This is a genomic window from Sphingopyxis sp. (assembly GCF_036261875.1).
Lineage (GTDB): Bacteria > Pseudomonadota > Alphaproteobacteria > Sphingomonadales > Sphingomonadaceae > Sphingopyxis.
On the sequence record NZ_DATAJZ010000010.1, the window covers coordinates 54,467 to 110,339 of the forward strand.

Annotated in this window: 55 protein-coding genes and 1 tRNA gene (2 of these 56 cut by a window edge); 27 read left to right on the forward strand and 29 right to left on the reverse strand. The window is 66.4% G+C overall.

Going from position 1 to position 55,873, the window contains the following annotated elements; all coding sequences use genetic code 11:
• The 6 genes from VHO04_RS05425 to fghA form a co-directional block, all read left to right on the forward strand.
• Positions 1-13, forward strand: partial view of a hypothetical protein gene (locus tag VHO04_RS05425; RefSeq protein ID WP_329627351.1) — the final stretch only. Its footprint begins 272 nt before the window's first position; only the last 13 of its 285 coding nucleotides appear in the window; the start codon falls outside the window, past its left edge; its stop codon occupies positions 11-13.
• A 728-nt stretch (positions 14-741) separates the two neighbouring features.
• Entirely contained in the window at positions 742-1,854 is a 1,113-nt protein-coding gene (locus tag VHO04_RS05430; protein ID WP_329627352.1) for an S-(hydroxymethyl)glutathione dehydrogenase/class III alcohol dehydrogenase, read from the forward strand.
• A gap of 143 nt (positions 1,855-1,997) precedes the next feature.
• Positions 1,998-2,858, forward strand: a complete 861-nt coding sequence (gene purU / locus VHO04_RS05435; protein ID WP_329627353.1) for a formyltetrahydrofolate deformylase — start codon at positions 1,998-2,000, stop codon at positions 2,856-2,858.
• Between the two features lie 121 nt (positions 2,859-2,979).
• Complete coding sequence (locus VHO04_RS05440) at positions 2,980-3,357, forward strand: VOC family protein (protein ID WP_257548009.1); 378 nt, start codon at positions 2,980-2,982, stop codon at positions 3,355-3,357.
• 29 nt (positions 3,358-3,386) lie between these two features.
• On the forward strand, positions 3,387-3,869 hold the full coding sequence (locus VHO04_RS05445) for a prolyl-tRNA synthetase associated domain-containing protein (protein ID WP_329627354.1): 483 nt from the start codon (positions 3,387-3,389) through the stop codon (positions 3,867-3,869).
• Entirely contained in the window at positions 3,866-4,714 is an 849-nt protein-coding gene (gene fghA, locus VHO04_RS05450; RefSeq protein WP_329627355.1) for an S-formylglutathione hydrolase, read from the forward strand. The genes VHO04_RS05445 and fghA overlap by 4 nt, the downstream gene beginning before the upstream one ends.
• Before the next feature lie 149 nt (positions 4,715-4,863).
• Here the strand turns inward: fghA and VHO04_RS05455 are convergent, their stop codons facing one another.
• The 5 genes from VHO04_RS05455 to VHO04_RS05475 form a co-directional block, all read right to left on the reverse strand.
• Positions 4,864-5,841 carry a quinone oxidoreductase gene (locus VHO04_RS05455; protein WP_329627356.1) on the reverse strand — a complete coding sequence of 326 codons (978 nt, stop codon included), beginning with the start codon at positions 5,839-5,841 and terminating at the stop codon, positions 4,864-4,866.
• Between the two features lie 177 nt (positions 5,842-6,018).
• Positions 6,019-7,845 (reverse strand): DEAD/DEAH box helicase, encoded by a 1,827-nt coding sequence (locus tag VHO04_RS05460; protein WP_329627357.1) that lies wholly within the window; start codon positions 7,843-7,845, stop codon positions 6,019-6,021.
• A gap of 161 nt (positions 7,846-8,006) precedes the next feature.
• Positions 8,007-9,179 carry an NAD(P)/FAD-dependent oxidoreductase gene (locus VHO04_RS05465; RefSeq protein WP_329627358.1) on the reverse strand — a complete coding sequence of 391 codons (1,173 nt, stop codon included), beginning with the start codon at positions 9,177-9,179 and terminating at the stop codon, positions 8,007-8,009.
• A gap of 7 nt (positions 9,180-9,186) precedes the next feature.
• Positions 9,187-9,366: a hypothetical protein gene (locus tag VHO04_RS05470; protein ID WP_003052619.1), complete on the reverse strand. Its 180-nt coding sequence runs from the start codon at positions 9,364-9,366 to the stop codon at positions 9,187-9,189.
• Complete coding sequence (locus VHO04_RS05475) at positions 9,363-9,839, reverse strand: GreA/GreB family elongation factor (RefSeq protein WP_329627359.1); 477 nt, start codon at positions 9,837-9,839, stop codon at positions 9,363-9,365. Before VHO04_RS05475 ends, VHO04_RS05470 begins: the two co-directional genes overlap by 4 nt.
• A 153-nt stretch (positions 9,840-9,992) precedes the next feature.
• Here VHO04_RS05475 and VHO04_RS05480 point away from each other — a divergent pair, with 153 nt between their 5' ends.
• The 4 genes from VHO04_RS05480 (at position 9,993) to VHO04_RS05495 (ending at position 12,947) form a co-directional block, all read left to right on the forward strand.
• On the forward strand, positions 9,993-10,514 hold the full coding sequence (locus tag VHO04_RS05480; protein WP_329627360.1) for a sigma-70 family RNA polymerase sigma factor: 522 nt from the start codon (positions 9,993-9,995) through the stop codon (positions 10,512-10,514).
• Between the two features lies 1 nt (position 10,515).
• Positions 10,516-11,166 carry a DUF1109 domain-containing protein gene (locus VHO04_RS05485; protein WP_329627361.1) on the forward strand — a complete coding sequence of 217 codons (651 nt, stop codon included), beginning with the start codon at positions 10,516-10,518 and terminating at the stop codon, positions 11,164-11,166.
• Between the two features lie 59 nt (positions 11,167-11,225).
• Positions 11,226-11,984: a head GIN domain-containing protein gene (locus VHO04_RS05490; protein WP_329627362.1), complete on the forward strand. Its 759-nt coding sequence runs from the start codon at positions 11,226-11,228 to the stop codon at positions 11,982-11,984.
• 252 nt (positions 11,985-12,236) lie between these two features.
• Positions 12,237-12,947, forward strand: a complete 711-nt coding sequence (locus VHO04_RS05495) for a head GIN domain-containing protein (RefSeq protein WP_329627363.1) — start codon at positions 12,237-12,239, stop codon at positions 12,945-12,947.
• A gap of 489 nt (positions 12,948-13,436) precedes the next feature.
• Here VHO04_RS05495 and VHO04_RS05500 read toward each other — a convergent pair whose 3' ends face one another.
• From VHO04_RS05500 to radA, 4 genes are all read right to left on the reverse strand, one after another.
• Positions 13,437-15,314, reverse strand: a complete 1,878-nt coding sequence (locus tag VHO04_RS05500; RefSeq protein ID WP_329627364.1) for a cation:proton antiporter — start codon at positions 15,312-15,314, stop codon at positions 13,437-13,439.
• A complete protein-coding gene (locus VHO04_RS05505) occupies positions 15,311-15,739 on the reverse strand; it encodes an iron-sulfur cluster assembly scaffold protein (RefSeq protein WP_329627365.1) in 429 nt (142 codons plus the stop codon). The genes VHO04_RS05500 and VHO04_RS05505 overlap by 4 nt, the downstream gene beginning before the upstream one ends.
• Entirely contained in the window at positions 15,736-16,287 is a 552-nt protein-coding gene (locus VHO04_RS05510) for a CvpA family protein (RefSeq protein WP_329627366.1), read from the reverse strand. Before VHO04_RS05510 ends, VHO04_RS05505 begins: the two co-directional genes overlap by 4 nt.
• Before the next feature lie 142 nt (positions 16,288-16,429).
• Positions 16,430-17,791 (reverse strand): DNA repair protein RadA, encoded by a 1,362-nt coding sequence (gene radA, locus VHO04_RS05515; protein ID WP_329627367.1) that lies wholly within the window; start codon positions 17,789-17,791, stop codon positions 16,430-16,432.
• Positions 17,792-17,959: 168 nt separating this feature from the next.
• Between radA and fsa the strand changes: the two genes are divergently transcribed.
• The 3 genes from fsa to VHO04_RS05530 all read left to right on the forward strand — a co-directional run bounded on the left by fsa (position 17,960) and on the right by VHO04_RS05530 (position 21,110).
• Complete coding sequence (fsa, locus tag VHO04_RS05520; RefSeq protein WP_329627368.1) at positions 17,960-18,610, forward strand: fructose-6-phosphate aldolase; 651 nt, start codon at positions 17,960-17,962, stop codon at positions 18,608-18,610.
• A gap of 192 nt (positions 18,611-18,802) precedes the next feature.
• Entirely contained in the window at positions 18,803-19,606 is an 804-nt protein-coding gene (locus VHO04_RS05525; protein ID WP_329627369.1) for an enoyl-CoA hydratase-related protein, read from the forward strand.
• 1 nt (position 19,607) lies between these two features.
• Positions 19,608-21,110 (forward strand): acetyl-CoA acetyltransferase, encoded by a 1,503-nt coding sequence (locus VHO04_RS05530; protein ID WP_414713081.1) that lies wholly within the window; start codon positions 19,608-19,610, stop codon positions 21,108-21,110.
• Between the two features lie 114 nt (positions 21,111-21,224).
• On the opposite strand, the gene VHO04_RS05535 is transcribed toward VHO04_RS05530, so the two are convergent.
• Positions 21,225-22,730 carry an aldehyde dehydrogenase family protein gene (locus VHO04_RS05535; RefSeq protein ID WP_329627370.1) on the reverse strand — a complete coding sequence of 502 codons (1,506 nt, stop codon included), beginning with the start codon at positions 22,728-22,730 and terminating at the stop codon, positions 21,225-21,227.
• 173 nt (positions 22,731-22,903) lie between these two features.
• Between VHO04_RS05535 and acs the strand changes: the two genes are divergently transcribed.
• The gene (acs, locus tag VHO04_RS05540) at positions 22,904-24,871 is read left to right on the forward strand and encodes an acetate--CoA ligase (RefSeq protein ID WP_329627371.1); all 1,968 of its coding nucleotides are present in this window, start codon (positions 22,904-22,906) and stop codon (positions 24,869-24,871) included.
• Between the two features lie 35 nt (positions 24,872-24,906).
• Here acs and VHO04_RS05545 read toward each other — a convergent pair whose 3' ends face one another.
• The 8 genes from VHO04_RS05545 to VHO04_RS05580 all read right to left on the reverse strand — a co-directional run bounded on the left by VHO04_RS05545 (position 24,907) and on the right by VHO04_RS05580 (position 33,872).
• The gene (locus VHO04_RS05545) at positions 24,907-25,638 is read right to left on the reverse strand and encodes a peptidase (protein WP_297663220.1); all 732 of its coding nucleotides are present in this window, start codon (positions 25,636-25,638) and stop codon (positions 24,907-24,909) included.
• Between the two features lie 34 nt (positions 25,639-25,672).
• Positions 25,673-26,476: a transglutaminase family protein gene (locus tag VHO04_RS05550; protein WP_329627372.1), complete on the reverse strand. Its 804-nt coding sequence runs from the start codon at positions 26,474-26,476 to the stop codon at positions 25,673-25,675.
• 2 nt (positions 26,477-26,478) lie between these two features.
• Positions 26,479-27,423, reverse strand: a complete 945-nt coding sequence (locus VHO04_RS05555) for an alpha-E domain-containing protein (RefSeq protein WP_329627373.1) — start codon at positions 27,421-27,423, stop codon at positions 26,479-26,481.
• A 142-nt stretch (positions 27,424-27,565) separates the two neighbouring features.
• The gene (locus VHO04_RS05560; RefSeq protein WP_414713082.1) at positions 27,566-29,005 is read right to left on the reverse strand and encodes a circularly permuted type 2 ATP-grasp protein; all 1,440 of its coding nucleotides are present in this window, start codon (positions 29,003-29,005) and stop codon (positions 27,566-27,568) included.
• Between the two features lie 265 nt (positions 29,006-29,270).
• A complete protein-coding gene (locus VHO04_RS05565) occupies positions 29,271-30,005 on the reverse strand; it encodes a sulfite exporter TauE/SafE family protein (protein ID WP_329627375.1) in 735 nt (244 codons plus the stop codon).
• A 116-nt stretch (positions 30,006-30,121) separates the two neighbouring features.
• Positions 30,122-32,857 carry a preprotein translocase subunit SecA gene (gene secA / locus VHO04_RS05570; RefSeq protein WP_329627376.1) on the reverse strand — a complete coding sequence of 912 codons (2,736 nt, stop codon included), beginning with the start codon at positions 32,855-32,857 and terminating at the stop codon, positions 30,122-30,124.
• A 117-nt stretch (positions 32,858-32,974) separates the two neighbouring features.
• Positions 32,975-33,187 carry a hypothetical protein gene (locus VHO04_RS05575; RefSeq protein ID WP_329627377.1) on the reverse strand — a complete coding sequence of 71 codons (213 nt, stop codon included), beginning with the start codon at positions 33,185-33,187 and terminating at the stop codon, positions 32,975-32,977.
• 172 nt (positions 33,188-33,359) lie between these two features.
• Positions 33,360-33,872, reverse strand: coding sequence for a hypothetical protein (locus VHO04_RS05580; RefSeq protein ID WP_329627378.1), 513 nt, complete (start codon positions 33,870-33,872; stop codon positions 33,360-33,362).
• A 111-nt stretch (positions 33,873-33,983) separates the two neighbouring features.
• Between VHO04_RS05580 and VHO04_RS05585 the strand changes: the two genes are divergently transcribed.
• Positions 33,984-34,787, forward strand: coding sequence for an SDR family oxidoreductase (locus VHO04_RS05585; RefSeq protein WP_329627379.1), 804 nt, complete (start codon positions 33,984-33,986; stop codon positions 34,785-34,787).
• A gap of 286 nt (positions 34,788-35,073) precedes the next feature.
• Here the strand turns inward: VHO04_RS05585 and aroB are convergent, their stop codons facing one another.
• Positions 35,074-36,171: a 3-dehydroquinate synthase gene (gene aroB, locus VHO04_RS05590; protein ID WP_329627380.1), complete on the reverse strand. Its 1,098-nt coding sequence runs from the start codon at positions 36,169-36,171 to the stop codon at positions 35,074-35,076.
• A complete protein-coding gene (locus VHO04_RS05595; RefSeq protein ID WP_329627381.1) occupies positions 36,159-36,734 on the reverse strand; it encodes a shikimate kinase in 576 nt (191 codons plus the stop codon). Before VHO04_RS05595 ends, aroB begins: the two co-directional genes overlap by 13 nt.
• Positions 36,735-36,858: 124 nt before the next feature.
• Here VHO04_RS05595 and VHO04_RS05600 point away from each other — a divergent pair, with 124 nt between their 5' ends.
• From VHO04_RS05600 to VHO04_RS05620, 5 genes are all read left to right on the forward strand, one after another.
• Positions 36,859-37,008, forward strand: a complete 150-nt coding sequence (locus tag VHO04_RS05600) for a hypothetical protein (protein ID WP_329627382.1) — start codon at positions 36,859-36,861, stop codon at positions 37,006-37,008.
• On the forward strand, positions 37,008-38,840 hold the full coding sequence (locus VHO04_RS05605; protein ID WP_329627383.1) for a hypothetical protein: 1,833 nt from the start codon (positions 37,008-37,010) through the stop codon (positions 38,838-38,840). The genes VHO04_RS05600 and VHO04_RS05605 overlap by 1 nt, the downstream gene beginning before the upstream one ends.
• 137 nt (positions 38,841-38,977) lie before the next feature.
• Positions 38,978-39,880 carry a tyrosine recombinase gene (locus VHO04_RS05610; RefSeq protein ID WP_329627384.1) on the forward strand — a complete coding sequence of 301 codons (903 nt, stop codon included), beginning with the start codon at positions 38,978-38,980 and terminating at the stop codon, positions 39,878-39,880.
• Positions 39,881-39,960: 80 nt separating this feature from the next.
• Positions 39,961-40,908, forward strand: coding sequence for an acetyl-CoA carboxylase carboxyltransferase subunit alpha (locus VHO04_RS05615; protein ID WP_329627385.1), 948 nt, complete (start codon positions 39,961-39,963; stop codon positions 40,906-40,908).
• 146 nt (positions 40,909-41,054) lie between these two features.
• A complete protein-coding gene (locus VHO04_RS05620) occupies positions 41,055-42,548 on the forward strand; it encodes a M48 family metalloprotease (protein ID WP_329627386.1) in 1,494 nt (497 codons plus the stop codon).
• Between the two features lie 86 nt (positions 42,549-42,634).
• On the opposite strand, the gene VHO04_RS05625 is transcribed toward VHO04_RS05620, so the two are convergent.
• Positions 42,635-42,811 (reverse strand): Flp family type IVb pilin, encoded by a 177-nt coding sequence (locus VHO04_RS05625; RefSeq protein WP_329627387.1) that lies wholly within the window; start codon positions 42,809-42,811, stop codon positions 42,635-42,637.
• Positions 42,812-42,955: 144 nt separating this feature from the next.
• The gene (locus VHO04_RS05630; RefSeq protein ID WP_329627388.1) at positions 42,956-43,126 is read right to left on the reverse strand and encodes a Flp family type IVb pilin; all 171 of its coding nucleotides are present in this window, start codon (positions 43,124-43,126) and stop codon (positions 42,956-42,958) included.
• Positions 43,127-43,192: 66 nt separating this feature from the next.
• Here VHO04_RS05630 and VHO04_RS05635 point away from each other — a divergent pair, with 66 nt between their 5' ends.
• Positions 43,193-43,621, forward strand: a complete 429-nt coding sequence (locus VHO04_RS05635; protein WP_329627389.1) for a (deoxy)nucleoside triphosphate pyrophosphohydrolase — start codon at positions 43,193-43,195, stop codon at positions 43,619-43,621.
• 222 nt (positions 43,622-43,843) lie between these two features.
• Here VHO04_RS05635 and VHO04_RS05640 read toward each other — a convergent pair whose 3' ends face one another.
• Entirely contained in the window at positions 43,844-44,692 is an 849-nt protein-coding gene (locus VHO04_RS05640; protein ID WP_329627390.1) for a methyltransferase domain-containing protein, read from the reverse strand.
• Positions 44,693-44,754: 62 nt separating this feature from the next.
• Here VHO04_RS05640 and VHO04_RS05645 point away from each other — a divergent pair, with 62 nt between their 5' ends.
• The 4 genes from VHO04_RS05645 to VHO04_RS05660 all read left to right on the forward strand — a co-directional run bounded on the left by VHO04_RS05645 (position 44,755) and on the right by VHO04_RS05660 (position 46,483).
• Complete coding sequence (locus tag VHO04_RS05645; RefSeq protein ID WP_414713085.1) at positions 44,755-45,630, forward strand: double zinc ribbon domain-containing protein; 876 nt, start codon at positions 44,755-44,757, stop codon at positions 45,628-45,630.
• A 4-nt stretch (positions 45,631-45,634) separates the two neighbouring features.
• On the forward strand, positions 45,635-45,895 hold the full coding sequence (gene grxC / locus VHO04_RS05650; protein WP_329627392.1) for a glutaredoxin 3: 261 nt from the start codon (positions 45,635-45,637) through the stop codon (positions 45,893-45,895).
• A gap of 1 nt (position 45,896) precedes the next feature.
• Positions 45,897-46,361 carry a DUF1178 family protein gene (locus VHO04_RS05655; RefSeq protein ID WP_329627393.1) on the forward strand — a complete coding sequence of 155 codons (465 nt, stop codon included), beginning with the start codon at positions 45,897-45,899 and terminating at the stop codon, positions 46,359-46,361.
• Positions 46,362-46,406: 45 nt separating this feature from the next.
• Positions 46,407-46,483, forward strand: a tRNA-Arg gene (locus VHO04_RS05660).
• Between the two features lie 145 nt (positions 46,484-46,628).
• Here the strand turns inward: VHO04_RS05660 and VHO04_RS05665 are convergent.
• Entirely contained in the window at positions 46,629-47,459 is an 831-nt protein-coding gene (locus tag VHO04_RS05665; RefSeq protein WP_329627394.1) for a 23S rRNA (adenine(2030)-N(6))-methyltransferase RlmJ, read from the reverse strand.
• A gap of 482 nt (positions 47,460-47,941) precedes the next feature.
• Positions 47,942-49,792: an alpha/beta fold hydrolase gene (locus VHO04_RS05670; protein WP_329627395.1), complete on the reverse strand. Its 1,851-nt coding sequence runs from the start codon at positions 49,790-49,792 to the stop codon at positions 47,942-47,944.
• Positions 49,793-50,192: 400 nt separating this feature from the next.
• On the opposite strand from VHO04_RS05670, the gene VHO04_RS05675 reads away from it, so the two are divergent.
• Together VHO04_RS05675 and VHO04_RS05680 are read left to right on the forward strand one after the other, a co-directional pair.
• Entirely contained in the window at positions 50,193-50,654 is a 462-nt protein-coding gene (locus tag VHO04_RS05675; RefSeq protein ID WP_329627396.1) for a hypothetical protein, read from the forward strand.
• 219 nt (positions 50,655-50,873) lie between these two features.
• Positions 50,874-51,113, forward strand: a complete 240-nt coding sequence (locus tag VHO04_RS05680) for a hypothetical protein (protein ID WP_329627397.1) — start codon at positions 50,874-50,876, stop codon at positions 51,111-51,113.
• A gap of 2 nt (positions 51,114-51,115) precedes the next feature.
• Here the strand turns inward: VHO04_RS05680 and VHO04_RS05685 are convergent, their stop codons facing one another.
• The 4 genes from VHO04_RS05685 to VHO04_RS05700 form a co-directional block, all read right to left on the reverse strand.
• A complete protein-coding gene (locus VHO04_RS05685; RefSeq protein ID WP_329627398.1) occupies positions 51,116-52,135 on the reverse strand; it encodes a sugar kinase in 1,020 nt (339 codons plus the stop codon).
• On the reverse strand, positions 52,132-52,929 hold the full coding sequence (locus tag VHO04_RS05690) for a 2-keto-4-pentenoate hydratase (protein ID WP_329627399.1): 798 nt from the start codon (positions 52,927-52,929) through the stop codon (positions 52,132-52,134). Before VHO04_RS05690 ends, VHO04_RS05685 begins: the two co-directional genes overlap by 4 nt.
• Positions 52,929-53,675, reverse strand: a complete 747-nt coding sequence (locus VHO04_RS05695; RefSeq protein ID WP_329627400.1) for a FadR/GntR family transcriptional regulator — start codon at positions 53,673-53,675, stop codon at positions 52,929-52,931. The genes VHO04_RS05690 and VHO04_RS05695 overlap by 1 nt, the downstream gene beginning before the upstream one ends.
• A gap of 79 nt (positions 53,676-53,754) precedes the next feature.
• Positions 53,755-55,873, reverse strand: the 3' portion of a protein-coding gene (locus VHO04_RS05700; RefSeq protein WP_329627401.1) for a TonB-dependent receptor. The gene runs 758 nt beyond the window's last position; 2,119 of the gene's 2,877 nt are visible here — the last part of the coding sequence; its start codon lies off the right edge, out of view — the gene reads right to left on this strand; the stop codon is at positions 53,755-53,757.

Consider the following 55,873-nt stretch of genomic DNA (forward strand, 5'->3'; position numbering starts at 1 on the left):
GGCGGGCCTATAGTTCGGCCCTAAGCGGCCCCACTCCGCCGCAACGCCCCCGGGTAATTCCTCGCACAGTTTGTCGATCAGCAACCGCACCTCCGGCAGCAGATGTCGCCGCTGCGGATAGACCGCCCAGATCGCTTTCTCCTGTGGGCGCAACGGATCGAGGCGCGAGGAGAGTGTGGCCTTGCTCTCATCGTCATCCCGGACTTGATCCGGGATCCATTGGTCCGGCGCTGGTTTGAATGGACCCCGGATCAAGTCCGGGGTGACGAAAGGGAGGGGGTGTGAGAGGCGCACGACCTTTCCATTCTCGTCACCCTGGCTGCGGCGATGGCCTCGCTGTTTCAGGGGCCATGGCCTGACCTGTCCTTCGGCGCGGCGTTTTTTTGTTTCGCACGAAGCCACAAAGCCACAAAGAAGAGGGCCTGGGTCGACAGGCCCGTTCCTCCATCAACGGTGCGGTTGGTCGCACGGTCGCAAGAGAAAGCCGCCTCGCGGCTGGCGCAACATCTTCGTGGCTTTGTGGCTTTGTGCGAAAAACAACTGGCGCCGTGCTGGCGGGACAGCGCGGGGCCATGGATGCTGAAACAGCGAGGCCATCGCCGCAGCCAGCATGACGAATTGAGATGTGTCTCACTCTCGTCATTGCGAGCCGTGATAGCGCTGTCATAGCTATGCAGTCTGTCCTATCTTGCATTGCCGCCCCATTTGCCTGATTGGAGCGCCCGAGAAGGAGACCGCCCCATGAAGACCCGCGCCGCCGTTGCGTTCGAAGCGAAGAAGCCGCTCGAAATCGTCGAACTCGACCTCGAAGGCCCGAAGGCGGGCGAGGTGCTGGTCGAGATCATGGCGACCGGCATCTGCCACACCGATGCGTACACGCTCGACGGTTTCGACAGCGAGGGCATCTTCCCGAGCGTGCTGGGGCATGAGGGCGCGGGTGTGGTGCGCGAGGTCGGCGCGGGCGTGACGAGCGTCGCCCCCGGCGACCATGTGATCCCGCTCTACACCCCCGAATGCCGCCAGTGCAAAAGCTGCCTTTCAGGCAAGACCAACCTCTGCACCGCGATCCGTGCCACCCAGGGCAAGGGGCTGATGCCCGACGGCACGACGCGCTTTTCGTACAAGGGGCAGCCGATCTTCCATTATATGGGCTGCTCGACCTTCTCGAACTTCACCGTGCTGCCCGAGATCGCGGTGGCGAAGATCCGCGAGGACGCGCCCTTCCAGTCGAGCTGTTACATCGGCTGCGGCGTGACCACGGGCGTCGGCGCGGTGATCAACACCGCGAAGGTGCAGGTCGGCGACAATGTCGTCGTTTTCGGGCTCGGCGGTATCGGGCTCAACGTGATCCAGGGCGCGCGGCTTGCCGGCGCGAACCGGATCATCGGCGTCGACATCAACCCCGACCGCGAGGAATGGGGCCGCAAGTTCGGCATGACCGAGTTCCTCAATTCGAAGGGCATGAGCCGCGAGGATGTCGTCGCGGCGATCGTCCAGATGACCGACGGCGGCGCCGACTATACCTTCGACGCGACCGGCAATACCGAGGTGATGCGCACCGCATTGGAAGCGTGCCACCGCGGCTGGGGCACCTCGATCATCATCGGCGTCGCCGAAGCGGGCAAGGAAATCGCGACGCGGCCGTTCCAGCTCGTCACCGGACGCAACTGGCGTGGCACCGCGTTCGGCGGCGCCAAGGGGCGCACCGACGTGCCGAAGATCGTCGACATGTATATGCAGGGCAAGATCGAGATCGACCCGATGATCACCCACGTCATGGGGCTCGAAGAGATCAACAAGGGCTTCGACCTCATGCACGCGGGGGAAAGCATTCGCAGCGTGGTGGTATACTAAAATCGGTTTCGTTTCTCGCCAAGCTTCGTCATTGCGAGGAGCCGAAGGCGACGCGGCAATCTCCAGCTATCGACCTTGCGCATGGCCGATATCTGGAGATTGCTTCGCTACGCTCGCAATGACGAGAATTGGGGAGTGACGATTTGACCGGACCCTATGTCCTGACCTTCAGCTCTGTCGACGCGGTGGGCATCGTCGCTGCCGTGACCGGGCTGCTCGCGGAGCGCGACGGCTTCATCCTCGACAGCCAGCAATATGCCGATCTGGGGTCGGGGCGCTTCTTCATGCGCGTCGAGTTCCGCGGCGCGGGGCCGCGCTTTCCCGAAGGGCTGGCGGCGGTGCAGGAGGCCTTTGCACCGATCATCGCCCGCTTCGCGATGGACGCGCGGATCAGCGATCGCGCCGCGAAGCCGCGCTTCGTCATCGCGGTGTCGCAGGGCAGCCATTGCCTCAACGACCTGCTCCACCGCTGGTCGACGGGCAATCTCGCGATCGATATCGTCGGCGTCGTTTCGAACCACGAGGCGCAGCGGCGCCTGTCGGAATGGCATGGGGTGCCGTTCCACTATCTGCCGGTGAGCGACGCCAACCGCGCCGAGCAGGAAGCCGCGATCCTCGACCTGATGGCGCGGGGCGGGGCCGAATATCTGGTGCTCGCGCGCTACATGCAGGTGCTTTCGGCCGATCTCAGCGCCAAGCTTGCGGGGCGCTGCATCAACATCCACCACAGCTTCCTGCCGGGTTTCAAGGGCGCCAAACCCTATCACCGCGCGCACGAGCGCGGGGTGAAGCTGATCGGCGCGACCGCGCATTTTGTCACTGGCGACCTCGACGAGGGACCGATCATCGAACAGGCGGTCGAGCGTGTCGACCATCGCCAGTCGGTCGACGACCTGATTCGCACCGGCCGCGATATCGAGGCGCAGGTGCTCGCGCGCGCGGTGCGCTGGGTCGCCGAGCAGCGGGTGCTGATCGACGGGCGCAAGACGGTGGTGTTCCGCTAGGACCGGACGCGCCGCTTTCGGTTCGTCACTTTCGGGGAATGCCGAGCGGAATGGCGGCTGGTCCTGACCGGCGCCGCAGGGTAGGTATCGATTCGCAACCAGAATCAGGAGGAGCGGAAACATGTATAGTCACAATATGGTCGGGTCGAACGACATGGAGGCGTCGAAGAAATTCTATGACGCGACCTTCCAGGCGATTGGCGGCAAGCCGGGGATTCAGGACGAGAAGGGCCGGCTCATCTATATGCACAATGGCGGACTGTTCCTGGTCACCGCGCCGATCGACGGTCAGCCGGCGACCGCGGGCAACGGCTGCACCATCGGCATCGCGATGGCGAACCCCGAACAGGCCGACGCGTGGCACGCCGCGGGCGTCGAAGCCGGCGGCACCGCGATCGAAGACCCGCCGGGCGTGCGCGAGGGCAATGGCATGAAGATGTATCTGGCCTATCTGCGCGATCCCGCGGGCAACAAGCTCTGCGCTCTGCACCGGATGTAAGGATGGCGATGCGCGGCGAAGCGGGCTTGATGGCGGACCTTGACGCCCTCGCCATTCCCTTCGCCGCGCACGAGCATGTCGCGGTGTTCACCGTCGCCGAGAGCGACGAGGTGAACGCCGCGATACCGGGCGCGCATAGCAAGAATCTGTTCCTGAAGGACAGCGCCGGGGCGTTCTGGCTCGTCACCGTGCCGGGCGAAGCGCGCGTCGACCTGAAGGCGCTGCCCGCCGCGATTGGCAGCAAGCGCGTAAGCTTCGGCAAGGCGGAGGATATGGACCGGCTGCTCGGCATCGCACCCGGATCGGTCACCCCGCTCGCCGCGATCAATGCGCCGCCGGGCAGCATTACCGTCGTACTCGACGCGGGGTTGGCGGCCGCCGACCGGGTGAACGTCCATCCGCTTCGCAACACCGCGACCCTCGGGCTTGGCGGTGCAACGATACTCGACCTCTTGCGTCATTGGGGGCATCACCCCCTCGTCGCGCCCATTCCGGTTCAGGACCCCGCATGACCATCGAAACCGTCTCGATCACCCGCAGCCACGGCGGCACGCAAGGCGTCTACAGACATGCCAGCACGACGACTGGCACCGATATGACCTTCGCGGTTTTTATCCCCGACCATGCGCCGGATGCGAAACTGCCCGTGCTCTGGTATCTGTCGGGGCTGACCTGCACCCACGCCAATGTGATGGAGAAGGGTGAGTATCGCGCCGCCTGCGCCGAGCATGGCGTGATCTTCATCGCGCCCGACACCAGCCCGCGCGGCGAGGCGGTGCCCGACGATGCCGATGCCGCCTATGATTTCGGGCATGGCGCCGGCTTTTATGTCGATGCGACCGTGGAGCCGTGGGCGAAGCATTACCGGATGCGCTCCTATATCGAGGATGAACTGCCGTCGCTGATCCTCCGCAACTTCGCGGACGCCGACCTGGCGCGGCAGGCGATCACCGGCCATTCGATGGGCGGGCACGGCGCGTTGACCATCGGCCTTCGCAATCAGGACCGCTTCCGCTCGGTCTCGGCCTTCTCGCCGATCGTCGCGCCATCGCAGTGTCCGTGGGGCCAGAAGGCGCTGGGCGGCTATCTCGGCGATGATCGCGAGGATTGGCAGGCCTATGATGCGTGCGCGCTGCTCGATCAGGGGCTGCGCGTGCCCGATCTGCTCGTCGATCAGGGCGATGCCGACAATTTCCTCGCCGAACAGCTCAAGACCGAACTGTTGGTCGAGGCGTGCGAGCGCGCCAGGCAGAAGGCCGAAATCCGTATGCAGCCGGGCTATGACCACAGCTATTATTTCATCTCGACCTTCATGGCCGAGCATGTCGCGTGGCACGCCGAGCGGTTGAAGGCGTAGCGCGCAGAGGCTTTGCGTTGATTGTCCTCGTCATTGCGAGGAGCGAAGCGACGCGGCAATCTCCAGTTATCGACATTGCGCAGGGCTAATGGCTGGAGATTGCTTCGCTTCGCTCGCAATGACGTTTCAAAGCAAGCGGGAGGGGCTTTTCAGGGAATCAGCAAGCTGGACCCCGTCGTCCGTCCCGCCTCCAGGTCGGCGTGCGCTCGCGCCGCGTCCTGCAGGCCATAGCGCTGCCCGATGGTGATCCCCACCGCGCCGCTTTCGATCATCTCGAACACTCGCGCCGCACCGGCGGCCCGCTCGCCCGCGTGGAGATAATAGTCGAACAGCGTCGGCCGGGTGACGAACTGCGACCCATGCTGCGCGAGGATGCCGAGGTTGACTCCGGTCACCGGCCCGCCGGCATTGCCGTAGCTGACGATCAGCCCGCGCCGCGCGGTGGCCTTGAGCGACGTCGCCCAGGTCGCCATGCCGATGCCGTCGAAGGTGACGGGGACGCCCTGGCCGTCGGTGATCTCGCGAACGTGCGCCGCGACATCCTCCTCTTTGTAGCGGATGACATGGTCGGCCCCCGCCTCGCGCGCCGCCTGCTCTTTCGCTTCGGTGCTGACGGTGCCGATCACCGTCGCGCCGATCGCCTTCAGCCACTGGACGAGGATCAGCCCGACCCCGCCCGCAGCGGCATGGACGAGCACCGGCCAGCCTGCCTCGATTTTCGCGCAGCGTTCGACGAGCATCTCTACCGTGCAGGCTTTGAGCAAGGCCGCGGCGGCGGTGTCGCCGTCGATGGCGGCAGGAAGCTTGAACAGCGAGGCGGCGGGAACGATCCGCGCGCTCGCATAGGCGTTTCGCTGCGGGCCGAAGGTCGCGACGCGGTCGCCGGGCTGGAGGCCGTGAACGTCGGCACCGACCGCGACCACCTCGCCCGCGGCCTCGACCCCGAGTCCGCCGGGAAGCTCGATCGGATAGGTGCCGTCGCGGTGATAGGTGTCGAGATAGTTCAGCCCGACCGCGGTCTGGCGCACGAGCACCTGGCCGGGCTCCGGATCGCCGAGCGTGACCTCGCGCCAGTCGATGACTTCGGGTCCGCCCTGCGTTTCGATAAAGGCTTCGATCGCCTGCATGGCCGCTCTCCTGCTCGCGGTCCATTTGGGGCGGGCGTCAGTCGAGCGCAAGAGATGAGCGTCCATAAGCTCCGTCATAGCGAGGAGCCGAAGGCGACGCGGCAATCTCCAGTTGTCGGCCTTGCGCGAGGCCGATAGCTGGAGATTGCTTCGCTCCGCTCGCAATGACGAGGTTTGTTACTTGCCGCCGGGGCGCGGCTTGCCCTTGCCGAAGGGCTTGGCCTTGAACCCGCCGGGCTTGCCATGGGGCCCCCGCGGTCCGTCGCCGCGCGGACCGTTGTCGCGAGGGGCACCGTGACGCGGCCCGCCCTTGTGCGGGCCCTTCTCGCGCCGCGGCGGATAGGTCGCGCCGCCGGGCGCCGGGGTGATCGCGACGCCGCTGTCGTCTTCGCCGTCCTGATTGGCGGTGCGCATCACCGCCTCGGCGAAGCGGTCGGCGATGGCGAGCGGGATGTTGAACAGGGTTTCCGACGGCCCGATGCGGATCGCGCCGATCTCGTGCTTCGTCACATGGCCGCGGCGGCAGAGGAGGGGGAGAATCCAGCGCGGGTCGGCGTTCTGGCGGCGGCCGATGTTGAGCTTGAACCAGACGCTGTCGTCGAACTGGTCGCGTCGCTCGCCGCGATCAGCCCGATCATCGCGTTCGAAACGTTCGCCGCGCTCGGGGCGTTCGGGTCGCTCGCCGCGCGGACGCGGACCGGCGTCGATCAGATCCTCGGGCGGCGGCATCGTCGCGCGGTGCGCGCGGACGAGCGCGGCGGCGATGTCCTCCGCGCTGCGTTCGGCGAGCAGGCGCTGGCCCAGCTCGATATCCTCGGGCTCATGCTCCTGCGGCGCGAGCAGCTTTTCGATCAGCCGCTCCTGATCGCGTGCGTTGACGTCGGCCGCGGTCGGCGCGTTCATCCATTCCGCAGTGATGCGCGCGCCGCGCAGCATCCCATCGACGCGGCGGCGGCGCGGATAGGGGACGATCAGCACCGCAGTGCCCTTCTTCCCCGCGCGCCCGGTGCGGCCCGAGCGGTGCTGGAGCGTTTCGGCGTCGCGCGGGATTTCGACATGGATGACGAGGCTCAGGCTCGGCAGGTCGATGCCGCGCGCGGCGACGTCGGTCGCGACGCAGACGCGCGCGCGGCGGTCGCGCAGCGCCTGCAGCGCATGGTTGCGCTCGTTCTGGCTATGCTCGCCCGACAGCGCGACCGCCGCGAAGCCGCGATTGACCAGCCGCGCGTGGAGGCGGCGGACATTGTCGCGGGTCGCGCAGAACAGCATCGCCGTGTCGGGCTCGTGCAGGCGTAAGAGGTTGATCACCGCGCCTTCGATGTCGGCGGGGGCGACGGTCACGACCTGATAGGCGATGTCGCCATGGCCGCGATCCTCGCCGACGGTCGAGATGCGCAGTGCATTGTTCTGATAGCGCTTGGCAAGCTGCGCGATCGGCTTCGGGATCGTTGCCGAGAAGAGCAGGGTGCGGCGCGTGTCGGGGGTCGCGTCGAGGATTTCCTCGAGGTCTTCGCGAAAGCCCATGTCGAGCATCTCGTCGGCCTCGTCGAGCACCGCGACGCGCAAGGATTCGAGGTCGAGCGCGCCGCGTTCGAGATGGTCGCGCAGGCGGCCGGGGGTGCCGACGACGATATGCACGCCCTGGTTGAGGTTGCGGCGCTCGCGGCTTGCATCCATCCCGCCGACGCAGGTTGCGATGCGCGCGCCGGCCTTGGCGTAAAGCCAGGAGAGTTCGCGGCTGACCTGCAGCGCGAGTTCGCGCGTCGGGGCGACGATCAGCGCGAGCGGCGCCGCTGCGAAGGGCAGGCGGCCCTCCTCAAGCAGCTCGTCGGCCATGGCGAGGCCGAAGGCGACGGTCTTGCCCGACCCGGTCTGCGCGGAGACGAGCAGGTCGCGGCCGCGGGCCTCGCCCTCGACGACCTGCGCCTGGACGGGGGTCAGCGCTTCATAGCCGCGCGCGGTGAGGGCGTCCGCAAGGACGGGTGAAAGATGATCGAAGGACATATTTTTCTTCTTTTCCGTGGCGGGCTGCGCCGCCGATTCTTTAATTCGTGATGCCGGCCCTTCGACAGGCTCAGGAGATCCGGCATCCATTCATCACTTGCCACGAAGCGCTGAATGGACCCCAGATCAAGTCCGGGGTGACGAAGGGTTACGAGCTTTTCCTAAAGGGCCTGGCCTGCCGCATGTCCGCTGGCCCAGGCCCATTGAAAATTATAGCCGCCCAGCCACCCGGTGACGTCCACGGCTTCGCCGATCGCATAGAGCCCCGGAACGCTTTTGGCCATCATTGTTTGCGACGAGAGCCCGGCGGTCGCGATTCCGCCGACGGTGACCTCGGCCTTCGCAAAGCCTTCGGTGCCGTTGGGCTGAAAAGACCAGCGCCTGAGCCGCGCCTCGGCGTCGGCGAGCTTGCGGTCGGTCTGCGCGCCGAGTTCGCCGGGGAGCGCGAGGCGATCGGCGAGGGTGCGCGCCAGCCGGTCGGGCAGCGGCAGCGCCGCGGCGAGCGGGACGCGCGGGCGCGCGCGCTTGGCTTCGGCCAGCCAGCCGGGCGATGCGTCGGGAAGGAAGTCGATCGTCACCGGCTCGCCGTGCCGCCAATAGCTGCTGATCTGGAGGATCGCGGGGCCGGACAGGCCCTTGTGGGTGAAGAGCGCGGCCTCGCGGAATGCGGCCTTGCCCGCGCGCGCCTCGACCGGGGTCGCGACGCCCGAGAGATCGCGGAACAGCACATCCTCGCCGCCGAGGGTGAGCGGGACGAGCGCGGGGCGCGGCTCGACGACTTTGAGGCCGAAGCGGCGCGCAAGGTCATAGGCGAAGCCGGTCGCGCCCATCTTGGGAATCGAGGGGCCGCCGGTGGCGAGGATGAGGCTGGGAGCTGCGAAATTTTGCTCGCCGAAGGTCACGCGGAAGGCACCATCGACATGCGACACATCGTGCACCGGTTGACCGCAACGAACATCGACGTTGCCCTTCGCACATTCCTCCAGCAGCATCGCGACGATCTGCTTCGCCGAGCCGTCGCAGAAGAGCTGGCCCAATGTTTTCTCGTGCCAAGCGATGCCGTAGCGGTCGATGAGCGCGATGAAGTCGGCGGGCGTATAGCGCGCGAGCGCCGACTTGGCGAAGTGCGGGTTCGCCGAGATGTAGCGGTCGGGGGCGGTGTGGATATTGGTGAAGTTGCAGCGCCCGCCGCCCGAAATGAGGATTTTCTTCCCCACCTGCTCGGCATGGTCGAGCAGCAGGACGCGCTTGCCGCGCTGCCCCGCGACCGCCGCGCACATCAGCCCGGCCGCGCCGGCGCCCAGCACGACGGCATCATAATCGGAAGCGGTCATTGGACGATCAGCGCAGCTTCGCGATCGACAGCCCGTCGGCCTTGGCGCGGATTTTTACCGATTCCTCGCTGCGCGTCAGCGCCTTGGCGATGGCTTTGAGCGCCATGCCTTTCTTTGCGAGCGTGTGGAGCTTGTCGATTTCGGCCGCGGTCCACGGTTGCTTGTGGCGTTCGAACTTGTCCTTCATGCGTTCGCCTCCGGATCGGCATCGGCGGCAAGGACGGTGATCGCGTCCTCGCGGCCTTGAAATTCCACGGTGTCGCCAACTTCGGCGCCCATCAGGGCGCGGCCGAGCGGCGCGGTGAAAGCGATCAGCCCCGCTGCGGGGTCGGCCTCGTCATGGCCGACGATCGTCACCGCACGCTCGGCGCCGTTCAGCCTGTAGCGCACCCGGCTGCCGATGCCGACGACATCGGCGGTGGGCGCATCCTGCACCTCGGCGGTCGCGTGGCGGGTGCCGGCATAGCGCAGACGGCGCAGCAGCTTCTTGCGCGCTTCCTCTTCGCTTGTCGCGGCGACGGCGGCCTCGAGGCGTGCGACCTCCTCGGCGAGCAGGCGGGCGCCGCGCGGCGTGACGAGGTTCGGCCCCACCGGGATCGGCCATTCGAAGGCCGGTTCCATATGTTCGTCGTCGCTCTCGCGGCGGAAGGCTACGCTCATCGTCTCTCTCGTCGGGAAGGAAAGCGTGTCTGTTGCACCGCGAAGGTGGCGACAAGATGGCGCGAAATTTCTTCCCGCGCGCGTAACCGCGGCGGTAACGCCTGCGAACCGGCAAGCGATGCGCTGTGCCGTCCTCCCTGATAGAAGGTGCCGATGAGCCCCGACGAACCGTCGCTTGCGCGCCTGATGGCTGCCTCGCAGCGCGGGGATCGCGCGGCCTATCGCGCGCTGCTGACCGATTGCCGCACATGGCTGCTCCGCTATTTCGCGCGCCGCATCGCGCCGCACCAGATCGACGATCTGGTGCAGGAAACGCTCGTGTCGCTGCACCGCAAGCTCGCGACCTGGGACAGCGGGCGGCCCTTCCTGCCGTGGCTCGCGGCGATCGCGCGCTATCGCTGGATCGACGCGCTGCGCCGCCAGCGCGACGAGGCCGAACTCGGCGACCATGACGCGGCGGTCGCGGCGGAGGACGAGGCGGTGCACGCGCGGCTCAGCCTCGACCATCTGCTGACGCGGTTGCCGCCGGGGCAGGCGCAGGCGATCACATTGGTCAAGATCGAGGGCGCCTCGATCGCCGAGGCAGCGAATATCAGCGGCCAGAGCGAGTCGCTGGTCAAGGTGAACATCCATCGCGGGCTGAAGACGCTTGCGGGACTGGTGGAAAGCGAATGAGATGAACGACGCGTCGATCGACGAACTGATCGAGGGGCTGGCGGGCGATCTCAAGCCCGTGCGCCCGCGGCGCGTGCTGCGCGGCGGGCTGTGGGTCGCAGCGGGCTGGATCGCGGGCGGCGCGCTGCTGCTCTGGCTGTTCGGGATGCGCCACGACCTCGCCGCGGGAGAGGCGATGGCGCCGCTGCCGATGCTTGCCTTCTGGCTGATCGTCGCGCTGGCGCTCGCCGCGAGCTGGAGTGCGCTGCGCATGGGATTGCCGGGCGTCGGGCGCGACTATGGCGGCTGGCGCTGGGCCGGGCTTGCCGCGCTGGCGCTGCCGCTGACCGCGCTGATCATCGGTCTGGGCGACAGCCACGGCGCGTTGACCGAAATGCGGCCCGACCATGGGATGCGCTGCACGCTCGACGGACTGATCGCCGGGGTCGGCGTCGGGGCCGCGCTGTTCGCCTGGCTGAAAGGCGGCGCGCCGACATCGCCCGCGCGCGCCGGCTGGGTCGTCGGCATCGCCGCGGGGGCGGCGGGCGCCGCGGCGGTTGCGCTCCGCTGCTCGTCGAACGACATGATCCATATCGCGCTCTGGCATGGGCTCGCCATCCCGCTGTGGGCCGTCGCGGGGCGGGTGCTGCTCGCGCCGCTGCTCCGCTGGTAGGTGGACACGCCCTTCTCCCTGTGTTAATCCAGTAACACACGAGAAAGAATGAGCGGAGAATGACGATGCGAAACTGGACGATAGCGGTTCTGCCGCTGGCTCTCGCCATGACGGTGTCGGCGTGCGGCCACGAAGGAACGGGCGACGGCAAGGATGCCAGGCGGACGGTCGCGTCCGGCCCGGCGACGACGCAGAGCTTCGACCTCAAGGGCTTCACCGGGGTCAAGGTCACCGGCCCCGACGATGTCACCATCCGCCAGGGCGACGCCTTTTCGATCAGCGCCAAGGGCCCGCAGGCGGAGCTCGACGAGCTGGAGATCGTGCTCGACGGATCGACGCTGTCGATCGGCCGCAAGCGCGAAGGCTTCAGCTTCACCCGCCACGACAGCAAAGGGGTCGAGATCAGCATCACCATGCCGAAGCTGCAGGCGCTGAAGCTGACCGGATCGGGGTCGATCGACGCCGACACGCTGGTCGCCGACGCGGCGACGCTCGACGTCACCGGCTCGGGCGACCTCAAGGTCGCGAAGCTGACCGCGAAGAGCGCCGACCTCGACGTTTCGGGATCGGGCAACATCGAGGTCAAGGGCGGCGCGATAACCAGCGGCGATTTCGGCGTCACCGGCTCGGGCGACATCGACGCCGAAGGGCTGGTCGCGCAGACGCTTGGCGTTTCGATCACCGGATCGGGCGACGTCGACGCGCAGGCGACCGCGAGCGCGGACATCAAGATTCTCGGCTCAGGCGATGCGACGATCGGCGGCGGCGGCAAATGCTCGACGCATGCGATGGGATCGGGGACCGCGACCTGCCGGTAGCGGATGATTGCCCTGAGACGACCGCTCTTTAAAAAAGCCGTGTTCCCCCGCGAAGGAGCATCGGGTCGGATCGTCCCCCGGACGATCCTTGACCATGCGGGGCATGGTCAACCCGATACTGGTCCATCTCCGGCCGGTGCCAGTTTGAACCGGTCGGAGATGGGTCCCCGCCTTCGCGGGGACACACGGCAGGTTATTTCCTCGCTGGAACATCCTGTGGCGCCATCATCGCGAACACGGTAAGGCATCGACATGACCAGCTCCCTGCGCCTGGCTGCCGTCGCGGCCGCCGCCCTGCTTCTGTCCGGTGCCGCGACCGCGGCGGAGAAGCGCTATGGCCTCACCAGCTTCGAGACCATCGAGGTCGGCACCGACGTCGATGTCGAGGTGGTGACCCGCGCGCCGGTGGGTGCGGTGGCGACCGGCTCGGCCGACGCCCTCGACCGGCTGACGCTCGAAACCCGCGACGGGCGGCTGGTGATCGGCGAAAAGAAATATGCGGGCGACGAGAATCGCCGCGCCCCGCCCGGCCCGGTGACGATCCGCGTCAACGCCGCGAACCTGCGCGCCGCGACGCTCGCGGGGGCGGGGTCGCTGAAGATCGACCGCCTCAAGGGTGCGCGCGTTACGATCGGACTGCGCGGGCCGGGGCAGGTGAGCGTCGACGCGATCGACGCCGACCGGCTGAGCGTCGCGATGATCGGCAACGGCACGATGACGCTGGCCGGCAAGGCCAAGCAGGGACAGATGACGCTGTCGGGCGCGGGCGTGGTCGACGCGGGCAGGCTTTCGGTCGACGATCTGGTCAGCGACAGCGAGGGCGCGGGCGATCATATCCTCAATGCGGTGAAGACCGCGGCGATCACGACGCGCGGGGTGGGCAAGACCGTCGTGCTCGGCCGCCCCGCCTGCACCGTGCGCAACCTCGGCAGCGGGACGGTAAGCTGCGGGCCGGGGAAGTAGCTGCCAAGGGCGCCAAGGCCATGCGGTTTTCTACCGATTGCGGCCTCTTGATCCTCCCTGCGGCGCAGCCGTGGGGAGGGGGACCGCCGCGAAGCGGTGGTGGAGGGGCCGTGACGGTTGCGCCAAGGGCCCCTCCGTCAGCGCTGCGCCAAAGGCGCAGTTTATCCTGAGCGCCTGCAAGGCAGTCGAAGGGCGCTGCCACCTCCCCATCGCTCCGCGACAGGGAGGATCGGCTACGGCCGCTCTCCACCCCAAAGCCGACATTGGCTTCAAATAAGCCTTTCCTACACTATCCGGCTATGCCAGCCTTCATCCGGCTCTTTCATTTGGTGAACAAAAGAGGCCGCTGCCTAACTCGCGGGTGCGGTCATGGCGGGGCGTGCCGGACGCGTCAGCACGCCGCGAGGTCCAAACCGGGGCGCACACAGGGCTGAACTTTTCTGAACTTTGGAAATGAGCACGCGGCCTCGCGACGACCGGTCAGCGCGACTAGGCGGCCTGATCGGCTTCGGCCTCTTCGCGCGCGCGTTTCGCCGCCGCCCGCCGCTCGCGCAGCGCTTCGAGCACGCTCGCCGCCTGCCGCCCGCCGCCCGCGACGAAGCGGTAGTCGCGCCCGGCGCCGAGGTCGCCTTCGCTGATCTGCATCCCGAGCCGTTCGGCATCGAGCTGGCGCAGCGCCATTTCGACATCCTCGATCTCGCGCGGCGCGACCTCGAGCTGCTGCAGCGCCATCGCGCCCAGCGCGATCGAGCTTTCGAACACCTCGCGCACCGCGCCCACGGTTCCCGCCCCGTCGATCGCGAGCAGTTGGCGACGGTCAAACACGCGTGTCAGGACGCGTGCGTTCGGAAAAGCCTCGACGATGGGCGCCAGTGCGGCGGCGTCGATGCTGCGGTCGTCGGCGCAAAAGATGATCAGCCGCGCCTCCTCGGCGCCCGCGCGGCGCAGCACGTCGATGCGCAGCCCGTCGCCGAAATAGACTTTGGTGTCGAAGCGCCCCGACAGTTCGATCTGGCTCGGCTTCTTGTCGATCAGCGTCACCGAACAATCGACCGCATGGAGCATCTGCGCGACGATCTGTCCGAAGCGGCCATAGCCGATGACGATCGACGATCCGCGCGGCGCGTTCTCGGGATCGTCGAGATCGGCCTCGCTGCCCGGCGAAAATTCGAGATTGCGCGCGAACAGCATCAGGAACGGCGTCGTCATCATCGACAGGGTGACGACCGCACTGAACAGGCTCGCCGCCGCGGGCGCGACGAGCATCGCATCGGCCGCCTGGGTGAAGAGCAGGAAGCCGAATTCGCCGCCCTGGCTGAGCAGCAGGCCGAGGCCGAGCGCGGTGCTCCACGGCTTGCCGAACAGGCGGACGAGGATGGTCAGCACTGCCGCCTTGACCACGACCAGCCCGGCGGCAAGCGAAAGGACGAGCAGGGGCCGCGCCGCGACGACGCCGACGTCGAGCACCATTCCGACCGCAAGGAAGAAGAGGCCGAGCAGCACGAGGCGGAACGGCTCGACATCGGCCTCGATCTCGTGGCGATAGGGCGAATCCGCCAGCATCATTCCCGCCACGAAGGCGCCGAGCGCGGTCGACAGATGCAGGCTGTGCATGAAAGCCGCGCTCGCCAGCACCGCGAGCAGCCCGACGACGACGAACAATTCGCGCTCGCCATAGCGCCCGACGAGCCTAAGCAGGGGATTGACGACGAACCGGCCGACCAGCACGAGGACCAGGATCGCGCCGACGGTGGTCAGCGCCATCTGCCATCCCGGCGGCGCCGCCGGATTGGCCGGGGCGCGCGACAGCGCGGCGATGATCGTGATCATCGGCACGATCGCCAGATCCTGGAACAGCAGGATCGAAAAGGCCTTTTGACCAAAGGGCGAGTTGATCCGCCCCGAGCTTTTGAGGCTCGGCAGCACCTGCGCTGTCGATGACAGCGCGAGCGGCAGGCCGAGCGCCAGCGCCGCCTGCCAGCTGAAACCAAGCGTCACGAAGATCAGCCCGGCGAGGATCAGCCCGGTGACGACGACCTGCGCCAGCCCAAGCCCGAAGATCGCGCGCCGTAGATCCCACAAACGCCGCGGGTGGAGTTCGAGGCCGACGAGGAACAGCAGAAAGGCGATGCCGATTTCGGCGAAGGCAAGCTTCGATTCACCGCCGCCGACCAGCCCCAATCCGTGCGGTCCGACAAGCGCGCCGGCGATCAGATAGCCGAGCACCGCGCCGAGGCCGAGGCGGCGAAAGATCAGCACGAACAGCGTCGCGACCCCGAGCAGGATCGCGCCTTCGAGCAGCGCAGCGTCGGTCGCGGTTTCGCTCACGGCCGCAGCCGCGCCCGCCGCGAGACCCGTCAGGCTCATGCCGGCGCCGCCTGTCCCTCGAGCGCCGCGACTGCGGCGTCGAAGGGGAGCAGGATCGCGCCATGCCGCGCGGGATAGTCCCGCGCGGCGGCGAGCAGGTCGAAGCCCGGCCATTCGGGCAGCCCGCCTTCGCCCGCGAACCAGCTGGCGATGGCACTCCGTGCGGCGCGGATTTCGGCGAGGTTCCGGCCCGCGGCGTGGCGCGCGAGCAGGGTCGCCGACGCCTGCCCCAGTGCGCACGCCTCGACATGCATACCGATGCCGCTCACCCGGTCCTCATCGTCGGTATCGACATCGAGAAGGATCGCGCTGCCGCACAAGGGCGCCCGCGCCGACACGCGATGCCGCGCGTCCTCGCGCGGGGGAAAGTCGACCGACCCCACCGCGAGCGCCAATATGTCGCGGTTGTAGAGCGCGCCGCTCATGGCGCGCTCGCGGCCTGCCTGTCGGCGTCCGCCTGCGCCGACCGCGCCTCGGCGCGCCGTTCGGCGATCACCTTGCTCAGCGCCGCGCTCGTCGCGCTCAGCGCCGGATAGGTGCGGCTGTCCGCCATCCACGCCGGGCGCTGCGCATTGCCGTAGCCGATGTCGTAGAGCAAAGTCGCGACCATGAAGAGCAGGGTCGCGACGATCAGCCCCTTGATCGCTCCAAAGCCGGCACCGAGCCCACGATCGAAGCCGCCGACGAGCGAAGCGCGGCTGCGCTGCCCCATCGTCCGCGATCCCCATTTGGCGAGCGCGAAGACCCCGCCGAACAGGATCACGAAAGCCAGCATCGCCGCGCCGCCGGGCGCCTCGATCCAGCGCGCGACGAAATCGGTGACGAGCGGGTGGAAAAAGCGCACCGCGAGGATCGCGAGGACCCAGGCGAGAAGCGACGTCACCTCCTGCACCAGCCCGCGCAGGAAACCGAGCACCGCGCCGCCACCGACGAGGGTCAGCACGATGATGTCGAGGGCCGTCAGATTTGCCATCGGACCGCAATCCAGAAATCACGCATGAAATACAACCGTTCGTGCTGAGCTTGTCGAAGCACCGTCCTTTTTCTCCTTCCGGCCAGAAAGAACAGCCCTTCGACAAGCTCAGGGCGAACGGAATAACTTGATGTCAGCCGATCTAGTCACGCCCGAGCATCAGATCAACCAGTTCGCCCAATCGGGCAAAGCCGGTGACACCGATCCCGTTGACGCCCTTCATGCCCTTTGGTCCCCAACCGCTCGAAAAGCCCAGCTTCGCGGCCTCGCGGAGGCGCAGCGCATCGTGGGCGACGGGGCGGATTTCGCCCGACAGCGACAATTCGCCGAAAACGATTGCGTCGGCGGGCACCGGCCGCTCGCTGAACGCCGAGATCAGCGCGGCGGCGACCGCGAGGTCGGCGGCGGGATCGGTCAGCCGGTAACCGCCCGCGACGTTCAGATAGACTTCGGCCGCGCCCATCTGCAGCCCGCAGCGCGCCTCCAGCACCGCGAGCACCATCGCCAGCCGCCCGCTGTCCCAGCCGACGACGGCGCGGCGCGGGGTCGCCCCGCTCGCGAGGCGAACGGTCAGCGCCTGCACCTCGACCAGCACCGGCCGCGTGCCTTCGAGCGCCGGGAAGACCACCGACCCCGGCACGTCGCGGCCGCGGTCGGTCAGGAACAGGCTCGACGGGTTGGCGACCTCGCCCAGCCCTTCCTCGCCCATCGCGAACACCCCGATCTCGTCGGTGCCGCCGAAGCGGTTCTTCACTGCGCGGAGGATGCGATAAAGATGGCTGCGCTCGCCCTCGAACGCCAGTACCGTGTCGACCATATGTTCGAGCACGCGCGGCCCGGCGATCGTCCCGTCCTTCGTCACATGCCCGACGAGCACGATCGCAGCGCCGCTGTCCTTGGCGTAGCGGATCAACTCCTGCGCGCTTGCGCGGACCTGGCTGACGGTCCCGGGGGCGCTGTCGATCAGGTCGCTGTGCATCGTCTGGATCGAATCGATGACGACGAAATCGGCGGTGCGACTATCAAGCGTCGCGAGGATATCGCGCACCGACGTCGCGCTCGCCAGCGCCACCGGCGCATCGCCGAGCCCCAGCCGCTGCGCGCGCAGCCGCACCTGCGCCGCGGCCTCCTCGCCGCTGATATAGACGACCGACTTGCCCGCCTTCGCGAGCCGCCCCGCCGCTTGCAAGAGAAGCGTCGATTTGCCGATCCCCGGATCGCCGCCGATCAGCGTCGCCGACCCCGCAACGAAGCCGCCGCCCAGCGCGCGGTCGAACTCGGCGATGCCGCAGAGCATCCGGTCGGGCATCCTGCTGTCGGCGTCGAGCGTTTCGAGCGCGAGCGTGCGGCCGCCGCGGCTCAGATCGTGCTTCGCCGAAAAGACGGTCTCGGCCGCTTCCTCGACCAGCGTGTTCCACTCGCCGCAATCGGCGCACTGCCCCTGCCAGCGATAGCTGACGGCGCCGCAATTCTGGCAGACATATTGGCGTTTCGCTTTGGCCATGGTCGGCGCTTAAACGGAACAAACAAAGAACTCCAGCCCTTTCCCACCATCGTCACCCCGGATCAAGTCCGGGGTGACGATGGTGGGTAGCGATGGTTCAATTTACGCACGTCTTGCTCTAGGGCGGTCGCAGTCCCGAATCACCTATCCAGCAGGAACGCCCGCGCCATGAAATTCTTCGCCGACACCGCCGAAATCGCCGACATTCAGGAACTCGCCGCGACGGGCCTGCTCGACGGGGTGACGACCAACCCCTCGCTGATCGCCAAGTCGGGGCGCGACTTCAAGGAGGTGACGAAGGAAATCTGCGCCATCGTCAACGGCCCAGTGTCGGCCGAGGTCGTCGCGCTCGACCATGAAACGATGATGAAGGAGGCCGAAATCCTCCGCCGGATCGCCGACAATGTCTGCATCAAGGTGCCGCTGACGATCGACGGGCTCAAGACCTGCAAGGCGCTGACTGGCGACGGCACGATGGTCAACGTCACGCTCTGCTTCTCGGCGACGCAGGCGCTGCTCGCGGCGAAGGCGGGGGCGACCTTCGTCTCGCCCTTCGTCGGTCGTCACGACGACAATGGCTTCGACGGGATGCAGCTCATCGCCGACATCCGGCTGATCTACGACAATTATGCTTATGACACCGAAATCCTCGTCGCGAGCGTGCGTCACGGCATCCATGTCCTCGAAGCCGCGAAGATCGGCGCCGATGTGATGACCGCGCCGCCGTCTGTGATCAAAGGCCTGTTCAAGCATGTCCTCACCGAAAAGGGCATCGAAGGCTTCCTCGCCGACTGGGCGAAGACCGGGCAGTCGATCTGATCCACACGGAGGATTACATTGCGGTGTGTCCCCGCGAAGGCAGGGACCCAGAGCGTTACAATGCCATTGTAGCGTTCGCCGCTCTGGGCACTTGCCTTCGCGGGTGCGCACGCTTGTTGCGGCACGCCCACCCTTTCCAGTTGACGTAAACGTCAACTCGCGCCGATACTCGCCCGAAAGGGAGAGATTCGCATGACCGACACCGCCGCCCCTGCCGTCCTCACGACACGCAACGGCCATATCCTGACCATCACGATCAACCGGCCCGAGGCGCGCAATGCGGTCAACGCCGCGGTCCATGTCGGCATCGGCACCGCGCTCGACGAAGCCGAAGCCGATCCCGACATCCGCGTCGTCATCATCACCGGCGCGGGCGACAAGGCGTTCTGCGCGGGCGCCGACCTCGTCGCGCTGTCGCGCGGCGGCGCGCTCCAGCCCGACGACAAGGCGCAGCAGGCGTGGGGCTTCGGCGGCTTTGCCGCGCACCCGATCTCGAAGCCGGTCATCGGCGCGGTCAACGGCTTCGCCTTTGGCGGCGGCTGTGAGCTGGCGCTGATGTGCGACCTGATCGTCGCTTCCGAAAATGCGCAGTTCGGCCTGCCCGAGGTCAAGGTCGGGTTGTTCGCGGCGGCGGGCGGCGCCTTCCGCATCGTCAAGCAGTTGCCGCCGAAGCTGGCGATGGAGCATCTGCTCACCGGCGATCCCTTCGATGCCGCGACCGCGCTGCGCTATGGTTTCGCGAACCGCGTCGTTCCGCTCGCCGACCTCATGCCGACCGCCATCGCGCTCGCCGAGAAGATCGCCGGCAATGCGCCGCTGTCGGTGCAGGCGTCGAAGCGCGTGGCGCTCAGGATGCAGGACGGACAGATCGCCGGCGACGACGCGCATTGGGCCGACAACAGTCGCGAGCGCCGGGCGCTGATGGCGAGCGAGGACGCCCGCGAAGGCCCGCGCGCCTTTGCCGAAAAGCGCAAGCCGGTGTGGAAAGCGCGCTGACATGACGATGACCGATCCCGAACGCATTCCTGTCATCATCGGCGTCGGGCAGGTCAACGACCGCCCCGACGACCCCGACCAGGGGCTCGACTCGCTCGGCCTGATGGTCGCAGCGTTGCAGGTGGCGGCAGAGGACGCGGGCGTACCGCTCGCCGAGATCGACAGCCTTGCCATCGTCGACCAGATCAGCTTCCACCATCTCGGCAAGCTATGCGAACCGCTGGCGGCGGCGATCGGCGCCAGTCCCGCGATCAATTACCAGTCCGCCGCCCCGCACGGCGATACGCCGGTGCGCCTGCTCAACGAGGCGGCGAACCGCATCGGCGCGGGCGAGGTCAAATTGGCGGCGATCGTCGGCGGCGAAGCGCTGCGCACCGCCGCGGGCCGCGCCGCCAAGGCCGCGAGCGGCGAGGACAAGAGCTATAATGCGGTGCGTCAGGTCGCGACCCGCCGCGAGCCCAATTATGCGCAGAAGCATGGGCTTTCGGCGCCGGTCGACGTCTATCCGCTCTACGAAAATGCGACCCGTGCGGCGTGGAAGCAGAGCCTCGAGGATGCGCAGTTCGAAAGCGCCGAAATCTGGTCGCGCTTTTCCGAGGTCGCGGCCGCGAACGACGGCGCGTGGATCCGCAAGCCCGCCTCGCCCGCCGACATCCTCCGCGTCGACGAGCGCAACCGCCCGATTGCCTTTCCCTATTCGAAGCTGATGGTCGCCAATTCGTCGGTGAACCAGGGTGCGGGTTTTCTCGTCGCCAGCCTCGCCGAAGCGCGGCGCCGCGGCATCGCCGAGGATCGCCTCATCTATGTCGGCATGGGCGCCGCGGCGAAGGAACCCGCGAGCATCCTCCGCCGCGACCGCTACGACGGCAGCGTCAGCATGGAGACGTCGATCGCGCGCACGCTCGCGCTCAACGCCATGACCGCCCAGGATTTCGACTGCGTCGAACTTTACAGCTGCTTCCCCTGCGTGCCGAAGATGGCGCGGCGCATTCTCGGCTGGCCCTGGGACCGCCCCGCCACAGTGTTCGGCGGCCTGACCTTCGGCGGCGGCCCGATCGCCAATTATATGAGCCACGCCGTGGTCTCGATGGTCGAAAAGCTGCGGAGCGAAGGCCGCTACGGCTTCCTCTTCGCGAACGGCGGCTTCGCGACCGACAATCATTGCATCGTGCTGGGCAACCAGCCGATCGCGGCGGCGAGCTTTCCGCAGGACTTCGACTATCAGGCCGAAGCCGAGGCAAAGCGCGGACCCGTGCCCGAGTTGGCCCAGGATTATGCCGGGCCGGCGACGATCGAGAGCTACACGGTCTTCTACGGGCGCGACGGGGCACCGAAGGCGGGCGTCGTCGTGGCGCGCACGCCCGAGGGGCAGCGCACGCTCGCACATGTCGATGTGAGCGATGCCGCGATGCTGGCGTTCCTGACCGAGGGGAAGGCGGAGCCAGTGGGCATGAGCGGACAGGTCGTCGCGCTTGATGATGGCTATGGGTGGCGAGCAAACTAACAAATCTCGTCATTGCGAGGAGCCGAAGGCGACGCGGCAATCTCCAGCTATCGACCTTGCGCGAGGCCGATAGCTGGAGATTGCTTCGCTTCGCTCGCAATGACGTTGTTGTTGTCAGTTGAGATCGAAACTCACCCCCTGCGCCAGCGGCAGCGCGTCCGAATAATTCACCGTGTTCGTCGCCCGCCGCATATATTGGCGCCACGCGTCCGACCCGCTCTCGCGCCCGCCGCCGGTCTCCTTCTCGCCGCCGAACGCGCCACCGATCTCGGCCCCGCTCGTCCCCAGATTGACGTTCGCGATGCCGCAGTCGCTCGCCGCAAGGAAGCACTCGGCCTCGCGCAGGTCGGTGGTGAAGATCGCCGACGACAGCCCCGCCGCGACCGCATTATGCTGCGCGATCGCCGCGTCCAGATCGTCGTAGCGCATGACGTAGAGGATCGGCGCGAACGTCTCTTCCAGCACCGGCCCGACCTGCCCCGGCATCTCGATCAGCGCGGGGCGGACATAGAAGCTCGCGCCTTCGCCCACGCGCTCGCCGCCGTGCACGATACCGCCCGCCGCCTTAGCGGCCGCCAGCGCCTGCTGCATCATCTCGAAGGCCGCACGATCGATCAGCGGTCCGACGAGCACCTCGCCCGCCAGCGGGTTGCCGACCGCGACGCTGGCATAAGCCGCCTTCAGCCGCGCGACGAAATCATCATAGATGCGATCGTGGAGGAATAGCCGCCGCGTCGTCGTGCAGCGCTGCCCCGCCGTCCCCATCGCCCCGAACGCCACACCACGCAGCGCGAGGTCGAGGTCGGCCGAGGGCGCAACGATCACGCCATTATTGCCGCCAAGCTCGAGGATCGCGCGCGCGAAGCGCTGGGCAAGGCGGGGCGCGACCGCGCGGCCCATCCGCGTCGAACCCGTCGCCGACACCAGCGCGACGCGCGCATCGTCGACCAGCGCCTCGCCCGCTTCGCGCCCGCCGATCAAAAGCTGCGACAGGCCCGCAGGCGCGTCGGCGAAGCGCGCCACCGCGCGCGCGAAGACCGCCTGCACGGCGAGCGCGGTCAGCGGCGTCTTTTCCGACGGCTTCCACACGACGCTATTGCCGCACACCAGCGCGAGCGCCGCATTCCACGCCCATACCGCGACCGGGAAATTGAACGCCGAAATCACCCCGACGACGCCGAGCGGGTGCCAGACCTCCATCATCCGATGCCCCGGCCGCTCGGTGGCGATCGTCAGGCCGTAAAGTTGGCGCGACAGCCCGACCGCAAAGTCGCAGATGTCGATCATCTCCTGCACCTCGCCCGCGCCTTCGGATGGAATCTTGCCCGCCTCGATCGTCACCAGCGCCGCCAGATCGTCCTTCGCGGCGCGCAGTTCCTCGCCGAACAGCCGCACCAACTCGCCGCGGCGCGGCGCCGGAACCCCGCGCCAGGCGCGAAACGCCGCGACCGCCTGATTCAGCGTCGCATCGACATCGGCGGCATCCACGACGCGCACCATCCCGACCTGTTCGCCGGTCAGCGGGGTCAGCGCCGGCATCGATCCGTCGGTCCATAAGGTGCGGTCGACACCCAGGACATCCAGCAGACGCCCGACTTCTTCGCCGATGGCCGTCATCATAATTCCTTCCTCGTCACCCCGGACGTGATCCGGGGTCTGCCTTTTTGAAGGCAAAGGCGGATGCCGGATCAAGTCCGGCATGACGAGAAGCATAATCCTCCACGCCCTTGCAGTTTGTGGCTTGCGGGTTATCGATTCAAACGAGCAAAGCAAAGCCCATTGGGAGAGTCGCCGTGTCGTCCGAATTGCCCCCTTCCGAACCCTTCGTCCCCGTTCCCGCCGACGCTGCCGCGAACACCCATTGCACCGCCGCCGATTACGATCGGCTCTATGCGGAGAGCATCGCCGATCCCGACGCCTTCTGGGCCGAACAGGCGAAGCGCCTCGACTGGGTGACGCCGCCGACGAAAATTGCCGGCTGGTCCTTCGATCCGGTCGACATCAAATGGTATGAGGACGGCGTCCTCAACCTTTGCCATAATGCCATCGACCGCCATGTCGCCGCAGGGCATGGCGACCGCACTGCGATCATCTTCGAACCCGACGCCCCCGACGGCGAGACGCGGCATATCAGCTACGCCGCGCTGCTCGCCGACGTCATCCGTTTCGCCAACACGCTCAAGAAGATGGGGGTCCGGAAGGGCGACCGGGTCACCATCTATATGCCGATGATCCCCGAGGGCGCGGTGGCGATGCTCGCCTGCGCGCGCATCGGCGCGGTCCATAGCGTCATCTTCGGCGGCTTTTCGCCCGAGGCGATCCACGGCCGGATCGAGGATTGCGCCAGCGACTGGGTGGTCTGCGCCGACGAGGGGCTGCGCGGCGGCAAGACCATCCCGCTCAAGGCCAATGTCGACAAGGCGCTCGAGCGCATCGGCGTGAAGGCAGTGCTCGTCATCGCCCACACCGGCGGCGACGTCGCGATGAAGGAAGGCCGCGATCATTGGTACGACGCGCTGTCGGCCGACGTCGGCACCGACTGTCCGTGCGAGCCGATGGGGGCCGAGGACCCGCTGTTCATCCTCTACACCTCGGGCTCGACCGGCAAACCCAAGGGCGTGCTGCACACCGTCGGCGGCTATGCGGTGTGGGTGGCCTCGACCTTCTTCTACGGCTTCGATTACCGGCCGGGGGAGATTTTCTGGTGCTCGGCCGACATCGGCTGGGTCACCGGCCACAGCTATGTCGTCTATGGCCCGCTTCAGAACGGCGCGACGAGCCTGATGTTCGAGGGCGTGCCCAACTATCCCGACCACGACCGTTTCTGGCGGATCGTCGACAAGCATCAGGTGAACATCCTCTACACCGCGCCGACCGCGATCCGCGCGCTGATGCGCGAGGGCGACGATTATGTGACGCGCCACGACCTGTCTTCGCTCCGCCTACTCGGCAGCGTCGGCGAGCCGATCAATCCCGAGGCGTGGCGCTGGTATCATCAGACCGTCGGCAAGGGCCGCGTCCCTGTCGTCGATACCTGGTGGCAGACTGAGACCGGCGGCATCATGATCACCACCCTGCCCGGCGCGCACGCGATGCAGCCGGGAAGCGCCGGGCGCCCCTTCTTCGGGGTCCGCCCGCAACTGGTCGATGCCGAGGGCGGCGTGCTCGCCGACGAACAGAGCGGCGGCGCGGCCGAGGGCAATCTCTGCATCACGCATAGCTGGCCCGGGCAGGCGCGCACGCTCTATGGCGATCACGACCGCTTCGCCGCGACCTATTTCTCGACCTACAAGGGCAAATATTTCACCGGCGACGGCTGCCGCCGCGACGGCGACGGCTATTGGCGGATCACCGGGCGCGTCGACGACGTCATCAACGTCTCGGGGCACCGCATGGGCACCGCCGAGGTCGAAAGCGCGCTGGTGCTGCACGATCTGGTCGCCGAAGCCGCGGTCGTCGGCTTTCCGCACGACATCAAGGGCCAGGGCATCTACGCCTATGTCACGCTCAACGCCGGGGTCGAGCCGACCGACGAGGTTGCCGCCGCGCTCAAGCAGCAGGTGCGCACTGAAATCGGCCCGATCGCGACCCCCGACCATATCCACCTGACTCCCGCGCTCCCCAAAACGCGGTCGGGCAAGATCATGCGGCGGATTTTGCGCAAGATCGCGGAGAATGATTTCGGGTCGCTGGGGGATACATCGACGCTGGCCGACCCCAGTCTGGTGGACGGGCTGATCGAGGGGCGGAAGAACAGGTAATGCTCCGCTCCCGCAAGCGGGAGGGGGAGGGGGACCTAGAAATGAAAATCCGGCAGCTCGGCCAGCGCGATCCCCAGCGCTTCGGCCCAGCCGTCGGCGACGCTCTGATAATAGGGATCGTCGCGCTCGAAGCGCCGTTCACGCACGCTCACGAAATCGTCGCGTTCATGGACCTTGAGGTCGATCGGCAAATCGACCCCGGCGTTGGCCTGGATTGTCGAATCGAACGAGACGCACAGCAATTTCACCGCATCCTCGAACGACATCACCGGATCATAGGAGCGCACGATCATCGGGCGTCCATATTTCGTCTCGCCGATCTGGAAGAAGGGATTATCCTCGCCCGATTCGATGAAATTTCCCTCGGGATAGATCATGAACAAGCGCGGCTCGGAACCCTTGATCTGGCCGCCGACGATCAGCGAGGCGCGAAAGATCGATTCCGCCGCCGGCCCCTCGACGCCATAGCGGGTGACGATGCCGCGCAGCGTCTCGCCGATGATCGTCGCAACCTGGAACATCGACGGCGCGGCAAGAATCGACGGATGCCGGTCGGCGGGCGCCTTGGTGCGCTCGTCGAGCAGGCTGACCACCGCCTGCGTCGTCGCGAGATTGCCCGCCGACATCAGCGTGATGACCCGCTCGCCCGGCACATGCCAGCTTCGCATCTTGCGGACCTGCGAAATATCGTCGACGCCCGCGTTGGTGCGGGTGTCCGACATGAACACCAGTCCCTTGTTGAGCCGCATACCAACGCAATAGGTCATCGAATCCTGTTTCCCCCGCCCGGTTCCCGTCCGCTTATTGCTGGACCTGCAACTGGACAACCAGATTTTCCTGCGCCGCGCCATAGCGCATCCCGCGAACCGGGGCCGCATCGCGATAGTCGAGGCCCGTCGCGACACGAATATAGCGCTGGTCGGGCGAATGGCCGTTGCTGACGTCGAAACCGATCCAGCCGATGTGGTCGAAATACGCCTCGGCCCAGGCGTGGGTTGCATCCTGCTGCGTGCGGTCGTTCATCATCAGATAGCCCGAGACATAGCGCGCCGGATGGCCGAGGTGGCGCATCGCGGCGATGAAGATATGACTGTGATCCTGGCAAACGCCGCCCTCGCCCGCCAGCGCCTGCTCGGCGGTCGTCTCGGCATCGGTGACCCCGGTGCGCCAGGGCAGTTTGCTCAGGATCAGCACCGACAGCGCATGGGCGCGTTCGATATCCGACGCGAAATCGCGCCCCAATTGCGCCGTCAGCGCGCGCACCCCGCGCCCCGCGCGCGTCAGCGGGGTCGGGCGAAGGAAGGTCCACAGCGGCATCACGCCGCGATGCGGCCCGATCACCCCGTCCCACGTCACCAACTCGACCTCGCCGGTGCAACGGATCGTCAGCTCGCGCACACCGCCCCCGACCGACACCAGGTCGACGCCGTTGCCATGATGATCGGTGTAGTGAAGCTGCCGCTCGCCTCCTTCGATCGCGATCGTCCAGCCGTGGATCAATTGCTGCCCCGGCCGCTCCTTCGGCGTCAGGCGAAGCTGCTGGAGCGCATAGGCGACATGGCCGTCGAATTGATAATGGGTGCTATGGTCTACGTGCAGTCTCATCGTCACTCCACGAACCGATAATCGCGCTCGATCTGGCGCGCGAGCGCGCCGGTGGCGCCGAGGAAACCGTTCAGATATTCGTGCAGCCCGCCGTCGAAGATCGCCTGGATTGGCGCCGACAGCCGGTCACGGCACAGCGCCGCGGCCATCCGTCCCGCCTCGGTTTCTTCATCATAGCCGCGCTGGATCTGCCCCAGATGCTCCTCCACCCGCTCGCAGCAGAAGGCCAGGCTGCGCGGAAGCTGGCGATAGAGGATCAGAAATTCGGCGATCTTCAGCGCGCTGATCTCCGCCCCGTAAAGCCAGCGATAGGCGCGGTGCGCCGACACCGAGCGCAGGATCGTCTCCCACTGCACATTGTCGATCGAGCCGCCGATATGCGCGACCGACGGCAGCAGCAGATAATATTTGACGTCGAGGATGCGCGCGATGTTGTCGGCGCGCTCGAGGAAGGTGCCGAGCTGCGCGAAGTGAAAGCCGTCGTTGCGCAGCATCGTTCCGGTCAGCGCGCCGCGCACTTGCCCGTTCTGGCGCCGGATTGCGCCGAGCGCGTCGGGCAGGTCGTCCTTGCGCACCTGCCGCTTCAGCAGCGCGTTCAGTGTCATCCAGCTCGTATTGACCGCCTCCCACACCTCGCGGGTCAGATAGGTGCGCGCGGTGCGGGCATTGTCGCGCGCCTGCTTGATGACCGACAGGATGCTTGACGGATTGGCCGGGTCGCGCAGCATGAAATCGACGACGCGCTGCGAGCTGTAATCCTCGCCATGCGCCTGGCGGAACCGGCTGTCCTGCCCCGCGGTCACCAGCACCGACCGCCATTCGGCCTCGGCGGTGTTCGACCGCGTCAGCGCGATGCGGAACCCCGCGTCGATCAGGCGGGCATTATTCTCGCTCCGCTCCAGATAGCGCGCCATCCAGTAGAGGCTGCCGGCGGTCTTGCCTAACATGGGCGCGCGCTCCCGAGTCCGTCGTCATTGCGAGCGAAGCGAAGCAATCTCCAGTCAGCAACTGTCTGTGTCGGCCGATGGCTGGGGATTGCCGCGTCGCTTCGCTCCGCGCAATGACGAGGGAAGGTGAAGGTCGCGCCCATCAATCCTCCAGCACCCAGGTATCCTTGGTCCCGCCGCCCTGGCTCGAATTGACCACCAGCGACCCGCGGGTCATCGCGACGCGCGTCAGCCCGCCCGGCGTGATTATGATCCCCTGCGGCGACATCAGCACGAAGGGGCGCAGGTCGACGTGGCGCGGCACCAGCCCCGCCTTGGTGAAGATCGGCACGGTCGACAGCGACAGCGTCGGCTGCGCGATATAATTGCCCGGATTGGCCTCCAGCTTCCCCCGGAACGCGGCAATCTCCTTCTTGCTCGCGGTCGGTCCGACGAGCATCCCATAGCCGCCCGACCCGTGGACCTCCTTCACCACCAGTTCGGGCAGCCGGTCCAGCACCTCCTTCAGATGCTCGGCCTCCGAACAGCGCCACGTTGGCACATTGGGGAGCAGCGCCTTCTCGCCCGTATAAAATTCGATGATGTCGGGCATATAGCTGTAGAGCGCCTTGTCGTCGGCGATCCCGGTTCCCGGCGCATTGGCGATGGTGATGCCGCCGGCGCGATAGACGTCCCAGATGCCGGGCACGCCGAGCAGCGAGTCGGGCCGGAAATTGAGCGGGTCGAGGAAATCGTCGTCGACGCGGCGATACAGCACGTCGATCGGGCGATAGCCCTGCGTCGTTCGCATCTGCACGCGCCCGGCGACGACCCGCAGATCGTGCCCTTCGACCAGTTCGGCGCCCATCTGGTCGGCGAGGAAGCTGTGCTCGAAATAGGCGCTGTTGTGGATGCCGGGAGTCAGCACCGCGACCGTCGGCGTGCCCGCGCATTGCGGCGGCGCGCAGGCCGAAAGCGATTTCAGGAGGTTGAGTGGATAATCGCTCACCTCGAGCACCGAAATCCGCGCGAACAGCTCGGGGAACATCTGGAGCATCGTCTCGCGGTTTTCGAGCATGTAGGAGACGCCCGACGGCGTGCGGGCATTATCCTCGAGCACATAGAATTCGTCGGCGCCGGTGCGCACGATGTCGATGCCGCTGATATGCGTATAGACGCCGCCCGGCGGATCCATCCCCATCATCATCGGCAGAAACGCCTCGTTGCGCGCGATCAGTTCGGTCGGCACCCGTCCGGCGCGCAAAATCTCCTGCCGGTGGTAGATATCGTGGAGGAAGGCGTTGAGCGCCCGCACCCGCTGCTCGATCCCGCGCGACAGCCGCCGCCATTCGCCCGCCGAGATGATGCGCGGCACGACGTCGAAGGGGATCAGCCGCTCGTCGGCCTCATCCTGTCCGTAAACGTTGAAGGTGATGCCGGTGGTGCGGAAAAAGGCCTCGGCCTGCTGCGTCTTGCGCTGGATGCGTGCCGCGTCCTCCTGCGCGAACCAGTCGTGATAGTCGCGATAGGGCGACCGGACCTCGCCTGTCTGTCCTGTCATCTCGTCGAAAAAGGAAATGCCCCAGCCCTTTCCACGCAACATGCCAACGGTCCGGCCGCGCGCGATGATCCGGGCGTGCGCGGCCCCTTCATTCCTGCCTGCTGCGTCGCTTGTCTGGCTACGCGGCCGTCAAGCTTATGGAGAGGATGCTAGCACCGCCGCGCGGGAAGGCAAGATGGGTCAAAACATTCCAACCAATTGAAAATGCTTCCGTGTCCCCGCGAAGGCGGGGACCCATCTCCTGCGGGTTCAAAATGGCACCGACCGAAGATGGGCTCCCGCCTTCGCGGGAGCACGGAGCTATTGGTTAGAATCCGAACAGCAGCCGCACCCCGACGAACCCAACGAGCAGTGCGGTCAGCCGCCGGATCAGGGTCGCGCCGCCGGCGCGGACAGCAAGCTGGGTTCCGATCGCGCCGCCGATCAGCACCGCGACCAGCAGCGGCCAGTGCCCCGCAACCGCGTGAAGCATCGCGCCGCCCTTGCCCTTGATGAGCTGGCCGGTCAGCCCGAACAGGCTGTTGACGAGGATGAACAGGCTCGCCGTCGCGGCGACCGAGCGCGCCTCGGCCCAGCGGATCAGGTGGAGGATCGGGGCGAGAAAGATGCCGCCGCCGATGCCAACGACACCAGCCAAATAGCCGATCGCCGCCGCGATCGGCAACAGCAGCTTCGCGGGCAGCGCGACCGGCTTCGCCGCCTGCGGCTGGAACATCAGCGCCAATGCGGAGGCAAGCAGCGACAGACCGAGGAGCAGGACGAGCAGCCCCTGCTTGACCGGGGTCAGCCCGCCCAGAAAGGCGAGCGGCGCCGCGACCGCGATCAGCGGCAGCGCCTTCGCCCACGGCATCGCCCCGGCGCGCGCGAAGCGGATCGTTCCGCCGGTGACGACGATGACGTTGCACGCCAGGCTGATCGCCGGAACCAGCCCGACCGCAACGCCGCCGAGCAGCAGCAGCGCGGTGTAGGTCGACCCGCCGCCGAACCCGACCGCCGCATAGAGCAGGGCGGTGAGGCCGAAGAAGGCAGCGAGGCTGGTCATGACTATCCCCTATCCCGTCATCCCGGCGAAGGCCGGGATCTCGCCGGTGCTTATGGACGCAAGGTCGAGATCCCGGCCTTCGCCGGGATGACAATTAGGATAAGGACCGGCAGGCGTCAAAGCACCCCGTGGCAATGCTTATATTTGCGCCCCGACCCGCACGGGCACGGCGCATTGCGGCTGATTTCCAGCGCCGCATAGGGGTTTTCCCCTTCGGGCAGGTCGGGCCGCGGCGCCTGCATCGGCGGCAGCGTGTTGGCGATCACACCGAGTTCGCCCGCGTCGATGTCGGCGCTGTTGTCCTCGCCGGTGAAGGGGTCGATGTGGTTGGTCAGGAAATCGGGCAGGTCGGGCAGCGCCGCGGGCTCGGGTTCCTGGAACTGGAAATCGATCCGCGCCACGGTGCGCGTCACATCCTCGCGGATATTCTGCAGCATCCGCTCGAACAGCGCGAACGCCTCCTGCTTATATTCGTTGATCGGCTGTTTCTGCGCATAGGCGCGCAGGAAGATCGCCTGACGCAGCGCATCGAGCGTCGAGAGATGGTCCTTCCAATGATGGTCGAGCGTCTGGATCAGGATCGATTTCTCGACATTATGCCACGTGTCCTGATCGACCTGCGCCGCCTTGCCGGCGGCCGCGGCATCGGCGAGTTCCTGGATGCGCCCCTCGAAGATTTCGGGGTCGAGTTCGTCTTCCTGCATCCAGTCATCGATCGGCGGCGCCAGGTCGAGGACATTGGCGACGCGTTCCTTGATCGCCTCGACATCCCATTGCTCGGGATAGCTGCCCGGCGGGCAGGCGTCGGCGATGATCGCATTCACCGTCTCGGCCCGCATTTCGGCCATCACGTCGTCGACGGTTTCGCTGTCGATGATCTCGCCGCGCTGTTCATAGACGACCTTGCGCTGGTCGTTCATGACGTTGTCATATTCGACGACCTGCTTGCGGATGTCGTAGTTGCGCGCCTCGACCTTCTTCTGCGCGGTCTCGATCGCCTTCGACAGCCATTTCGACCCGATCGCCTCGCCGTCCTCCAGATTCTTGTTCATCATCTTGGAGAAGAGCGTGTCGGGGCCGAAGATGCGCAGCAGATCGTCGTCGAGGCACAGGTAGAATTTCGACAGGCCGGGGTCGCCCTGGCGCCCCGAGCGGCCGCGAAGCTGGTTGTCGATGCGGCGGCTTTCGTGGCGCTCGGTCGCGAGCACGAACAGCCCGCCCGCGGCGCGCACGGCTTCGCGCTCGGCGGCGACTTCTTCGGTGATGCGCGCGATCGCGGCGTCACGTTCGGGGCCTTCGGGCAGGTCCTTCAGCTCGTCCTCGATGCGGAACTCCTCGCTGCCGCCGAGTTTGATGTCGGTGCCGCGGCCCGCCATGTTCGTCGCGATGGTGACCGCGCCGGCGCGCCCCGCCTGCGCGACGATATGCGCTTCGCTCTCGTGGAAGCGCGCGTTGAGGACGCTGTGCGCGACCCCTTCCTTTTCGAGATAGGAGGAGAGCAATTCCGACTTCTCGATCGACACGGTGCCGACGAGCACGGGCTGGCCGCGCTCCTGCGCCTCGCGGATCGTGCGCGCGATCGCGCCGAACTTGTCGGTGATATTCTTGTAGAATTCATCCTCGTCGTCCTGCCGCGCGATCGGGCGGTTGGTCGGGATGGTGACGACGTTCATCTTGTAGATTTCGAAGAATTCGGCCGCTTCCGTCGCCGCGGTGCCGGTCATGCCGCTAAGCTTGGGATACATGCGGAAATAATTCTGGAAGGTGATCGACGCGAGGGTTTGGTTCTCGGGCTCGATCTGGACGCCTTCCTTGGCCTCGACCGCCTGGTGCAGGCCGTCGGACCAGCGGCGGCCGTCCATCATGCGGCCGGTGAATTCGTCGATGATGACGACCTTGCCGTCCTTGACGATATAGTCGGTGTCGAGCTTGAACATCACGATCGCCTTCAGCGCCTGATTGACGTGATGCACGACCTGGGTGTTCTCGATGTCGTAGAGGTTGCTGCCCTGGAGCAGCCCGGCGGCCTCGAGCAATCGCTCGACATGCTCGGTGCCGTCTTCGGTCAGGCTGATTGATTTCGCCTTCTCGTCCTTTTCATAATCCTCTTCGACGAGCTGATGCACCACCTCGTTGACGCGGATATACAGCTCCGACTTGTCGTCGGTCGGGCCCGAGATGATCAGCGGGGTGCGCGCTTCGTCGATCAGGATCGAATCGACCTCGTCGACGATGCCGAAGTTGAATTCGCGGTGGACCATCTGGGCGCGGTCGAACTTCATATTGTCGCGCAGATAGTCGAACCCCAGCTCGTTGTTCGTCGCATAGGTGATGTCGCTGTTATACGCCTCGCGCCGCTGCATCTCGTTGAGGTTCGGAACGATGATGCCGGTGGTCAGGCCCAGGAAGCCATAGACCGCGCTCATCCATTCGGCGTCGCGCTTGGCGAGATAGTCGTTGACGGTGACGACATGGACGCCCTTGCCCTCCAGCGCGTTCAGATAGCAGGGCAAAGTCGCCATCAGCGTCTTGCCCTCGCCGGTCGCCATCTCGGCGATCTCGCCGCGGTGGAGGACGATGCCGCCGATCATCTGGACGTCGAAATGGCGCATACCGAGCGTGCGCTTGGACGCTTCGCGCACCGTCGCAAAGGCTTCGGGCAGCACGTCGTCGAGCGTCTCGCCGGCATCGAGCCGGTCGCGGAATTTCTGCGTCTGCGCCTTCAGCTGCTCGTCGCTATAGGCTTCGAGCTCGGGCTCGAAGGCGTTGATCCTGGCGACGATCTTGCGGATCGAATTGACGTAACGCTCGTTGGACGAGCCGAACAGGCTCTTGGCAAGACTGCCGAACATAGGGAATTTCCTTGGATTTCGATGCGATCTGCGCAGCGAAGACGCCGCGCGGTCTATAAAGAAAATCCCCGCGCGAACGCAGGGAAACGGCCCCGGCAAGGGCGCCGGTCGGTGCGGCTATTCGAGCGCGCGGTCGACCCCGGTCAACAGACCGGGAAGATGTGGCGGCGGCGCCTTGCGCGGCTTGCCGCTGCTGACACCGCTGCTTGAGCGGCGGGTGGGGGTGGTGGCGACGGGGCGGCGTTCGCTGTCGCCGGTGTCGGCCTTGCCCGTGCTTTCGGCGAGCAGGACCAGCGACCCCATCGCCATCGGAACGGCGGGCGCGGCCATGGCCCGGTCCGCCGTGGCAAAACCGGTGAGCAGCGCCAAAAGAGTCAGCAATAGCCGCAAGAATCGCCCCTCAACACGTCCGGAGCGCAGATTATTGCTCCCCGTTCCCTGAACATAGGGTGAAACGCGCGTGGCGTCTAGGGAAACCTATATCATCCGGGATTCGGACTCTTCACCCCAAACTCGGATTCAACGCCTTCACTTCCAGCAGGAAACTCTTGGGCTTCTTGAAAAATTTGCTTTTGCGATCGACCTTCAGCCCGACGATCTCGGCCAGCTCCATCACGAAATGGACGCAGTTCGCCTTGTTCAGGCTATAGCTCGGCTGCTTGCGGTCCTGCCATTCGCGAACCTTGGCGATCAGCCGCGCATAGGTCGCGTCGTCGACGGTGACGCTGAACTGGCGGTCGCTCTTGGCGATATAATCGTCCTTCGACGTCTGGACATAGCCCTTCACCGACCCGAGCAGGATCGCCGGGCTGACATTCTTCGCGGTGAAGCCGAAATTATTGTCGACCGCCTGCCCACTGCCGTCGAGCGTGCCCTTGACCGTGATGAAGGCGTGCGGAAAGCGGTCGCCGAAATCATGGCTGTAAAAGCTGACCGTCACCGCCGCCTCGGCAGGAAGCGCCGCGCCGAGGCAAAAGGCCAGCAAGGTCAGGAACATCAGGCGCAGGCGAAACATCGCCGCCCTGATAGCGGCGCCGCCCGCCTCTTGCCAAGCCGCGATTGCGGCTTGACGCGCCCGCCGGCTTCGCATCATCTGGTGCTGACATAAATGTAAGGGAGAGCGGGCGTGGCACGAAAGGCGATCTTCATCACCGGCGGCGGTTCGGGCATCGGCCGCGCGACCGCGCGCCATTTCGCCGGACAGGGCTGGTTCGTCGGCATCGCCGACGTCAATGCGCAGGGTATCGACGAAACCGCGGCGCTGCTGCCCGAGGGGGCCTCGTCGCGCCACATCATGGACGTGCGCGACCGCGACCAGTGGAAGGCCGCGCTCGACGCCTTTGCGGCGGCCAGCGGCGGACGGCTCGACGTCCTGTTCAACAACGCCGGAATCGGGACCGGCGGCCAGTTCGCCGACATGCCGCCGGAGGAGACCGACCGGCTGATCGCGATCAACTTCGGCGGCGTCGTCAACGGCATCCACAGCGCGCTGCCGCTGCTCCGCGCGACGCCGGGGTCGACGATCCTCAACACCGGCTCGGCGTCGGGCTTTTACGGCGTCGCCGGGCTCGCGGTCTATTCGGCGACCAAATTCGCGGTGCGCGGGCTGACCGAAGCGCTCGAAATCGAATTCACCAAACACGGCATCAAGGTTCGTTCGCTGATGCCGGGCTTCATCGACACCCCGCTGCTCGACCAGGTCGCCGCCGACAGCAACGAGCCCGCGCGCGATCGGCTGTCATCCAGCGGGTTCGAGATCGTCCCCGTCGAGCGCGTTGCCGAGGCGGCGTGGGACGCGGTCCACGGCGCCAGGGTGCACGTCACCGTCGGCAAGATGGCCAAACGCCTGTCCCGCCTCGCGCGCTTCTTCCCGGGGCTGATCGTCAAACAGTCGAAGAAGGTCGACGGACTGGGCGGCGCGGCGCACTGATCATAGCCGGACTTACCGAATGTCCGCTTTGGGGTGGAGAGCGGACATTTCCGCCACTTTCGTCATTCCCGCGAAAGCGGGAACCCAGAGTGGGGTCAGCCGACGCTCGCTCTGGGTTCCCGCTTTCGCGGGAATGACGAAGATAAGAGATGCTGCGCAGGACTTTCAGACTCTCGTCATCCCGGACTTGATCCGGGATCCATTCTTTCAGCGTCGGATGAATGGATCCCGGATCAAGTCCGGGATGACGATGAAGGATAGGTCCGCTTCCGGTCGACTGCCGCCGTCAGCGATCGTCCAGAAACGCTGACACCGCATCCAGCCCATAATCCTCGGTGACGAAGCTTTGCCCGATGCCGCGGGTCAGGATCAGCGGCAGCTTGCCGCCGCGCACTTTCTTGTCGTGCGCCATATGCGCGGCCAGCGCCGCGCCGCCGCTGTTGATCCCCGCACTCGCGAGACTGTGCGGCAGATCGACGCTGGCGAGATGGTCGCGTACCCGCGCCGCATCCTCGGGCGGACAAAGCCCGTTCGCGGCCGAGAATTGATGCGCCAGCACCATGCCCGCCGCGACCGCTTCGCCGTGGAGCAGCCGGTCCGAATAGCCGGTCTCGGCCTCCAGCGCGTGGCCGAAGCTGTGGCCGAGGTTGAGCAGCGCGCGAATATCCTGCGTCTCGCGCTCGTCGGCGGCGACGATCCGCGCCTTGGCGGCGACGCTGTGCGCGATCGCCTTGTGCCGGGCATCGCCGTCGCCCGCGAGCAGCGCCGCGCCGTTGGCTTCACACCAGGCGAAGAAATCGGCGTCGTCGATCAGCCCATATTTGACCACCTCGGCATAGCCCGCGCCAAGCTCGCGGCGCGGCAGGGTGGCGAGCGTCGTCGGATCGATCACCACCAGCGCGGGCTGGTGAAAGGCGCCGATCAGATTCTTGCCCGCCGCGACGTTGATCGCGGTCTTGCCGCCGACGCTGCTGTCGACCTGCGCGAGCAGGGTGGTCGGCATCTGGACGAAGGCGCTGCCGCGCTTGACGACCGAGCAGGCGAAGCCGACGAGGTCGCCGATCACCCCGCCGCCAAGGGCGATGACATGATCGCTGCGCTCGACCCCTTCGCCGATCAGCCATTCGGTGAGGCGCGCGAGCCCGGCCCAGCTTTTCGAGCTTTCGCCTGCGGGCAGGACGAGAGACGAGACCGTAACGCCCTCGGCCGCCAGCGCGGCGCTCGCCGCGTCCAGATAATAGGGCGCGACATGCTCGTCGGTGACGATCATCGTGCGCGGGCGCTTGAGGAGCGGCGCGACATGGCGGCCGATCTCGCCGAGCAGCCCGTCGCCGATCAGGATCGGATAGCTGCGGCTCCCCAGTTCGACGGTCAGGCGTTCCATTTCGACAGGGCCTCCAATATCGCGCGCACCGTATGTTCGTGCGGGCTGGACGCCGAGCTGACGCGGATAGGCGCCTCGGCATAGATGGGGTTGCGGACCGCGGCGAGTTCGCGGAGCACCTGCCCCGGATCGCGATCCTTGAGTAAAGGCCGGTGGCTGCGCCGCGCGACGCGTTCGACCAGCGTCGGAATGTCGGCGTCGAGCCAGATCGACAGGCTGTCCTTCAGGATCAGCGCGCGCGTCTCGTCGTTGATGAAGGCGCCGCCGCCGGTGGCGAGAACGTGCGGCCTGCCCGCGAGCAGCCGCGCGATCACGCGGCGTTCGCCGTCGCGGAAATGCGCTTCGCCGAACTTGGCGAACATGTCGGAAATCGTCATGCCCGCGGCGCGCTCGATCTCGTCGTCGGCGTCGGCGAAGGCCATGCCGAGGCGCTGCGCGAGGCGGCGGCCGATCGTCGACTTGCCTGACCCCATCAGCCCGACGAGCACGATCGACCGCTCGCGGATCGACGCGGGCAGGGCGCCGGATGCGGCCGGGCCGGGGCTTTTCGGGTTTCGCGACATGGTGCGCGGGGCTATACCGCCCAAGCCGCGCGGGACAATGGTTTTTGCGGGCGGCGCTTATGGGACGAACGGCGGGCATTGGATATTGCGCGAGGCGATGAGATCGGGAAAAGGCCGGAGGAGAATGTGGCTGGCGGGCCTGGCGCTGGCGCTGCTGGCCTTCCTGCTGTTGCTCTTCTATCTGGGGCGGCCGATCGCGCCCCGAACGACCGAGGTGGACGTGACCGACACAATCGCCCAAAGCGGCCCGAGCACAGCCCCCAAGGATAGGTGATGACGAAAAAGCTGCTGACGCTGACTTTGGCCCTGTCGGGCACCGCGATGGCGGCGGCGCTGGTGCTGCCCGCGATCGCGCAGGAATCGCTGCTGCCCGAGGGTTTCGGCAACCCGGCCGATACGCCCGCTCCGAAACCTTCGCCGACTCCCTCGCCGAGCCCGACCGCGACGCCGAAATCGCCGGCGCCTTCATCCGCCTCCCCGTCGTCCCCGTCGGTCGGCGCCCTGCCGCCCGCCGTCGCCCCGACCCTGACCGACGCCACGAGCGAAGACGGCGATGAGAGCGGCGACGAAGAAGAGGTCGCCTCGGGCGGGTTGAAATATGACCTGCCGCCCGGCGCGCGGCGGCTGCTGACGCGGATCGGGCCGCTGACCCCCGAAACGGGCGGCCTCGCGCCCGATGCCTTTGGTGTGCGTGGCCAATATGCGGCGGCGATCATGCGCAAGACTAGTGGCGCACTGGCTTCGCGCTGGGGGCAGATATTGCTGCGCCGCGCGCTGTCGTCGGCGATCGATACCCCCGACACGATCAATGGCGCCGACCTCGCCGCCGATCGCGCGGGGCTGCTCCTGCGCATGGGCGAATCGACCGCGGCGCGCTGGATCGTCCAGTCGGTCGATTATGACCGCGCGAGCCCGCGGCTGGTGCAGGTCGCGCAGCAGACCTTCCTCGCCAACGCCGATCCGGCGGGTCTTTGTCCTTATGTTCCCGCCGGCCTTGCGCATGGCGAGGAGCAATCGTGGCGGCTGGCGGCGGCGATCTGCGCCGGATTGTCGGGCGAGGCCGGCCCGGCAGGCTGGGCGATCGGGCGCGTCCGGTCGAGCGGCAAGATCAGCAATTTCGACATATTGCTGACCGAGCGCGTGCTCGGCGCGACCGGCGCGGGCCGCCGCTCGACGACGATCGAATGGGACAAGGTCGACCGGCTGACGAGCTGGCGCTTCGGCCTCGCCACCGCGACCGCGATCGACATCCCCGCCGAGCTTCGCGCGGGCGAGCCCGGCTATATGCGCGGCTGGACCGTGCTGGCGCCGATGACCGACATGGCCGAACGCGTCGCCGCGGCGCCCGACGCGGCGGCGCGCGGCGTGCTGTCGAGCGAGGCCTATGTCTCGCTGCTGAGCGCGGCGTCGAGCGAGGAAGAGCCGCCCGAGGCGGTCGCGGCGCAACTCGGCGAGCTGCGCGATGCCTTCGGATCGGCGACGGGGGCCGAGCGCTATGCCGCGATGCAGGGGCTGTGGGGCGCGGGGTCGAACCCGGCGCAGCGCTATGCCGCGCTCGTCGCGACCGCGCGCGCCGCGGCGGGGCTGCCGACCGGCACCAACGTCGGCGACGATCCGTGGCAGCTGCTGGGGTCGATGCTCGCTGCGGGGTACGACGCCAATGCGATGGCGTGGGTTCAGAAACTCGACGTCGGCAGCCGCGCCTGGGGCGTGATGGCGGTCGGATCGCCGCGCGCGCTGACCGGGGTGAGCGCGGGCAGCATCAGCAATTTTTCGGGGAACGACGACAGCGCCGATTATCTGCGCTCGAAATTCCTCGTCGCGGGGCTGGCCGGGCTCGGCCGCATCGACGCCGGGCAGGCGGCGTCGGCGGCGGGCGACCTCGACGTGAATCTCGGCAAGCAGACGCGCTGGTCGCGGGCGATCATGGCGGCGGCCGAGCGGCGCGAGCCGGGCATGGTCGCGCTGATCGCGGCGGCGGGGATGCAGGGCGATTGGTCGAAGATTCCGCCCTATCACCTTTATTACATCACCCGCGCGCTGCGCGACGTCGGGCTGGAAGCCGAAGCGCGGATGATCGCCGCCGAAGCGCTGGTGCGTGTGTAGAGCAGGGACATCGATTCTATCGTCATTGCGAGGAGCCGCAGGCGACGAAGCAATCTCCCGTGATCGTTCTGCTTTGCCGGTCGCTGGAGATTGCTTCGTCGCTACGCTCCTCGCAATGACGACGGAGAGAGACGATCATGTCTGACAGCATCCTGATCGACCGCTTTCTGGAAATGATGGCGGCCGAGCGCGGGGCGTCGCGGAATACGCTCGCGGCCTATAAGCGCGATCTGGAGCAGGCGGCGGAGAGGGTGCGCGGGTCGCTGGGCGAGGCGGGGGCCGACGATCTGCGCGCGCTTATGGCGGGCTATGCGGCGCTCGCGGCGAGCAGTGCGGCGCGCAAATTGTCGGCGCTGCGGCAATTCTTCGCCTTCCTGCTCGACGAGGGCGAGCGCGCCGACAACCCCGCGCTCGACATTGCGCGCCCGGCGACGCGGCGGCCCTTGCCGCGCATCCTGACGCACGACGATGTCGAGCGGCTGTTCGCGCAGGCGGGCGAGGAAGCGGGAGGCGAAGCGCCGCCCGCGCCGGCGGTGCGGATGCTGCTGTTGCTCGAACTTCTCTACGGGTCGGGGTTGCGCGCGAGCGAGCTCGTGTCGCTGCCGCGCCGCGCGGTCGCGGGCAGGCGCGAGTTTCTGATCATTCGGGGGAAGGGCGACAAGGAAAGGCTGGTGCCGCTATCCGAGCGCGCACGCGCGTGCCTCGACCGCTGGCTGCCGCTGGTCGCGGACGGTTCGCCTTGGCTCTTTCCGTCGGGAAAGGCGCATCTCACGCGCGTGCGGCTGTTCCAGATGCTGCGCGAACTCGCGGCGCGCGCCGGGATCGATCCGGCCGCGATCAGTCCGCATGTGCTGCGCCATGCCTTCGCCACGCACCTGCTGGAGGGTGGGGCGGATTTGCGCGCGCTGCAACTGATGCTCGGTCATGCCGACATCGCGACGACCGAAGTCTATACGCATGTCGACAGCAGGCGGCTGGTCGAGCTGGTGAACCGGCGGCATCCGCTGGCGCAGATGGGGGCGCAAAGGGACGAGCAGTAAAAACCCGTTCGCTATGGGGCATCGGCGTTGGCATCGGGTCAGGCGTTGACCTCGCCCGGCCTTCGCATTAGCGCTCCCCTATGACAGCCTTTCTGGATTTCGAGAAACAGGTCGCGGCGCTCGATCGGCAGATCGCCGAACTGCGCGAGATGGGGGACGATCCCTCGCTCAACATCGACGGCGACATCGCGCGGCTGGAGGACAAGTCCTCGAAATTGCTGCGCGACATCTATTCGAAGCTGACCCCGTGGCAGAAGACGCAGGTCGCGCGCCATCCCGACCGGCCGCATTTCAAACATTATGTCGCGGATATGTTCGACGACTGGATGCCGCTGGCCGGCGACCGCAATTTCGGCGACGATCAGGCGATCCTCGGCGGGCTCGCGCGCTTTCGCGGCCGCCGCGTGATGGTGATCGGCCATGAAAAGGGCGATGATATCCCGTCGCGCATGAAGCATAATTTCGGCATGGCGAAGCCCGAGGGCTATCGGAAGGCGATCCGCCTGATGCAGCTTGCCGACCGTTTCGGGTTGCCGGTGGTGACGCTGGTCGACACGTCGGGCGCCTTTCCCGGCATCCAGGCCGAGGAGCGCGGGCAGGCCGAGGCGATCGCGCGCTCGACCGAGCAATGCCTCGCCCTGGGCGTGCCGATGGTTGCGGCGATCGTCGGCGAGGGCGGGTCGGGCGGCGCGATCGCGCTCGCCGCGGCGAACCGCGTGCTGATGTTCGAGCACGCCGTCTATTCGGTGATCTCCCCCGAAGGCTGTGCGTCGATCCTGTGGCGCACGTCGGACAAGGCGGCCGATGCCGCGACCGCGATGAAGATGTCGGCGCAGGATCTGCTGGGGCTGAAGGTCATCGACCGCATCGTCCCCGAGCCCGTCGGCGGCGCGCACCGCGCGCCCGAAGCCGCGATCCGGTCGCTCGGCGATGCGATTGCCGAAGAGCTCGATTCGCTGGCCGGATTGCCGCGTGAAGCACTGCTCGATGCGCGCGAGGAGAAGTTCCTCGCGATGGGACGGGGCTGAGCGGGGGAACCGGAACGAGATGTCGTTGGTTGGAATCGTCGTTGCGAGGAGCCGAAGGCGACGCGGCAATCCAGAGCAGGCGTAAACCGCTCTGGATTGCTTCGCTCCGCTCGCAATGACGAGGTTCATGTGGGAGGCCGTTGACGATGCGGAAGACGAAATACAGACTGGCGGCGGCATTCGCGCTTTCGGCGTTCGCTTTCACCGGCGCCGCCGACGCGCAATTGAAGGCGATCCGGACCCAGACCAACATCACGCCCGCCGAACGCAAGCAGGGCGACGAGGCGCATCCGCAGCTTCTCGCCGAATTCGGCGGCGCCTATGCCGGCCCGCAGGCGGCCTATGTGAACCGGATCGGGCAGAATATCGCGGTCCAGTCGGGCCTGTCGCGCTCGCCGAAGGACTTCACCGTCACTCTACTCAACTCGCCGGTTAACAACGCCTTCGCGATCCCCGGCGGTTATGTCTATGTCACGCGCCAGCTCATGGCGCTGATGAACGACGAGGCCGAGCTCGCGGGCGTGCTGGGGCACGAGGTCGGCCACGTCGCCGCGCAGCACAGCAAGAAAAGGCAGAAGGCGGCGACGCGGAACACGATTCTCGGCGTGCTCGGCGCGGTGATCGGCGGCGCGATCGGCGACAATGGCGGGTTGCTCGGCGGCCTCGGCGGCCTGCTCCAGAATAATGCGATGCAGGCGGCGCAGCTCGCGACGCTCGGCTTTTCGCGCGGGCAGGAGCTTGAGGCCGATCAGCTCGGCGTCCAATATCTGAAGAAGGCGGGCTACGACCCGCTGGCGCTGTCGACGATGCTCGCGAGCCTTGCCAACCAGACCAATCTCGAGGCGCGATTGTCAGGCGGCGACGCGCGGTCGATTCCCGAATGGGCGAGCACCCACCCCGACCCCGCCTCGCGCGTCCGCAACGCCGAAAGCCTCGCGGCGAAGGTCGGGCGCGGCGGCGTGCGCAACGCCGATGCCTTTCTCGCCTCGGTCGACGGGGTGCTCTATGGCGACGATCCCGCGCAGGGGGTGATCGAGGGGCGCGATTTCCTGCACCCCGCCCTCCGGCTCAAATTCACCGTGCCGAACGGCTATGGCATGCAGAACGCCGCCGACGCGGTTTCGGTGAGCGGCAACGGCGGGCAGGCGCAATTCACGACCGCGGCCTATAATGGCGACATGAACGCCTATATCGCGGCGGCGTTCAAGGCGGTGGCGGGCAATGCATCGCTGAGCCCGAGCAGCGTTCAGCGCACGACGGTGAACGGGATTCCCGCTTATTATTCGGTCGCGCGCGCCAACACCCAGTCGGGGCAGGTCGACGTCACCGTCTTTGCCTATGAATTTTCGCGGAGCAGCGCCTTCCATTTCGTGACGCTGACGAAAGCGGGCGGTGCGGGCGTCTTTAATTCGATGTTGGGCAGCGTCCGGCGCCTGAATGCGAGCGAAGCGGCGGCGATCCGGCCGCGGCGGGTCGATGTCGTCACGGTGGGTCGTGGCGACACGGTTGCGACGCTGGCCCGGCGCATGGCCTATAGCGATTATCAGACCGAGCGGTTCCAGGTGCTCAACCGCCTGACCGCGTCGAGCCGGCTGACGCCGGGACAGAAGGTCAAGATCGTGGTTTACGCCAGCCGCTGACCAGTATTCGGCGGGCCAAAGAAGAAGGGCGGCGGAACCCAGTCCACCGCCCTTCTCTTTTGACTATCTATGCAGATAGCTGTTTCTTACTGGGTCGATGCCTGACCAAGGTTGGTCGCAACGTTATCGAACGTACCTTTCACGCCGTTGCCGACGGCGCCCATCGCGGTGATGCCGGCGACGGCGATCAGAGCGGCGATCAGGCCATATTCGATGGCGGTCGCGGCCTTGGTGTCGCGGGCGAATTTCTTGAAGAATTTCATGACTGGTCTCCTGATGCTTCACTTACCCTGTTGACGGTCTGGTCTGGGTCAACGGTTGGGATGTAGGTGAAATAGGTTTTGAAAATCTTAATGGCCCGCCCCCGCAAAAGCCTGGTCGAGTCCCGTTGCCGGACAGCCGGCCGCTTACAGCACCTCGCCTGTGTTCGAAGAAATCTTGTTCCACATGGTGATGGCCGAGGTTCCGACGGCGCTGATCGCGCCCATCGCAACAATAAAGATCAAGGCCAGTATCAGGCCATATTCGACGGCTGTCGCGGCTCTGGTCGACCGCAGCAGCCCCTGAATCTTGTTCATTGTTCCGCCCCTGACTGAAGTTATAGTTCCCGAGGCTTTCGAGGGTCGCACAGGAGGGTTAATAATTTGTCCGTGTCCAAGGCGGGAAATACCGCAGTTTCCATCCTCACCGTCGTCGCCGCGGCGCTCGTCGATCGCGACGGGCGGCTGCTCGTCCAGCAACGTCCGGGCGGCAAGCCGATGGCGGGATTGTGGGAGTTTCCGGGCGGCAAGATCGAACCCGGCGAGACCCCCGAACATGCGCTGATCCGCGAGCTGGCCGAGGAACTGGCGATCGACGTCGATCATAGCTGCCTTGCGCCCGCCTGTTTCGCAAGCGATACGCTGGGCGACCGGCATCTGCTGCTGTTGCTCTACGTTTGCCGCAAATGGCGCGGGACGCCGCGGGCGATGCACGCGAGCGCGCTGCGCTGGGTGCGGCCCGTCGAACTGCACGGCCTCGCCATGCCGCCCGCCGATCTGCCGCTGATCGGGCTGATCGAGGCGTTGGTTTAGGGAAGATAATCTCACGCAAAGGCGCAAAGGCGCGAAGAAGACATTATCTCACATAAAGACACAAAGAGGGCGGTCCTGTCCGAACAGCTGTCGATTTGTAATGCGGAATGGGATGAAAGCCGGACGAAGTCCGGCATTTGTGATCGCAACGATAGTTCGATGGGTTCAAATCAGCGGTAAGTTGTTCTCCTCCCCTCTTCGTGCCTTTGCGTGAGGTTATTTTCAACCTCCCGGTCTTAACGCTGCCGCGAGCGAAGCCGATCCGCTGCCGCGCCGCGCGGGTTTCGGCTGATCGGGGTGCGGCGCCCAACCGCTGAAGTGGATCAGGCGGAAAGTTTCGGCGACGCGCCCGTCGGGATCGGCCTGCGCGGCGAAGGTGGCGGCGATCCGGGCCGCTTCGTCGCGCGTCAGTGACGGCGGGGCGGGCGAGAGGCGGCTCGACAGGCCGGCGGCGCGCAGGTCGCGGACAAGCGCGAACCAGTCGCCATAGCGCACGGTCAGCGCGTCGACGTCGACCACCGGCAGCGCGAAGCCGGTGCGCTGGAGCAGATTGCCCATCGATGCCAGGTCGATCTGCGGATGCAGCCGTGCGATCGGCCGCACGCCATCGCTCATCACCGCGCGGCGCTGGCGCGGCAGGCTGCCGTCGCCGACGAAAGCGCCGAGGAGCAGACCGTCGGGCGCGAGCAGCGCGCGGAGGCGGACGAGCGCGCCGGGGACGTCGTTCACCGCCTCGAGACCGCCGGGCCAGACGATCAGGTCGAAGCTCGCCAGCGGCAGGTCGATCGCATCGACCTCGCCGACGAGCGCGCCTGTCGCTGCGGCCAGCCGCGACCCCGCTTCGAACAAGGTGAGGTCGGTTCCGGCCCCGCGCAGATGCGCGGCCAGCGCCGCGTCGTGGGCCCCGATCAGCAGGGTGCGCGCAAAGCTCCGTGTGACCATCGACAAGCGGTCGAGCAAGGTTTCGGCGATGATCGGCGCGAGGAAATTGGCGGTGATGGGCAGGCGCGCCATGCGGTCGCGCTGCGCGGCGTGGCGGGCGGGAGAGAAAAGCGGCGAGGGCTGCGACATGCGCGCGCTTGTGCCCCCCCCGGCGATGCGGCACAAGTCGCGACATGGGGGACGACATGACGATGGTCGCCGGGGATGCCGCAATCGACGTGCCCGGCGCGACGGACAGCAACGCAGGGCAGGCGCTGTTTCGCTTTTTACGAACGGCCGGGCGCGCCGCCGTCGATTATGCGCTGCCGCCGCGCTGCCCCGGATGCGGCGTGATCGTCGGCGAGGACCGCCAATTCTGCCTGACGTGCTGGTCGTCGCTGCACTTCCTCGACGGCTCCGCCTGCGCGCGCTGCTCGATTCCGCTGCCGACCGCGCTGCCGGGCGGCGCGGTCGAATGCGGCGCGTGCATGGCCGATGCGCCGCCGTTCGACGGCGCGCCCGCGGCGGTCGCATACGGCCCCGTCGCGCGCACCGTCGCGCTGCGCCTCAAATATGGGCGGCGCACCGGGCACGCGCGGCTGATGGCGCAATTGATGGCGCGGCCGCTGGCGGCGCTTGGCAGCAGCGAGAAGATGCTGCTGGTCCCGGTGCCGCTCCACCGCTGGCGGCTCTGGTCGCGCGGCTTCAACCAGGCGGCGCTGGTCGCCGAGGCGCTGGCGCGGCTGACCGGCGCCGCGCACGACCCGCACCTGCTGATCCGGGCGAGGGCGACGGCGGTGCTGCGCGGCAAGGGACGGCGCGAGCGCGAGCGGATCGTCGCGGGCGCCTTCGCGCTCGCGCCCGATGCGCGGGCGCGGGCGGCGGGACGGCATCTGGTGCTGGTCGATGATGTCCATGCGAGCGGGGCGACGCTGCGCGCGGCGGCGCGGGCACTTCGGCGCAGCGGCGCGGCACGCATTTCGGCGCTGAGCTGGGCGCGCGTCGTCCCCGATGCGCTGATGACGAGCAACATATTTGACTTTGCGTCGTTGGATTCCGATATCGGGGACGAAAGGACGGCAGGATAGCCATATGGCGACGATCGAAATCTATACGAAGGCCTTTTGCGGCTATTGCGCGCGCGCCAAGGCGCTGCTCGACCGCAAGGGCGCCGCTTATCGCGAAATCGACGTGACGATGGATCGCGCCGGCCAGGAGGCGATGGTCGCGCGCGCGAACGGCGGGCGCACCGTGCCGCAGATCTTCATCGACGACCGGCATGTCGGCGGCAGCGACGACCTCGCCGCGCTCGAGGCCAAGGGCGAGCTCGACGCGCTGCTGAAAGCCGATTGAGATGATCGTCTTCGACCTCTGCTGCGCCGCCGGCGAGCACCGGTTCGAGGCGTGGTTCGCGAGCAGCGACAGCTTCGCCGACCAGCAGGCGCGCGGGCTGATCGCCTGCCCGGTCTGCGGCGATGCCGAGGTGAAGAAGGCGGTGATGGCACCGCGCGTCGGCGCGAAATCGAACCAGGCAGTCGCGGCGCCTGCCGCTCCCCCCGCCAATGCCGCGGAGCCTTCCCCCGAACTGGTGCGCAAGGTGCTGGCCGAGATCGCGGCGAAGCAGGCCGAGATGCTGCCGCAGTCGCGCTGGGTCGGCCGCGATTTCGCCGCCGCGGCGCGCGCGATGCACGAAGGGCGCGCGGCCGAGGATCTGATCCACGGCCAGGCTTCGCCCGAGGAAGCCCGGGACCTGCACGACGACGGCATCGCGGCGATGCCGCTGCTCGTGCCGATCGTCCCTCCCGACGCGGCCCATTGATCGCGATTGACGCTGCGCGCTCCCCGCCGCTAAACGAGCGCCGGCGCGCCCGTAGCTCAGCAGGATAGAGCATCAGATTCCTAATCTGGGGGCCACAGGTTCGAATCCTGTCGGGCGCACCATTCCGCAGATTGTGCGCTATAGCGCGATATTGCCGCCCAACGTGCGATTGCAAACCAGTCAAAATGCATTGGACGAAGCTTGCGCCCGTTCCTGGTCGCTCACGCCAGAGCGGAGGGACCAGGAAGGGGAAGATGAGGGTTTATCTTAATCGCCCAACCAATCGGCTGCGACCTTTCCCCTATGCCCTTCCGGCGCCAGCGCGGCGCGCAGAGCTTCCAGTAGAGGCGGCAGCGCCTGTGTGAAGGCGTAGGGCGGGTTGACGATGAAAAGGCCGGCGCCGTTATAGATGTCGGGCTGATCGCTATCGTACAACCAATGCTCCACCACCAGAAACTTCGGGATGCCGAGCTTACGTAGCTGAGCCTTCCACCGCACATGCGTGGCGCGGTCTTTCAGCGGATACCAGATCACCGTCACGCCATGCGCCCATTTGCGGATAGCCGCGGCGAGGGTGGCGGTGATACGGGCGCGTTCATCGGTCTGCTCATACGGCGGGTCGACCACTACCACGCCGCGCGCGGTGCGGGGCGGCAGCATCGCCAGCCAAAGCTCGTAGGCGTCGCGCTGATGCACGGCGGCGGATGTGTCGCGCATCGCGCCGCGCAGGGCATAGGCGTCTTCGGGATGCTTCTCGTTCAGGATCAGAAAATCCTGCGGACGCAAAAGCTGCGCCAAGAAGCGCGGCGATCCGGGGTAGAGACGAGGCTCGGCCCCGGCGTTCACCGCCTGTACGGCGGCGCGGTAGTCGTCCAGCAAGGGGTTCGGGTCGGCAAAGGCCCGCAGCACGCCCTGTGTGGCCTCGCCGGTGCGCTTCGCCTCGTCGCCGCCAAGGTCGTACAGCCCGCAGCCGGCATGGGTGTCGATCAGGGTCAGCGCGCCCTGTTTTTGCTGCAAGGCCCGCACAAGGGCGATCAGCAGGCTGTGCTTTACGACATCGGCGCTATTGCCAGCATGGAAGCTATGGCGATAATTCATTGTAATTCAAAATCCTGACGATCTGCCGTTCATGCGAACGGCTCGGCGCGGAAACCGAGCGCGAGGCGATGGAAGCAACCAATCCGGTGCCCGTATAGAGTCGGGCGGAAACCTTCAAAGCATTCTGCGCAAGGCCTGGGGCCCGCGCCAGCGATCGTCACCGGAGGCGGAGACACAGGCCTCCGGGGCGCATGGAAGATCCTTGAGGAGCCGGATGCGATTGGCATCGCCCCGAAGCGCCCGATCTCGTCGGCGAGCTATAAAGTACCATCGCGAAACTATATTGCTCATCTTCGTAGAGTGCGCCGTACTGCGAAAATTAATATATTGATATAATTCAATAAATATAAGGATGGCGCCCCCGGGCGGCGATTTCCGGTGGGTGGTCAGAAACCGGCTGTGCCGAGACTGTCTTGGGCTGGATGAAAGGCTGAGTCTTTGCGGGCGATTTTCGTGGCCATCGATTGCGGTGGCGGCGATGGCTACGCCGTCAATCGGCGGACGATCAGCTCCGGGTCGGCATAGGCTAGAAGGCGCCCGTGCTCCGGCAAGGTTTCAAATTCGGCCTGCGGCAGAATCTCTTCCCAATAGGATCGGACCGAGGCGGGGTTGGACAAAGTGTCATGCGCGCCGATCAGCACCGACCAGTCGGCGCCGTTTACTGGATAATCCACGGTTTTGCCGCGCGCGAAATAGATTTGCTCGCGCACATAGCCTTCGAGCCTGCCCGTCGCGAGCATTCGGACAGCGCGATAATAATCGTCGATCACCTGCTCGTTTTCGAGCGCGGCCTCGTCGGGCGGGCTCCCCCGCATCGCCTTTTGCAGCGCCTTGCCGAGATATTCACGCGTCATGGCGCGCGCCAACAGACGCGCCGCGGGAAGGATCAGTCCGGGCCTCTGCCGATAGGCTTCCTTGAACGAGCCGAGTACCCCCCAGCGGCGTTCGTCGCGGGCCGAGATCGGATCGGGATTGACGAGGACGACCTTGCCGCAGCGTTCGGGGTAAAGGCCGGCGAACGCGACCGCCGCCTGCGCGCCGCCGCGGCCGACGATATCCGCTCGCGCGATCCGCAACGTGTCGAACACCGTCGCCATATCGTGAGCCGCGGCCGCAAAAGGGTCGGCATCGCCGTCCCCCGCAGGGGTGGGTGATGGATCGGTCAATCCGAAGCCCGGCCGGTCGATCGCGAGAATGCGGAAGCCTGCGTCCACGAGCTTCGCCACCAAATGCCGTGGCGGGTGCCGTGTCGTCATGCTGCTGTGAAGGATCACCAGTGGGCGTCCTTTCGGGTGACCATATTCCGAGATGGCGATACGCCGGCCATCGTCGGAATGAAGGATGCGGAGCGGCTCGGCGTTGCTGTCGAGCCAGCTCATGCGCCCGTGGCTGGCGCTTACGAGCGCCTGGGCCACGGTGGCGATACTGATCGATCGGGCCATTTCCGCCGCGCTCGACACGCCAAGGGTCTGAAAGACGATGTCGGTCTGCTTCTTGACCGTGGCTTCGGAGAGGCTGAGGGCCCGTGCCGTCTCGGCCCGGGTCATGCCCTGAGCCAGCAGCATGGCGATTTGCGCCTGTCTGGGTTTCAGGCCCCAACGGTCGACAAGGATCGCCGGCGCCGCATCGCCCGCCGGGAAGACGCCGAAGGCGAGGAGCGACAATCGATATAGCAATCCGGGGATTCGCCGCGCGCCGCTCTTTGCGAGCGCCGACGAGATCGCCGCGCGCGCGGTCGTATAGCTGATTTCCATCGCGGCGGCGGCCCTTCGGATATTCCCCTCGCGCAAGCTTGCCTCGATGATGCGTGTCTCGAGGCCGCTCATTCCGAATGAGCGGCAGGCTCTTCGCAAGGGCCGCTCGGGGATGGCCGGGGCGGCGATGACCAAGGCTCTCTCGGCGGGGTTCTCGTTCAGGGCCTGAGCGACGGCTTCGGGCAGATCCCAATAGGACGCTTCCTGCGCCGCGACATAGACGATGACGGATGCGTCGCCGCTGTCGACGTCCCCTTCGACGAGTTTCACGCCCCCTTGCCGTTGGATCGCTCGCACCGCGTCCCAGTCGATCTCATAGGCGATGTCGGGCGCTTCGGCTCCGGTGGGGTCCAGAAGTCTGCACGAGCCGGTGTCGGCGATCGCCAGGATCAGCGCATCGCCGTCGAAAAGCGAGGTGGTGCGGAAGGCGTGCGACGCATCGAGCGCATGGAAATAGGCTTCGAGGGCATCGGGTTCGGCGCGCGCCTTTGCGAGCAGGCGTTCAGGATCGCTCAACCAGTCGAGAGCATAGTCGGCCGTTGCCGGAATCTCCTGGTCTGTCGACTCGCGCTGCGTCATCCTCCTAGCGTTAGCCTTCCGGCGAACACCCTACAAATGGGGATATGCAGCGCGCCGGGGGGCGTCATTTTAACCGGGAGTTTAAAGGCTCGAAGGGGGAATGGCGAAGGTCTGGACGATGGTGCACATGGGTGTGCCTCTCATCAACTGGCAGGAAAGCTCGGTTGCGACGGCGGGCGACAGCTTTCTCAATCTGACGGGCGGGCACGGACCGCATCGGCGGCGACGTTCGAAATCGTTTCGGCTTGTCGCTACACCGCGATCAACTCGACCGTCCCGAACAGCGCGATCGCATGTTCGGACTGGGCGTCGCGGCGCGCGCCCTGTCGTCCGTGTGTCGGTCGCTTTGACGAAGCGTTGGCTCGGGCGATCCTGCCCGATAGAATTGATTCCGGGGGACATGATGAGGACATTCGCCAATATTGCTCTGCTGGCGCTCGCTGCGGCCTTTCCGCAAGTCGCGCAGGCCGACGTCTATGCCGCGTGTTACTATCAGGACGGCAACACCGGGAAATATCCGATTACGCAGCTTTTCACGCTCGAAGACGATGCGCTGAAAGACGGTTACGGCGAGTATAGCAGGGAAAAAACCGCGGCTTGGGAGAAGAATGCCGTCAAGCAGGTAGATGAGGTTCGTTTTGTCACGACTTATTATGTCCATAATTTCGTCGGCCAGTTTATGAAGTTCGCCGAAGACGAGAAACACGAGCGCGGTTCGTGCTGGATGACGACCGACAAGGCGCACGCATTCGGATGGTATCGAAGCGTGATCGCGATGGGGGATCGGGACAAGCTTTCGATTGCCGACTGGCGACCCTCGAAAGGGACGGTCCGCAATGTGGAAGAGTGGCCGCCGATGTAGGCACAGTGGCGATGGTCGTCATCGCCACGCGTCAGGATGTTTGCGACGAATCCCGCGTTCAGTGTTCGGCCATCGCATGGAATGGGATAGCATCGACGCCCGCCGATCACACCGCGTTGGTTGCCGGGGGAAAACGGCGCTGGTTAGCCCGCTTCGTCCATCGAACGCCTGAATATATCAACGGATGGTCAGCGAAGCCCTGCGACAAGAAAGTCGCTCATGTCCTTCACGAAGCGGTCGGCGTCGCCCGGCCGGCTGCCGATCGTCACGCCCAGCAATTTCGTGCGCCTTCACCGCGCGCTCGCCGATGCGGGGCAGCACGCGATCCTCGACCTTTACGAAGGGATGTCGCACGCCTTTCAAGCCTATCCGGCGCAGATGGCCAGCCGCGAAAGCCGCACGGCGCTCGACGCGACGGCGGCGTTTCTCGTCGATCATCCTGATCGGCGCGCCGGTTGATATCAGCGTGAAATATCGCGTGTCAGAGAGGAGGCATTCTCAACCGTTGACCGCGGGAACGGCGCAAGATCGCCGTGCAGCCCATGTTTGAGCGCAGATAGCGCCAGGCCGTGCCGTGCCGCGCCCGCCAAATCCTTCCCTTCCCATAGTCCATCGAGAACGCCAGCCGCGAAGGCGTCGCCGGTTCCGACCCGGTCGATCACCGGTGTGACGAGAATGGGGTCGCTTGCGCCCCGGTCGTCGCGCGTATCGATGCGCGCCGTCAGCTGGTGGGCATCCGCGCCCAGAATCTCGCGGGCTGTCGATGCGACATATTCGAGCGTCGGAAAATGATCGAGCAGCGCGAGCGCCGCTTCGCGCCGCCGGTCTTCGCCATCGCCGGAAAATTCGCGGCCCAGCAGCAGCCCCGCGTCGCGATGATTGCCGAACAGCAGCGTCGCCTGCGCGACGATCGGTTGCAATATCGCCGACGGATCGGGCTGCCAGCGCTCCCACAGGCGTCCGCGCCAATTGCCGTCGAACGACACGCCGATCCTCGCCGCGCGTGCGCGCGTGACGGCTTCGAGCGTCGCTGCGGCGCTGTCCGGCCCGAGCGCGGGCGTGACGCCCGAAACATGCAGCCAGCCGACGCCGTCGAGCAACCGGTCCCAATCCCAATCGCGCGGCCTCGTCTCGACAAAAGCCGAACCGGCACGGTCATAGATGACCTCGCCGGGCCGCATCGGGCCGCCCGGAAGATAATAATAGAGGCCCATGCGGCCGGTGGGGCGGCGCACCGGGGCGACGTCGACGCCGTGGCGGCGCAGTTCGCCCAAAACGCCGTCGCCGATCGGCCCGCCGGGGACCGCGCTGATCATCGCCGTGCGCCGCCCGAGCGCGGCAAGCGCAACCGCGACATTCGCCTCGGCGCCGCCGACATGCGCATCGAACCGCGCCGATTGCAGCGGCAATTCTCCTTGCGGAACCGAGACGCGCATGACGATCTCGCCGAAACAGGCGACGGTCCGGGGGGCTGAAATCATGGCTTGAATCCGGTTTCCGCGACGGCGATGCAGGCGATGCGCGCGGCGGAACCGAAGCGGGCCGTCGCCGTCTGACCGACCGCGATCGGATGAACCCCCGTGATCGCGCCCGCCGATATCCATTGCCCGGGTTCCAGCCGGATGACGCCGCGCCGATGGAGATTCACCAGGAAATCGAGCGATCCCCAGGGACCGTCGAGTACGTCGATCGCGCGCCCGGTTCCCACCATCGCCCCGTCGATTTGCGTTTCGATGACCAGCTCGGCGAAATCGCCGGGGTCGAGCCGCGGGCCGAGCAGGAGGCCATTGTTGATGCCGAGGTCGGCGACGATGCCATAGGGGGCATGGTCGTGGACATCGGGTGCGGGGGAGCTCGCGACCTCGAATCCCGCGCGTATCTCGTCGATCCACGCCGCGCCGTCGTCTCCCCCGGTCACGGGGCCTTCGGGCACCACGCGAAGTTTGAGCATCACCTCGGCCTCGATCGCGCCCGCGCCGCCCGCGAAGATCGATGCTGCGCCCGGTTGGTCCCCGATTTCGGCCACGCGCAGCACCGGCCCGGCGACGCGTTCCGCGCCGAGGGCCGCGATCAGCGCCGGTGGAATGCGCCCGACTTTCCAACCGAGCACCGGCGCTGCGAGCGCGGCGGTCAGGCGTTGTTGCACGGCATAGGCCTCGGCAAGCGTCGCGGGGACGGGCGCGGGAAAGGCAGGCAGCGAACGGCCCGAGCGGCGCGCCGCCAGCAGCTCCGCGACCAGATCGGGCGCGGCGGGTGAGGGCGGCCGGTCGGACATCAGGCGAGCCTGGCGCTCAACAAATAGCGTTCGCGGCTTTCGGCGGACTGGCGGCGCAGTTCGACGAGGGCGCGCTTCTCGGTCTCGTCCAGCATCGATTCGAGCAGGCGATTGAAATGGCGGCGCATGGCAAGCCGCGCGCCGGTCGCATCGCGGTTGCGCAGCGCCGCGACGACGTCGGCATGTTCGGCCTGGCGCGCGCTGCCATCCTTGCGGCAGACCAGCGAATGGCTGTTCCGCACCTCGGGCAGTTCCATCCGCATTCGCCACAGGCTCTCGATCACATGGATGATCGCCTTGTTGCTCGACGCCGCCGCGATCGTCATGTGAAACTCGCGGTCGATCGCACTGATCTCTTCCTCGCTCGCGCTTTCGTCGGCCATCGCCTCGAGCAGGGTTTCGAGCTTGTCGAGCGTCTCGGCCGATATCGTCGGTGCGGCGAGGGCTGCGGCTTCCGCTTCGAACAGCGAGCGCGCCTCGGTGAGTTCGAAGGCGCTGACGCGCGGCAGGATCGCGTTGTCGCCGGGCAGGACCGCCTCGACATAGGCGCCCGCGCCGGTGCGAATATGGATCCACCCGGTCGCCTGCAGCGCGATCTCGGCTTCGCGGATGGTCACGCGGCTCACCTCGAAACGCTCCGACAGCTCACGCTCCCCCGGCAACCGGGTTTCCGGCGGGAAGGTTCCGTCGAGAATCTGGCGCCGAATCGCGTCGGCGACATCTTCGAAAAGGCGGCGTTCAGCCATATTCAATCGTCTCCCCACAGTCTTGTAACGAGGTTCATACAATCGGGTATGACAAGTTTGAAGTCCATCCGCATCCGGGCTAGATTCGGGCCCGGATGCCGATGAAATATTTCGCTCCATAATAGTGATACTGCCGGCTGCTGCCGTAGACCGGCATATAGGTCGCCTTTGGCTCGTTGAAGATGTTGAGCGCCTCGAACCGCAGCGACACGCCCGGCATCAGGTTCAGCGAAGCGCGCAAATCGACGGTCTCGCTGGGGCCGACATAGCGCAGCTGGCTGTTGCCGCCGACGAAGTCCTGATAATATTTGGAGCGATAATTATAGATCGCCTGCAGCGATACCGGCCCAAGCTCGTAATAGGCCTGCGCCGACAGTACATGTTTCGAATAGCCCGACAGGCCCGCGGCCGGGATCAGGCCGGGCGAGACGGTGTCGGTTTCGGGATCATATTGGTCGCCGAGATTGACGTCCTGATTGGTGAAATTGGAATCGGCGTAATTATAGCTGACCTTCGCGCCCAGCCCGTCGAGCGGCTTGGGCAGGAAGCTGAAGCGCGTCGCCGCGGTCAACTCGAGCCCATAGATTCGCGACTTGTCGGGGCTGTTGCGCGTCTGCGTGACCGGAACGGTGACCTGCTCGCCGTTGATCGTGAAGGTCTCGTCATAGACGACCGGCTGGAAGCCGCCGTTGAACTGTTTGTAATAGAGCGTCGCGGCGAGGAGAGTGTCCTTGTTCGGATACCATTCGAGCGCGGCGTCGGCGTTCCACGACATCAGCGGTTTCAGGCGGGGGCTGCCGTTGGCGCGGACATTGCGGATCGCATCCTCGATCGTGGTGAAGCTGGCCGTATCGTCGAGCGTGAACGTGCGCCCGGCGCCCAGGGCGCTCGGGTTGGGGCGCGACATGGCGCGATAGCCCGCGAGGCGGAGCAGCGTGTTCGGCGCCACCTCGAAGATCGCGTTGACGCTCGGAAGGATGCGGGTGTTGCTGCTCTTGATCGTCTCGGTCACGAAATCGCCGGTTTCTTCCAGGTTGAAGGAACCAGGATTGGCCTCGTCGGGAACGAGAATGAGGTCCGAGCGCAGCCCCTTCGAGGTGACCTGGGTCTTGACGACGCGGACACCGAAATTGCCGCGAACCGGCATCGATCCGATTTCGCTGTCGTAATCGGCCATCACATAGCCCGCGTAGGTGCGTTCGGTGACGTCGCGATTGGCGGCCGCGCGCATTTCGTCGGGCAGGCCGGGGTCCGTGGTTCCCAGATAGGCGTCGAACAGGCAGTCGACATCGAAGGTCGCCCAGCTATGGATGCTGTTGCCCGGGGCGTCGCTCAGATAGCCGGTCTGCGGAAAGGCCTGGCGGCAGCGATTGTTGAACGCGCGGTCCTGGTCGAGGTCGAAGTCGGGGCCCAGATTGAAGTCGCCGTTGCGCAGGTCGTAATCGCGGAACTTGAGCTGCGAAACGCGGACACCCGCCGAGAGCAGGCTCAGAAAGCCGTCGAACTCATATTGGGCGTCTAGGCGGCCGGCGACGATCCTGTTGTAGCGGCGGCTCTCGTCGCGGCGGAACCGCGCGTCGTCCCAGAACAGGTCGTGGTTGTTGAGGTCGAAACGCGGGTCGATGGTGATCGTCGGCACGAAGCTGCCCGGCGCGAGGTCGTAGATATAGGGAACGCGCTGGTCGCCCACCGCGGTGCGATCGCCGTTGACGTCCAGCTTGTCGGTGCGCAGGCGAAAGTTGCGCTCGATCTCGGTGCGGATCGTGCGCGAATAGGAGGCGTCGGCGGTCAGCGTCAGCCGATCCGACGGCGTCCATTCGATCGACAGGCCGCCGCCCAGATATTCCTCCGACCGCGACAGTTCGGAGCCGTTCGATTCGAGCGAGCTTTCGCCCTCGAGGTGGCGGACGATGCCGTTTTCGTCATATTCGACGTTGGTCAGGCTGCGCCGCGCCTCCGAAATGGTCAGGTCGCGGCGGCTCTCGACGAATTTGCGGTTCGAATATTGGACGTCGAGGTTGATATTGAACTGGTCCGACGGACGCCACTGGATCGCGCCGAACGCCGCGTCGCGCTTGTCGGTCTCGCTGATCTGACGGAAGATATAGCTGTTCGGAACCAGATAATAGGGACTGCCCGAGCCATAGTCCTTGCGCGCGAGTTCCTTGCAATTATTGTTGATGACGGTGGTGTCGGCA

Bases quoted from the DNA above. Each gene is read 5' to 3' on its own strand.
- VHO04_RS05430 (WP_329627352.1), top strand. From the start codon at position 742: ATGAAGACCCGCGCCGCCGTTGCGTTCGAAGCGAAGAAGCCGCTCGAA.
- VHO04_RS05440 (WP_257548009.1), top strand. From the start codon at position 2,980: ATGTATAGTCACAATATGGTCGGGTCGAACGACATGGAGGCGTCGAAG.
- VHO04_RS05445 (WP_329627354.1), top strand. From the start codon at position 3,387: ATGGCGGACCTTGACGCCCTCGCCATTCCCTTCGCCGCGCACGAGCAT.
- fghA (WP_329627355.1), top strand. From the start codon at position 3,866: ATGACCATCGAAACCGTCTCGATCACCCGCAGCCACGGCGGCACGCAA.
- VHO04_RS05455 (WP_329627356.1), bottom strand. From the start codon at position 5,841: ATGCAGGCGATCGAAGCCTTTATCGAAACGCAGGGCGGACCCGAAGTC.
- VHO04_RS05460 (WP_329627357.1), bottom strand. From the start codon at position 7,845: ATGTCCTTCGATCATCTTTCACCCGTCCTTGCGGACGCCCTCACCGCG.
- VHO04_RS05465 (WP_329627358.1), bottom strand. From the start codon at position 9,179: ATGACCGCTTCCGATTATGATGCCGTCGTGCTGGGCGCCGGCGCGGCC.
- VHO04_RS05470 (WP_003052619.1), bottom strand. From the start codon at position 9,366: ATGAAGGACAAGTTCGAACGCCACAAGCAACCGTGGACCGCGGCCGAA.
- VHO04_RS05475 (WP_329627359.1), bottom strand. From the start codon at position 9,839: ATGAGCGTAGCCTTCCGCCGCGAGAGCGACGACGAACATATGGAACCG.
- VHO04_RS05480 (WP_329627360.1), top strand. From the start codon at position 9,993: ATGAGCCCCGACGAACCGTCGCTTGCGCGCCTGATGGCTGCCTCGCAG.
- VHO04_RS05485 (WP_329627361.1), top strand. From the start codon at position 10,516: ATGAACGACGCGTCGATCGACGAACTGATCGAGGGGCTGGCGGGCGAT.
- VHO04_RS05490 (WP_329627362.1), top strand. From the start codon at position 11,226: ATGACGATGCGAAACTGGACGATAGCGGTTCTGCCGCTGGCTCTCGCC.
- VHO04_RS05495 (WP_329627363.1), top strand. From the start codon at position 12,237: ATGACCAGCTCCCTGCGCCTGGCTGCCGTCGCGGCCGCCGCCCTGCTT.
- VHO04_RS05500 (WP_329627364.1), bottom strand. From the start codon at position 15,314: ATGAGCCTGACGGGTCTCGCGGCGGGCGCGGCTGCGGCCGTGAGCGAA.
- VHO04_RS05505 (WP_329627365.1), bottom strand. From the start codon at position 15,739: ATGAGCGGCGCGCTCTACAACCGCGACATATTGGCGCTCGCGGTGGGG.
- VHO04_RS05510 (WP_329627366.1), bottom strand. From the start codon at position 16,287: ATGGCAAATCTGACGGCCCTCGACATCATCGTGCTGACCCTCGTCGGT.
- radA (WP_329627367.1), bottom strand. From the start codon at position 17,791: ATGGCCAAAGCGAAACGCCAATATGTCTGCCAGAATTGCGGCGCCGTC.
- fsa (WP_329627368.1), top strand. From the start codon at position 17,960: ATGAAATTCTTCGCCGACACCGCCGAAATCGCCGACATTCAGGAACTC.
- VHO04_RS05525 (WP_329627369.1), top strand. From the start codon at position 18,803: ATGACCGACACCGCCGCCCCTGCCGTCCTCACGACACGCAACGGCCAT.
- VHO04_RS05530 (WP_414713081.1), top strand. From the start codon at position 19,608: ATGACGATGACCGATCCCGAACGCATTCCTGTCATCATCGGCGTCGGG.
- VHO04_RS05535 (WP_329627370.1), bottom strand. From the start codon at position 22,730: ATGATGACGGCCATCGGCGAAGAAGTCGGGCGTCTGCTGGATGTCCTG.
- VHO04_RS05545 (WP_297663220.1), bottom strand. From the start codon at position 25,638: ATGACCTATTGCGTTGGTATGCGGCTCAACAAGGGACTGGTGTTCATG.
- VHO04_RS05550 (WP_329627372.1), bottom strand. From the start codon at position 26,476: ATGAGACTGCACGTAGACCATAGCACCCATTATCAATTCGACGGCCAT.
- VHO04_RS05555 (WP_329627373.1), bottom strand. From the start codon at position 27,423: ATGTTAGGCAAGACCGCCGGCAGCCTCTACTGGATGGCGCGCTATCTG.
- VHO04_RS05560 (WP_414713082.1), bottom strand. From the start codon at position 29,005: ATGTTGCGTGGAAAGGGCTGGGGCATTTCCTTTTTCGACGAGATGACA.
- VHO04_RS05565 (WP_329627375.1), bottom strand. From the start codon at position 30,005: ATGACCAGCCTCGCTGCCTTCTTCGGCCTCACCGCCCTGCTCTATGCG.
- secA (WP_329627376.1), bottom strand. From the start codon at position 32,857: ATGTTCGGCAGTCTTGCCAAGAGCCTGTTCGGCTCGTCCAACGAGCGT.
- VHO04_RS05575 (WP_329627377.1), bottom strand. From the start codon at position 33,187: ATGGCCGCGCCCGCCGTTCCGATGGCGATGGGGTCGCTGGTCCTGCTC.
- VHO04_RS05580 (WP_329627378.1), bottom strand. From the start codon at position 33,872: ATGTTTCGCCTGCGCCTGATGTTCCTGACCTTGCTGGCCTTTTGCCTC.
- aroB (WP_329627380.1), bottom strand. From the start codon at position 36,171: ATGGAACGCCTGACCGTCGAACTGGGGAGCCGCAGCTATCCGATCCTG.
- VHO04_RS05595 (WP_329627381.1), bottom strand. From the start codon at position 36,734: ATGTCGCGAAACCCGAAAAGCCCCGGCCCGGCCGCATCCGGCGCCCTG.
- VHO04_RS05600 (WP_329627382.1), top strand. From the start codon at position 36,859: ATGTGGCTGGCGGGCCTGGCGCTGGCGCTGCTGGCCTTCCTGCTGTTG.
- VHO04_RS05605 (WP_329627383.1), top strand. From the start codon at position 37,008: ATGACGAAAAAGCTGCTGACGCTGACTTTGGCCCTGTCGGGCACCGCG.
- VHO04_RS05610 (WP_329627384.1), top strand. From the start codon at position 38,978: ATGTCTGACAGCATCCTGATCGACCGCTTTCTGGAAATGATGGCGGCC.
- VHO04_RS05615 (WP_329627385.1), top strand. From the start codon at position 39,961: ATGACAGCCTTTCTGGATTTCGAGAAACAGGTCGCGGCGCTCGATCGG.
- VHO04_RS05620 (WP_329627386.1), top strand. From the start codon at position 41,055: ATGCGGAAGACGAAATACAGACTGGCGGCGGCATTCGCGCTTTCGGCG.
- VHO04_RS05625 (WP_329627387.1), bottom strand. From the start codon at position 42,811: ATGAAATTCTTCAAGAAATTCGCCCGCGACACCAAGGCCGCGACCGCC.
- VHO04_RS05630 (WP_329627388.1), bottom strand. From the start codon at position 43,126: ATGAACAAGATTCAGGGGCTGCTGCGGTCGACCAGAGCCGCGACAGCC.
- VHO04_RS05640 (WP_329627390.1), bottom strand. From the start codon at position 44,692: ATGTCGCAGCCCTCGCCGCTTTTCTCTCCCGCCCGCCACGCCGCGCAG.
- VHO04_RS05645 (WP_414713085.1), top strand. From the start codon at position 44,755: ATGGTCGCCGGGGATGCCGCAATCGACGTGCCCGGCGCGACGGACAGC.
- grxC (WP_329627392.1), top strand. From the start codon at position 45,635: ATGGCGACGATCGAAATCTATACGAAGGCCTTTTGCGGCTATTGCGCG.
- VHO04_RS05655 (WP_329627393.1), top strand. From the start codon at position 45,897: ATGATCGTCTTCGACCTCTGCTGCGCCGCCGGCGAGCACCGGTTCGAG.
- VHO04_RS05665 (WP_329627394.1), bottom strand. From the start codon at position 47,459: ATGAATTATCGCCATAGCTTCCATGCTGGCAATAGCGCCGATGTCGTA.
- VHO04_RS05670 (WP_329627395.1), bottom strand. From the start codon at position 49,792: ATGACGCAGCGCGAGTCGACAGACCAGGAGATTCCGGCAACGGCCGAC.
- VHO04_RS05675 (WP_329627396.1), top strand. From the start codon at position 50,193: ATGATGAGGACATTCGCCAATATTGCTCTGCTGGCGCTCGCTGCGGCC.
- VHO04_RS05680 (WP_329627397.1), top strand. From the start codon at position 50,874: ATGTCCTTCACGAAGCGGTCGGCGTCGCCCGGCCGGCTGCCGATCGTC.
- VHO04_RS05685 (WP_329627398.1), bottom strand. From the start codon at position 52,135: ATGATTTCAGCCCCCCGGACCGTCGCCTGTTTCGGCGAGATCGTCATG.
- VHO04_RS05690 (WP_329627399.1), bottom strand. From the start codon at position 52,929: ATGTCCGACCGGCCGCCCTCACCCGCCGCGCCCGATCTGGTCGCGGAG.
- VHO04_RS05695 (WP_329627400.1), bottom strand. From the start codon at position 53,675: ATGGCTGAACGCCGCCTTTTCGAAGATGTCGCCGACGCGATTCGGCGC.